The organism is Streptosporangiales bacterium (assembly GCA_009379825.1).
GTDB lineage: Bacteria > Actinomycetota > Actinomycetes > Streptosporangiales > WHST01 > WHST01.
On sequence record WHTA01000049.1, the window covers coordinates 1 to 44,766 of the forward strand.

Sequence of the window (44,766 nt, forward strand, 5' to 3'; positions counted from 1 at the left end):
GACACCAACAGGAAGGACCCCACTCGATTGGAAGGACTACTAAGAATGATGAACGCGGAAGGGTTGTGGACACCCGATGATTTGTCCAGCTACCTCGATATCCCGAAGGAAACGCTCTACAGGTGGCGCTATCTCGGCATCGGCCCTGTTGCCGTGCGCATCGGCAAGCATCTGCGGTACGACCCTGCCGACGTGCGCGCATGGCTGGACGAGCAGAAGAGGGCCGTCGCATGAGCATCAACCGACGTGGTGACAGGTGGCGCGCCCGCTATTACGGGCCCGACGGCCGCGAACGTAACAAGACGTTCGATCGTAAGATCGACGCGCAACGCTGGCTCGCTGACCAGAAAGCACGCATGAGCCGAGGCGAATGGATCGACCCTGCCGCACTACGAGTCGAGTTTGGGGTCATTGCAGAAGAGTGGTCCGGTACCACGCTGCACCTCAAACCACGTACCCGCGACGGTTATCGTCGGCTCCTCGACCGGCGCGTCCTCCCTCGCTGGCGACATATCCCCATGGGCAAGCTCGTCGGCTACGTGTCCGACTGGATCACCGAGCTAGGCTCGGCTGGCCTGTCTGCCACCGACATCCGGCAGACCGTCTACGTCTTCTCCGCCGTCTGCCAGTACGCCATCCGCACCGGACGACTCCACGTCAACCCACTTGCCGGAATCAAGCTCCCCCGTCCGAAGGCAACAAGGGAGCGGATCTTCCTCAACCACGTCGAGGTCGCCAAGCTCGCAGCCGAGGTCGGGGACTACGCCATCTTCATCCGCACCCTTGCCTATACCGGCATGCGCTGGGGTGAAGCCATTGCACTCCGCGTTCGTGACATCGATCTCAACCGTCGCCGCATCGACGTCCATCGCGCCTACACCGATCTCGCGGGCAAGCTCATCGAGGGCACACCCAAGAGCCACCAGGCACGCACTGTGCCACTGCCGCCCTCGCTCTGCGCCGATCTACAGGCGCTCATCGACGGTCGAGAGCTCAACGCCCATGTCTTCACAGCACCACGTGGCGGACCGCTCCGCCTCACCAACTTCCGACGTACTGTCTGGATCCCAGCCGTCAAGGCCGCCGGGGTCGACGGCCTCACGATCCACGGTCTACGGCACACCGCCGCGTCGCTGTACATCTCTGCTGGGACGCCACCCAAGGTCGTGCAACGCGTTCTCGGACATGCCTCGATCACCATCACGATGGATCTCTACGGGCACCTCTACGCGGACGAGATGGATACCTGGGCTGAACGCCTCGACGAGGCCGCCCAGCAATCCGACGTACGGCCAGAATGCGGCCAAACCGACGATGACGAGGACAACGAAGGCCCTGCTGCGGTAGGTGCAAGCTGATGACCTGGGAAAACGTGGGCGCGCTCGGAGGGATTCGAACCCCCAACCTTCTGATCCGTAGTCAGATGCTCTATCCGTTGAGCCACGAGCGCCTGTGTTGTATTGTCTGACCTGCAGTTTTGCGGTTACGAGATCACTGTATCACGCGCGCACGCTGACGATAGAGCTTATGATCTCACTATGGCAAGCATCTCCGGACTGCCGGAAGATAGTGTACGGCACGCTCAGGTGTGGCCGGCGCTGAGGAGTCTCATTCCCTCTTGGGAGCTGGCGTTGGAGGCTGCCGACAAGTCCAGGCAGACCATCCGTTCGTACACCGATTCCGGGAGGGCGCTCGTCTCGTGGCTTGCTGCCAACCAGCTGCCGGTCGACGTGTGTGGGGTGAAGGCCGAGCACGTCCGCGGGTTCCTCGCGGCGGAGAGCGAGCGTACGTCGCCGGCGTCGGCGGACGTTCACTTCCGGAACCTGCGGGTGTTCTGGAACTGGCTGGTCGCCGAGGGCGAGCATCCCGGGCCGTCGCCGATGAAGTACGTGGAACGGCCGATCGTGCCGAAGACTCAGCGGATGCCACTGGAGGACGCCGAGCTCACGGCCTTGCTGCGGACTTGCCAGGGCAACACCTTCGAGGACCGGCGCGACCTGGCGATGATGCGCATCCTCATCGACAACGGCATGCGGATCTCTTCGCTCGCTGGGCTCCGCTACGACTCCGAGGACGACGAGGAGACCGACGTCTTCTTGAAGCGACGCATGCTGCGCATCAGAAAGAAGAGCGGCGACCACTACTTCGTCCCGATCGGGAAGAAGTCCGCCGCTGCGATCGACCGGTACCTGCGTGCTCGGAGCGCGCACCCGCGGGCGGATTCGCCGTATCTGTGGCTGGGTAGCCGCGGGCACCGCACCAGCCAGATGACCACCAGCGGCATCCGTCAGATGATCGAACGCCGCGCCGAACAGGCTGGCGTCCAGGGGGTGCACCCGCACCGGTTCCGCCGCACCTTCGCCGACGAGTTCCTGGGGTCGGGCGGCAACCTCGACGATCTCATGGTCATTGGCGGGTGGTCCGACTACAACTCCGTCAAGCCTTACCTCGACGGACGCAAGGCCGAGCGAGCCCGCATCGCCCACGAGCGCCTCAGTCCCGGCGACCGCCTCTGACGCCGGTGGTTGGCGGAGTGGCTTCCGCAGACGCGACCGCCTCCCGTAGTGCTGCCATCGCCGATGGCCGTTCCGGGTGTGGGTCGGGAGAGCCGAGGTGTGCGACGCGCAGCTCGTCCATCAGGCGGTGCCAGAGCTCGGTGCCGCCTTCCTCGAGTACGCGTGCGCGTGCTGCGAGGCGCGGGGTCGTGTCCCGGTGTCGGAGTCCCCAGGAGCCGAGTGCCGCTAGCACGGGCACGAGCTGGATCGCCGGCTCCGTGAGGGTGTAGCGCGCGCGCTGGCCTCGTCGCGCCTCCGCGCGCGTCAGCAAGCCGGAGTCGACGAGCCGGGCGAGACGGTCCGCGAGCAAGTTCGACGCGATGCCTTCCTCGGAACCGGTGAGGAGCTCCCGGAAGTACCGCTTGCCACCGAAGATCATGTCGCGGAGTACGACCGGCGTCCACTGATCACCGAACGCTTCGACCGCGGCGTTGATCGCGCACCCGGAACGGGGTGAGGTGCTCACGTCACCTCCACGAAGTGGTTGCATCTCGCAATCACTATACCTATGATGCCAAGTGATTGCGAGTTGCAACTACTGGAGTCACGATGGAGATCCTCGAACTCGACGGCGTCGAGCTGGCGATGGACCGCCGCGGACCCGACGGCGCACCCGCGCTCCTGCTCGTCGCAGGCGGTGGCCAGTCGATGGACTGGTGGACCCCCGAGTTCTGCGACCGGCTCGGCGACGGTGCGCGGCAGGTGATTCGTTACGACCACCGCGATACCGGCCAATCGAGCACGTCCCCGCCCGGACAGCCCGACTACACCGGCGACGACCTCGCCGCCGATGCACTGCGCATTCTTGACGCCCTCGGCATCGACCGTGCGCACCTGATGGGCATGTCGATGGGCGGCGGTATCGCGCAGAACATAGCGGTGCGCTCACCCGGTCGGGTGCGGTCGCTGACGCTCGTCGAAACCAGCCCCGCAGGTGGCGACCACGGTGCCCTGCCGCCGCCGATGCCCGAGGTCGCCGCGACCTGGGAGGAGCCCGAGCCGGAGATCGACTGGGTCGACCAGGCCGCGGTCATCGACTACCGCGTCGACGTCGAGCGGCCGTACACCGGTTCGCTCGGGTTCGATGACGCAGGCGTGCGTGCCCTGGCCACGCTCGAGGTGCGCCGCAGCCGCAACATGGCATCGTCGATGGCGAACCACTTCATCGCCGGCCCTGGGGCCTCGGCGGACCCGGCCGAGATTCGTGTGCCGACGCTCGTACTCCACAGCGCCGACGACCCGATGTTCCCTCTCCCGCACGGGGAGGCGCTCGCGCGAATGATCCCAGGAGCCCGGCTCGTGCGTCTGGACGGAATGGGGCACGAGATCCCGCCGCCCGCCGTGTGGGACGTGGTCGTGCCGGAGGTGCACAGGCACCTACTCCCGTCGTGACGGAACAGTGTCGGTGGCAGGTCAGCTGGCGACGTACACGGTGCTGGCCGAGGTGCCGCCGGTGAGCGGGTTGGGAAACGTGACCACGTGCGCCTCCTCGCTCTCGAAGACGTCCGCGAGCACGGCGCGGAAGCCGGCGTCAGGCGGGTCGTCCGACCACAGGGCGAAGACGCCGCCGGGGTGGAGGTGACGGGTGAGGTCCCTTAGGCCGTCCCGGGTGTAGAACGCGGCGTGGCTCGGGTGCAGGACATGTCGTGGTGTGTGGTCGATGTCGACGAGAATGGCGTGGAACCGCCGTCCGGGCGTGGCGGGATCGAACCCCACGTCGGTGCACACCGTGGCGAAGAAGTCGCCGCCCACCAAGCGAGTCCGCGGGTCGGACGCCAAGCCGGCGGTGTCGGGCAGCAGTTCACGCGCATGCCAGTCGATGACCTCGTCGAGCGCCTCCACCACGTGCAGCGAGCGAACCCGCGGGTCCTCCAGTACGGCGCGCGCGGTGTAACCGAGCCCCAGCCCTCCGACGAGCACGTCGATGTCGGCATCCGACACCTCCTCCAGTCCGAGGTGCGCGAGCTCGATCTCTGCCACCGTGAACAGGCTCGACATGAGGAACTCGTCGTCGAGCTTCACCTCGTACACGTCGACCTTGAGAGACGGTTCGAGCCGCCGCCGCAGGATGATGGTTCCCATGGGGGTCTCGCGCCAGGCGAGTTCCTCGAAACGCGCGCTCAAGACCGGGACCTCCAACGACGAAAAGTGGCCGGCGCACTGATACGCCTGGGTCCGTCACCGTACTCCGATGGTCAGGACGCGGTCACAGAGGCGGGTGACCACTGCGGCGTCGTGGCTGATGACGAGGAGGGCGAGGCCGGTTGCGCGACGCAGGTCGTCGAGGAGGTCGAGAACCTGGGCCTGGGTCTCGGTGTCGAGGCCGGTCGTGATCTCGTCGCAGAGCAGAACGGACGGTGCGACGGTCAGCGCCCGCGCCAGGGCGGCTCGTTGGAGTTCGCCGCCGGACAACCCGTGGGGGCGTCGCCGGGTCGTCTCGGGGTCGAGTCCGACCTGTTCGACCGCCGCGGTTGCGCGCCGACGAGCCGTCCGCTCGTCCAGTCGGAGCAGTCGCCGTGCTGGTCGTTCTATCTGTTCGTTCACTGGCCAGTACTCGACGAACGATGACCGTGCGTCCTGGAAGACGTACTGGATCCGGGCGAGCTGCTCGTGGGTTCGGTGGGTGGCGTGTCGGGGTAGCGGTTGGCCGTCGACGGAAATCGCCCCCTTGGTCGGCGCGGCCAGCCCGGCGATGCAGCGGGCCAGGGTGGTCTTTCCACTGCCCGACCGGCCGACGACGGCGAGGCTCTCGCCGCGTGCCAGCTCCAGGTTGACCCGTCCAGTACGGCCCTGGCTCCACGCCTGCGGTGCCGGTACTCCAGGTCACGTACGCGAAGTTCCGGCTCGGTCGCGGAGGATACGGCCGTGCCGGTGGCTTCGGTGGCCGACCGGGACGCAACGAGCCGCCGGGTGATCTGGTGACTCGGTTCTCGTAGCACGACGTCGGTCGGCCCGTCCTCGACGATGGCGCCCGAGCACATCACTGCGACCCGGTCGGCGACGTCGCTCACGACCGTGAGGTCATGACTGCACACCAGCAGGGCGATGCCGGAGTCGGCCAGCGAACGTAACTCGGCGACGAGCTGCTGCCTAGCTGATGCGTCCTGCGCCGTCGTGGGCTCATCCACCACGATCACCGATGGATCACAGGCCAGCATCTGGGCCAGGACGACGCGTTGTTGCTGGCCGCCGGAGAGCTGATGTGGATAGCGGTCGAGTAGCTCGTCCACCTCGGTGATCTGTGCACGCAGCATCGCCTCACGTACGTGCTGGCTCGTCGAGCTACGGGTCCCTCGGCAGTGTCTTGCGACGACCTCGTGCAGCACCGCGCCCACCTTGCGAGTCGGGGTGAGCGCCGCACCCGGGTGCTGTGGGACGTAGCCGACCAGACCGGCAGCCGGTTGCCGGTCCGGCGACACGCGCTCACCCACGACCCGCACGGAACCATCGAGATGAATGCCGCGGCCGACCTCACCGAGCAGAGCCCGCGCGGTCGTGCTCTTTCCGCTCCCGGACGGACCGACCAGCGCGAGCGCCTCGCCCTTGGCGATGCGCAAGCTGACGTCGTCGACGATGGTGCGCTCACCCACGGTGGCCCGTAGGTTCTCGACGACCACTGCGCACTCCGCGATGTTGCTCATGCCCTCCTCCATGGCCGTCGCTGGAGCGTCTCGGTGCGGTCGAGCGCGGAGTCGAACACCAGATTGGTGCCTACGGTCAGCGCCACGATGAGCAACGCGGGGAGGACGACCGACCACGGCGCCAGGAACAGACCGGCGCGGTTCCGGTCAACCATGACCGCCCAGTTCGACGCGTCCGGTGCGAACCCCACGCCGAGGAAACTGGCCGAGGCGACCAGGTAGAGCGCGCCGGTCAGCCGCAGCCCGGCGTCCGCGGCGAGCACTCGCAGTAGCGCGCGGGTCGTGTACCTGACGCCGCGCCGCCACCAGGTCTCGCCGTAGAGCCGCATGGCCTCCATCGCGGGACGGCTCGCTACCTCCAATGCCGCGGCGCGCGCGACGCGCGCCACGTCGGGCGCGGTTATCACCGCGACCACGAGGGTGAGGGTCACGGCGCCGCCGGGGACGGCCGAGGCAACCAGGAGTACCAGCAACAACGACGGAATCGCGAGTACTACGTCGAGTGGGCGCATCAGCAACTCGTCGATCCTTCGCCGTGCGCTCGTCGCTGCGAGGATGGCGATCGGTACGCCGATGAGGTACGCAATCACGGTGGCAGCGATCGCGACGACGATCACGGAGCGCCCGCCGAGCAGAACCTGCTCCAGCACGTCCCTGCCGACGAAGTCCGTACCTAGCGGCGTACCAGGCGTAACGGTGAAGGCGGCCGAACGCTCGGTCGGGCCGTCCACCGCGAACGGTCCCAGTAGTGCGACCAGCAACGGGACGGCGATCAGGCAAGCGCCGAGGGCGTGCCGCAAGGTCCTGGTCATCGCACCACTTCCGTCCGCGGGGTGAGACGGAACGCCACCACGTCCGCGACAGCGTTGACGACGATGGTGGTGCAAGCGAACAGCACCGCCAGGGCCTGGATGACCGGCAGGTCGCGTGCGGAGACCGCGTCGACGAGAGCCGTGCCGAGTCCTGGGATCACGAAGACGGCCTCCACCACGATGACACCACCGAGCAGCCAGTCGACGGTTCTCGCGAGTTGTTGCACCGCCGGCGTGACAGCGCTCGGCAGGGCATGCAGCAACAGCACCCGCGGACGGGACAAGCCGAGCCGCCGCACGTGCTGTACGTACTCGGCCGCGAGAGCGTCGATCACGCCGGCGCGCACCAAGCGCCCCAACGAGCAGACCGGTCGAGCAACGACGACCAGCACAGGGAGGACGAGAACTGCCGGCTGTCCGATCAGCTCGTCGCTGACACCGAGTGCGGTGGCTGGCAACCAGCCGAGCTTGATTGCGAAGACCGCGACCAGCACCAGACCGACCGCGAACTCGGGAACGGAGTACAGCGCGAGCGTGATCGAGGTAAGAAGTCGGTCGAGCAGTCGACCATGTCTGACCGCGGCCGCGACACCGATCGCCAGCGCCAGCGGTACGAGCAGCGCCAGGCTGAACCCCGCGAGGACGAGCGATGGGCCGACGCTGTCGGCGAGCACGTCACTGACTTCGCGCGGAGCGACGAGCGAACGTCCGAGGTCACCGTGCATCAGTCCCCACAGCCAGTCGAGGTAACGGACGGCGGCGGGGCGGTCCAAGCCCATCTGGTCCCGGAGCTGCTCGATGGTCTCCCGCGACGGGTTGTCACCGGCGGCAGCGACCGCCGCGTCGCCGGGCAACGCCTCGGTGAGGCCGAAGACCAGCAAAGTGACGGCAAGTACCTGGAAGAGGCCGAACCCGAGCCTGCCGAGTGCATAACGGCCTAGGTTCACGCCAGCCACACGTTGTCGAAGCGCGCCCAATCGAGGGTGTTCGCCGGAGCTCTCTTCACCCCGCCGACGTTGTCCGCTACTGCAACCAGCCAGTCGGCAATACCCCACACCAGGAACCCGCCCTCGGCGTGGAGCTGCCGCTGCATCCGCTCGTAGAGCTCGGTGCGCTTGCTTCGGTCGGTGGTGGCCTGTGCCTTCGCATAGAGGGCATCGAACTCCGGCCGCTGCCACTTGGTGGCATTGACCGGCGAGTCACGCAGCAGCCGCTGCGAGATGTGGGTGCCCTATCGGCATCGCACCGGACCGGTAGCTGGCGAGCGCTCCGCGGTCGAGGATGTCCGACCAGTAGGTGTCCTTGTTGCCCGTCACCACATTCAGCGTCACCCCGGCAGCACGCGCCTGGTCCTTCAACAGCGATGCCGACTCGATGAAGCCGGAAGCCACCGAAGAGGTGAGTAGTGTGACCTCCAACTTGGTCGCCCCGGCCCTGCGCAGGTGCCACTTCGCCTTATCCACGTCGTGCTGGCGTTGCGGGACGTCGTCGGCGTAGTACTCGTAGCCCTTGCCGAACAGGTCGTTGCCCACCTCACCCTGACCGGACAAGACCGTGGACACCAGCTGCTCACGGTCGACAAAGTGCATCATCGCGCGCCGGACGTCGACATCGTCGAACGGTGCGCGATCGACCTTCATCGCCAGTGCATGCATACCGCTGCGCGGCAGGCTGACGACTGTTACGCCCTCGGTCTTCTTGTGCGCACGAGCCGTCGTCGCGGTCAGATCGTGCGCGTACTCCACCTGACCACCGACCAAGGCGTTCATCCGACCCGACTCATCGTTGCTCACCACGATCTCCAGCTCGTCGAGATACGCGGGCCGCTCCCAGTAGTCGTCGAATCGCTTGAACAGCGCGGACCGACCCGGTTCGAACGAGACGTACTCGAACGGCCCCGAGCCGACCGGCTCGGCGAAGTCGTCCGCACCCTCGGGGACGATGTAGGCGCCGAACGCTGCCAGCACCTGTGGAAAGTCCGCAAGTGGAGACTTGAGCACGAACTCGATCTCGCGCGCCGACACCGCACGGCTCTTGACCAGGTCGATCGGCTCCAGGTCAGCTTTGGCGCGGAACGCACGCTTCGGGTCGGTGATCCTGCGATAGCTGTAGAGGACGTCAGCAGCACGCACCGACTTGCCGTCGTGGAAGCTCGCCTCCCGCAACGTCACCCGCCAGGTGCGCAGGTCCTTGCTCGACTCCCACGCCTTGGCCAGCCGCGGCTGCGCCGAAACATCCGAACCGCAGTCGGCAAGCTTGTCGAACAGCGCCTTCGCGCGCGCAGCGTCCGCGAACAAGTTGGCGCGATGCGGGTCAAGCGTCTCCTGTGCACCAGCGCCGGCAAAGGCGGCACGCAGTCGCCCACCGCGACGCGGGCGACCTATCCCACCCGTACCGTCCTGCCCGCCGCAACCGAGCAACACGGCCCCAGAACCGGCAAGAAGCGTCGTGCCAAAAGTGCGGCGAGTGATTTCCGAAGACATATGCGGGATGATAACTATTTTCATTAGTACGAGTCTCGCGCAAGAGGGGAGCGACCATGGGGTGCGCACGCAGAGTCAGCAAGCCCTGGTTGGTGGTCGCCATGCGCGTCATGGCACTCCTGTCGTGAGGTTCTTGTTGCATATTATTTGCAATAGATCGGAGCTCGTCCAGCCTCGGTGCGGGCTGGCAGGGTGGTGGCATGGCGCAGGCGGCGGACTGGCGGGGTTACCTCTACGGGTTTCATGCTGCGCACGCCGGGGTTACCGAGCGGGTGCTGGCGCGGGCGACTGGGCGTGCCGGGGGTGATCCGTACCGGTGGTTGGTCGAGCCGCTTCGGGACGCCGACGCTCCCCTCCTCGATCTCGCGTGCGGGTCCGCGCCTACGCGTGCGTTGCTGCCGGGTGTGCCGTGGGTGGGTGTCGACCTGTCGGCGGCTGAGCTGGCGCTGGCCGTCGCCGGGGGACGGACGCCGGTCGTACGGGGCCGCGCCGACGTGCTGCCGGTCGCCGACGGAGCCATCGGCGCGGTCTGCGCGGCGATGTGCTTCCAGGTGCTCGAACCGCTCGACGGCGTGCTCGACGAGCTGCGCCGCGTCCTGCGTGGGGACGGCCGGCTGGTCGCGCTGGTGCCGGCCCGGGCGAGCTGGACGGGTGTACTGCCGTGGCTGCACGTGCTGCGGGCACTCGGCGTACGCACACTGCGCTGGCCGAACCCGCAGGCGCTCGACGGCCTGGGCAAGGTCCTGCGGGCCGCCGGTTTCGCGGTCGACGCCGACGAGCGGCGGGTCTTCCGGCTCGCGGTAGAGACGGCCGCGGACGCGGAGCTGGTGGTCGACAGCCTCTACCTGCCCGACGTCGACGAGGAGCGGATCGCCGCGGCGAAGCAGGCGCTGGCCGGGTGGGCGCGGCCCGGGCGCAGGCTCCCGCTCCCGCTGCGCCGCGTCGTCGCACACCTGCCCGGCTAGCAACCGTGGGCCCGCTCACATACGCATCCGCAGGATCGCGGGAGGGTGGCGGTGTGCAAGCCGGCGACCTGGTGACCCCACGCACGCTACAGACGGCGTGGGGCGAACCGGTGCGCGTACCGGACGCCGACCGGCTGGTCCACCTCCAGTTCCGCAGGTACGCCGGCTGCCCGGTGTGCAACCTGCACCTGCGGTCGGTCATGTCCAGGCGCGGCGAGATCGCCGCCGCCGGCGTGCACGAGGTCGTCGTGTTCCACTCCACCGTCGAGTCGATCGCGCAGTACCAGGACGACCTGCCGCTCACGGTCGTCGCCGACCCGGAACGGAAGCTGTACGTGGAGTTCGGCGTGGCGGCGGCGCCGCGGTCGGTACTCGACCCGCGCACCTGGCCGGCCGTCGTCCGTGGTGTGTGGGCGATGCGGTCGGTACGTGGCGCGATCGGCGCCGGGGAGGCGCACCTCGGCCTGCCCGCCGACGTCCTCATCGACACCGACGGTCGCGTGCTGGCGAGCAAGTACGGGGTGCACGCGAACGACCAGTGGTCCGTGGACGATCTTCTCGCCCACGCGCAGCGGTGACACAGTGGACGCCAACAGCCGCAGGAAGGGAGACGCGATGGCGCACAAACCCTCGGCGATCGCGTTCGACGTGATCGAGACGCTGTTCCCGCTCGAGCCGCTACGCCGGCGGATCACCGACGTCGGGCTGCCCGGTCACGTGCTCGAGCTGTGGTTCACCCGGCTGCTGCGCGACGGGTTCGTGCTCGCCGCCACCGGTGGGTACCGCCCGTTCCCCCAGATCGCGCTGGCCGCGCTCGGCACGGTGACCGGGTACCGGCTCACCGACGAGCAGAGCCGGCAGGTCCTCGCCGGGTTCGGTGAGCTCGACCCGCACCCGGACGTCGAGCCGGCGCTACGGCGCGCGCACGAGGCCGGGGTGCAGGTCGTCACGCTGACCAACGGGTCCGCAGAGACCACCGCCGGGCTGCTGCGGCGTGCCGGGCTGGACGGGTACGTCGAGCGCACGCTGTCCGTCGACGACGTCCAGCGGTGGAAGCCGTCGGCAGCGGTCTACCTGCACGCGGCGAGCGTCTGCGACCTGCCGCCGGACCGGGTGGCGCTCGTCGCCGCGCATGCGTGGGACACCCACGGCGCACGACAGGCGGGCCTGGTCACCGGCTGGGTCAGCCGGCTGGAACAACGGGTCGCCGACGTGTTCGCGCCTCCCGACGTCACCGGCGACGACCTGCCGACCGTCGTCGACGGGCTGCTGGCGTTGCCGGACTGACGTCCTCAGTCGCCGGCCTGGTTCTCCACGCCCGGCAGGTCGAGGATGGTGATGCGGCCGCGGCCCAGCTTGACCAGCCCGGTGTCGGCGAGCTCGCCGAGCACCTTCGTGGCGGTCTCCCTGGACGTGCCCACGAGCGCCGCCAGCTGCTCGTGCGTCACGGTGACGACCGGGCCACGGCGGCGCAGCGGCGTCGGGGCGTCGGCGGCGGCGAGGGTGACCAGCGTGCTGGCGATGCGTTGCGGCACGCTCTTGAACACGGTGTCGGTGAGCCGGCGTTCCATCTCGGCCAGCCGGCGGCCGAGGGTCTCGGTGAGTCGTGCGGCGACGCGGGCGTCGGCGAGCAGGAAGCGTTGGACGTCCTGCTTGCCCATCACACAGACGACGGTCTCGTCGATCGCCTCCGCGTAGTTCTGGTACATCCGCTGGCCGACGATGGGCATCTCGCCGAAGATCGTGCCGGGCACGACGATGGCCGTGGTGAGCGCGCGCCCGTCCGCGGAGACCCGGAAGATCCGCACTCGGCCGCGCTTGAGGATGAACAGCACTTCCACCGAGGTGTGCGGGGAGTACACCACCTCCCCGGTCGCGAACGTCTTCAGCGGAAGTGCTGCCCCGATCTCGTCCATCTCCGCCGGTGTGAGGTCGCAGAAGATGTCCACCTCGGATATGCACCACGTCGCGTCCTGCGCCGCCGCGGCACGCTCCACGTCGGTCGCCTCCTCGCGTCGCGCGGGTGCCCAGGGCGGTGGCCGGTCGCCCCAGGGTTGCCGGTCGAGGGCGGAAACGCCCTCGACCACACAGTACGACACCTCGGCGGAGGAAGCGCGCGGCCGCGGCTCAGTCACGCTTCAGCCTGGGCTGCACCAGCGCGTAGCCGAGGCCGAGCAGCAGCCCGAAGACCAGGTGGCCCATCAGGCTCATCCAGGCGGTGGTGCCGAACTGGAACACCGGCATGCCCAACCGTGCCGGCATGATCAGCAGTCCGCCGATGATCCACCACACCACGCCGTACCCCATACCGAGGAACAGCGCGGCGACGACGCGGTTCGCGATCGGCGCGAAGAACAACGCGAACGTCGCCCCGATGAAGGCGGAGATCGCCAGGTGCACCAGCCACCCGACGGCCACCGCCTCGGTGCCGACGAGCATCGCGACCATCGGGATCATGCCCATCATCTGCATCAGCACGCCGAAGACCACACCGCCGGCGAGCCCGCCGACGATCCCGGCCAACAGCCGGCCGATCAACGAGGTGGTCGCACCGTGGGATGCACTCGCGGTAGCCATTTTCACCCCTCCTGTCGAGAAACGTGCCGTGACCGTACGCAGGCCGGCTCACGCGCGTCGGTGAGCGCGCACACATTTCTCAGTCGGCGCGCGCCTGTCGCGCGCGGCGGCCGCCGATCGGCAGGAAGAACTGCGCGGCAGCCAGCTGCACGCCGTACGACCAGGTGGGGTACGCGTGGGTGGCGGCGGCGAGCCGTCCGGTGAACATGCCGGTGGCCATGGCGAGCGCCGGCTCGTGGATCAGCTCCCCCGCACGGGACGCGACGATCGTCGCGCCGAGCAGCCGCCCGCCGCCGGCGTCGCCGAGCACCGGCCGCGGGCCGGCGACCAACTTGACGAACCCGTCCGTCGCGCCGGCGGTGATCGCGCGGTCCATCTCGGCCATCGGCAGGTACGCCACCCGCGCCCGGCCACGGCGGGCGGCGGCCGCCTCGGTGTGCCCGACGTGCGCGACCTCAGGGTCGGTGAACGTCACCCACGGCGTCGCGTGCGGGCGGTAGCGGCGCCGGCGCCGGCCGAGCGCGTTGGCTGCGGCGATCCGGCCCATCTCGAACGCGGCGTGCGTGAACGGCAGCCGGCCGGTGACGTCGCCCGCCGCATACACGCCGCGGGCGGTGGTGGCGAGCCACTGGTCGGTCACCACGGCGCCGCGCCCGTCCGCCTGCACGCCGGCCGCAGCCAGGCCGAGCCGTTCCGTCACCGGCTGCCTGCCGGTGGCGACGAGCAGCCGCTCGGCCGTCACCGACGTGCCGTCGCCGAGCAGCAACCGCACCCCGTCGCCGGTTGCCTCGACCTTGTCGACCGACGCGCCTGCGGCGACGGTGCTGCCCTCGCGCGTCAGCACCTCGGTGAGTACTGCGGACGCCTCGGGGTCCTCGCGCGGCAGCAGCCGGCTCGCCGCCTCGACCACGGTGACCTCGCTGCCGAACCTGGCGAACGCCTGCGCCAGCTCACACCCGATCGACCCGCCACCGAGTACGGCCAGCGACGCAGGCAGCTCGGCGAGGTCGAAGACGGTCTCGTTGGTCAGGTACGGCACGCTGTCGAGGCCGGGGATCGACGGCACGAGCGGGGCCGAGCCGGTCGCGACGACGAACCCACGCGCGGTGAGCGTGCGCCCGTCCACCGTGATGCGGCCGGGGCCGGTGAAGCTGGCCCGGCCGAGTTCGACCTCGATCCCCTCGCGCCGTAGTGCCGCGGCGTCCTCGGTCGCCGCGATCTCTGCGACGACGTCACGTACCCGGCGGGTCGCCGCCGCGAACGGCACGCCGCGCGCGGCCGACTCGATCAGCGTCTTCGACGGTACGCAGCCGTGGAACGTGCAGTCGCCGCCGGGTTCGCCGTCGGAGACCAGTAATGTCCGCGCGCCCCGGCCGACGCCGGCGCGGGCCGCGCCCAGGCCGGCCGCCCCGCCACCGACGACGATCAGGTCGTAGTCCACGGCATTACCCCGGACGTTCCGCGACGAGTAGCGAGTAGCCGAGCACGCCGTCGGCGACGGCGGCGCGGGCGGCGGCGAGTACAGGTGCCGCGCGGTCGAGGTCGATACCCATGGCCGCCACCTTGTCCCGTGCCGTCATCCGCACCACGGCCAGCCGGGCCTCGATCTGGTCGATCAGTCGCGACAGCGCCTCGTCGTGCGGCTCGGTGTGGGTCACGCGCAGCCCGGCCGCGGCGAGGATGTCGACGTAGCCGCGCACCGGCCTGGCGTCGGCGATGCACGCGATCCAGGCGGTCAGCGAGGTCAGCTCCGCGGGCAGCCGGTCCAGGTCGGCGGTGACGTCCGTGATGCCGAGCCGACCACCGGGCCGCAGCACCCGGGCCAGCTCGGCGGCGGCGGTGGTCTTGTCGGGGAACGTGCAGAACGCGCACTCGCATATCACCGCGTCGAACGCGGCGGCGGGGAACGGCAGGCGTTCGGCGTCGGCCGCGCCGAAGTGCACCCGGTCGCCGAAGCCCGCACCGTCGGCGGCCCCGGTGGCCAGCGCGACGTTTGCCGGGGACAGGTCGACACCCTCGACATGCACCCCGTGTTCCTCGGCCAGCAGCATCGCGGACGTGCCACGCCCTGCCGCTACGTCGAGGACCCGTACGCCCGGCGTCAACGACAACCGCGCGGCGAGCCTACGGGTGAGGGTGAGCCCGCCCGGGTGGTACGAGTCGCCGAGCAGCAGAGCCACCAGGTCCGACCCGTACGCGGCCGCGCAACAGGCCTTCACCTCGTCCTGATGAGTCATGGCGTCCTCCGTGCGACCTTCGAACCGTATGGGGAGTCGGCCAGGATCGGTTGCAGCGGCGTGGCGTTCGGCACCACGCCGGCAACCGGCACCCCGGACATCTGCTCGCGCACCTGCTCGCGGTAGCCGACGGAGTTGTACGCGCAGAACGGGATCAGCCTGCCGTCCGGCGTGATCTCCTCCACGCAGCACTTCATCAGCTGCTTGACGTTGAGCGTGTACGGGTCCTGGAAGTCCTGCACCACGATCATGAACGCGCGGTCGGTCAGGTCGGTGACTGCGGGCGGCAGGTCGATGCCGCAGGCGTCGGCGCAGTCGAGCGCCTCCGCCGTCGCGGCGAGCTGCTCCGTCGTCGTGTCGGTGCCCATGAACGCCGATGCCGACCACAGCTTCTCCAGCGCCTCCCGTACGGCGAAGTCGGGCACCACGCGGTTGGTCACGTAGTCGAGGTAGTCCTCCACGTTCAGCAGCCGCGGGATCGGCACGACGCCGAACTCGGGGTCGCCTGGTGCGCCCTCGGTCAGCAGGTAGGTGATCGACCGGCAGGTCGGGAAGCAGCACGGCACGGGGAAGAAGTCGTCCTTGCGTAGCCAGTCCGGACGCTGTTCGGCGAGCAGCTCGATGACGTCGGAGTTCGTCAACCGGGTCAGCGGGTCGAACTCGACGTGCCGGCCGGAGTGCGTGACCGGCTGGAACGAGACCCCGCGCACGGCCGGGTGCGCGAGCCCGTACTCGACGATCGCGCCGACCTCGTGCTCGTTCAGACCACGTTCGACGGCGGCAACGAGGGTGACCACGAGCCCGGCCGCGGCGCAGTTGTCCAGCGCCCGCTGCTTCACCTCGCGCAGATCCCTGCCGCGGATCTCCAGGTGCGTCCGCTCGTCGAACCCGTCGAACTGCAGGTAAATGCTCACCCGCCGGCCCGGCCGGTTGCGTTCGCCGAGCGCCGCGACGAACCGCTTGTCGGACGCCAACCTGATCCCGTTGGTGTTCAGGGTCACCGAGCGGATCGGGCGCTTCTGCGCGAGGTCGACGAAGTCGAGGATGTTCTTGTGGATGGTCGGCTCCCCGCCGGAGAGCATCACCACCTCCGCCTCGCCCTCGGACGCGACGAACGCGTCCAGCATCCGCTCGCACTGCTCGGCAGTGATCGAGTACCCGTCCGGCTGGTGGCCGGAGTCGGCGAAGCAGATCGGGCAGTCCAGGTTGCAGCCGGTGTTGACCTCGATGATGCCGAGGCAGGCGTGCTGCTTGTGCTCGGGGCACAGCCCACAGTCGCTCGGGCAGCCGTCGCGCACCTCGGTCTGGAAGGTGAGCGGGATGGTGCCGGGCTTGTTGAACCGCGCCGAGTCCAGGTACATCTGCGCGTCGCCGTACACCAGCGCCTCGAACCAGCCGTGTTCTGGGCAGCGCTTGCGCAGGTAGACCTTGTCGTCGCGGACGTTCACCTGCGCGTCCACCACCGTCTTGCACACGGGGCACACCGACCTGGTGAACTCGATGAACACCTCCGTCCGGTCCTGCTTCATGCCTGCCCTCTCGCCGCCGCCACGCCATCAGCTTGACCCTGCCGGCGCCGCGGGTCCAGGTCGGTAAGCCTGCTCACATACCCGGGCGTTATGTTCGAAGGATGCCGGAGACCGAACACACGCCTGGTGGCAAGGCGGGTGTGCAGTCGATCGACCGGGCGGTCGCGGTCTTGCGGTGCTTCGGGCCGCAGCGCCCGGAGCTGGGCATCAGCGAGCTCGCCCGGACGACGGGGCTGTCGACGAGCACTGTCCACCGGCTGCTCGTCGCCATGCAGCGCAACGGCCTGGTGCGACAGGTCCCCGGCCGGCGGTACACGCTGGGCCCGTTGCTGGTGCAGCTCGCACGCAGCGGCCTGTTCCCCGCCACCGTCCGCGACGCGGCGATCGAGGTCATGCACGAGCTGCGCGACCGCTTCGACGAGACGGTGGCGGTGCACGAGCTGCTGCCGACGTACGAGCGGGCCGTCGTCGACCAGGTGGAGAGCCGGCAGGAGCTGCGCCGTACGTACATCGAGCTGGGCGCGCCGATCGCACTGCCGCTCGGTGCGCCCGGCAAGGTCATGTTGGCGTACGTGCCCGCGCAGGTGCGCGACGCGATCCTGGGCGAACCGATCGCGAAGGTCACCGCGACGACGGTGACCGACGTGGCCGAGCTGCGCGCGCAGCTCGACGAGATCAGGGAGACCGGCTACGCGTACTCGTACGCCGAGCGCACCCCGGGCATCCGGACGGTGGCCGCCGCCCTGTTCGACCACACCGGCGAGGTGGTCGGCGCGTTGAGCATCAGTGGGCCGGAGATGCGGATGCCGCACGAGCACATGGTCGAGCTTGCGCCGCCCATGGCGGAGGCCGCCTGGCAGGTCTCCGTGCGTCTCGGCGCCACCGTGGAGGGCCTGGCCGAGTGCAAGGAGCGCGCCGCCGGCTGACCCCGTGGCGTACCGCGGTACGGCAGGATGAGCGGCGATGACGACCTGGCTGCTGCGGCTGGACGTAGACGGAGAAGGACCGCGGGTCGCGGTCAAGGACTGCATCGACGTCGCGGGTACCCCGACGACCGTGGGCTGTGCGGCGATCGCGGCGGACGCGGAACCGGCGAGGTTCGACGCGCCCGTGGTGGCGAACGCCCGCGCGGCGGGCGCGCGGATCGTCGGCAAGACGAACCTCACCGAGCTGTGCCGGCACGCCGACGGCGTCAACCCGTGGACCGGCACGCCGCGCAACCCGCTCGACCCGGAACGGATCCCCGGTGGCTCGTCCAGCGGGTCGGCGGTGGCCGTCGTGCGCGGGGAGGCCGACGTCGGTTACGGCACCGACACCGGCGGGTCGGTGCGGGTGCCGGCCGCGTGCTGTGGGATCGCCGGGCTGAAGACCACGGCGTCGCGGGTGCCCACGCACGGGGTCTTCGAGTTCTCCCGCACGCTCGACACGGTGGGGCCGCTGGCCAGGGACGTCGCCGGGCTCGCCGTCGGGATGGGGTTGCTCGAGCCGGGGTTCGCCGCCGCCGCGACGTACGACGGTCCGCGTACGGTCGCCCGCCTGCGGCTGCCCGGCGTGGCGGCCGACCTGGACCGGGCCGTGGACGCCGCGCTCACCGCGGCCGGCATCGCGGCCACCGACGTCACGCTTCCCCAGTGGGACGACTGGGTCGCAGCCGCCAACACCATCATGACCGCGGAGGGCTTCCACGCGCACCGGCACCTCCTCGACCGTGCCGACCAGCTGGAGGAGCGGCACGCCGAGGGGATCAGGGAGGGCGCGGCGATCCCGGCGGAACGGGTGGTGGCAAGCCGTCGGCTCGACCGGGCCGCCCGCGTGGAGGTGGCCGAGCTGCTCGACCGCTACGGCGCGCTCGCGCTGCCCACCATGCAGTCGCTGCCGCCGAAGCTCGGCGAGCCGGCCGCGACGACGTACCTGACCGCGCCGGTCAACCTGCTGGGTCTGCCGGCGGTGGCGTTGCCGGTGCCGCGCGACGCCGGCGGGTTCCCTGCGTCGCTGCAGCTCGTCGGCCCCTGGTTCGCGGAGGAGCAGCTGCTGGCCCTGGCCGGGCTCGTGGAGACCGCGCTCGGCTAGCCGGCCACCGAAATGCCACGGGCCGACCTCGGGCGGTGTGGTCACCGCGAGGTCGGCCCGGTGCGGACCACCAATGGGAATCCCCAGCGGAGGCTCCGGGATTCGAACCCGGGAGAGAGCTATAAACCCTCAACCCGCTTAGCAGGCGGGCGCCATAGGCCAACTAGGCGAAGCCTCCAGATCTAGCGAACAAAGGCTACCGTTCCCGTCTCGACGGCTGCAAAGCGGCCGCGGTCAGGTCTGCGAGAGGTGGTCGGGGAACTGGATGTAGACGAGCTGGTCGCCGCGGCGCAGCTCGCCGGCGTGGTTCGCCGGGATGGCCTCCTCCCGGGAGCCCCTGACCACCGCGACCACGACCTCCGTCACATCGCGGACGCTCTTGCCGATCTCGGCCTCGGTGATCGGGCGCTGCTTCAGGTCCAGGCCGATACCGTACGAGATGAGGTCCTCGGCGACGGCGGCGACCGACGGCTTGCGTGCGGCGAGGCCGACCAGCCGGCCGGCGGCCTCCTGCGCGGTGATCACCGACCTGGCTCCGCTCTGCTTGAGCAGGTCGACGTTCTCCTCCTCCCGTACGGAGGCTGCGATGTAGACGGTCTTGTTCAGTTTCCGTACGGTCAGGGCGATCATCACCGCGCTGTTGTCGTCGTGCACGGTGATGAGCACGGCGCGGGCCCGGTCCACGCGTGCCTCTTTGAGGGTCTCCGACTGTTCCGCGTTCGCCTGGATCGCCACGAGGCCCATGGCCTGCGCAGCCGCCACCCGTTCCCCGCCGGGGTCGATGACGACGATGCGGTTCGGTTCGAAGCCGTCCGTGATGAGCGTGCGTGCGGCGGCCCTGCCTTTGGTGCCGAAGCCGCAGATGATGATGTGGTTACGCACTCGTGCCTTCCAACGGGAGATCCGGTACTCCTTGCGGCTGCGCTCCGACAGTGCGGTGATCGTCGTGCCGATCAGCACGATGAGGAAGAGGATCCGCAACGGCGTGAGGATGACGATGGTGAAGAACCTCGCCTGCGGGGTCACCGGCACGATGTCGCCGTAACCCGTGGTGGACAGACTCACCGTGGCGTAGTAGATGGCATCGAGCCAGCCCACCGTCGACCCGTCGGAGTCCTCGTACGCCTCGTGGTCGGCCATCACCATGACGGCCGACACCAGCACGATCGCGATGGCGAACGCGATTCGCCTGCCGATCTCCACCAGCGGTGGCCGCTCCCGCCGCTGCGGCAGCCGTAGCTCCATACGTGCCATGGAGGTCAGGCTAGTCCCGGCCCGGTGTCCGGCCGCGCTCAGCCGTGCGCGACCTGGCGTATCTCCAGCTCATCGTCGGCGTACCGCTGCCGCAGGACCTTCTTGTCGAACTTGCCGACGCTGGTCTTCGGGATCTCGTCGACGAACGTGAACTGGTCCGGCAGCTGCCAGCCCGCAAACTCCGCGCGCAGCGACTCGCGCAGCTCCTGCGGGTCCGGGGTGGCGTCCGCGGCGGCGACCACGCACGCGAGCGGGCGTTCGCTCCACGTCTCGTCCGGGATCGCGATGACGGCCGCCTCGAACACGCCTGCGTGCGCCATCAGCGCGTTCTCCATGTCGACCGACGAGATCCACTCCCCGCCGGACTTTATGACGTCCTTCGCGCGGTCGGTGATGGTGAAGAAGCCGCGTTCATCGACGGTGCCGACGTCGCCGGTACGCAGCCAGCCGTCCTGGAACTTCTCCGGGCTGTCCTCGCGGTAGTAGCTCTCGGTCACCCACGGGCCGCGCACCTCGAGCTCGCCGAGCGACTCGCCGTCGTTGGGCACGACGGAGCCGTCGCCGCCGACCAGCCGGTACTGCACCTCCGGAAGGATCCTGCCCTGGCTGAGCCGGCAGCGCAGCGCCTCCTCGCCGGTGAGCTCCTGCGGCGGGAACGCGGTGCTCGCCAGCGGCGAGGTCTCGGTCATGCCCCAGGCGTGGCGCACGGTGACGCCGAACTCCTGCTCGTACGCGAGCATCAGCGAGCGCGGCACGGCGGAGCCGCCGCAGATGACCTTGCGCAGCGACGACAGGTCGGTGCCCGCGCCGCGGGCGTGCTGCAGCAGGCCGGTCCAGATGGTCGGCACCGCGCCGGCGACGGTGGGCCGTTCCGCCTCGATCATCGCCGCGAGCGGCTCACCCTGCAGGAACCGGTCCGGCATCAGCAGGTCGGCGCCGACGAGCACAGAGGCGTACGGCAGTCCCCACGCGTTCGCGTGGAACATCGGCACCACCGGCAGCACCCGGTCGTCCTGCGACAGCGCGGCCACGTCGCCGCGAGCGAGCGCGGACGAGTGCAGGTACGTGGACCGGTGGCTGTAGACGACGCCCTTCGGGTTCCCCGTCGTGCCGCTCGTGTAGCACATGCCGGCGGCCTGCCGCTCGTCGATCTCCGGCCAGGGGAACGTCGGCTCCGCCGCGGCCAGCGCGTCCGCGTACCTGTGCACCTCCACGCCGTCGGCCGCCACCGTGGCGAGGTCGGCGTCCCCCGTCACGAGCACGTGGCGCACGCAGGGCAGCTTCGGCAGCAGCCGGCCGAACGGCTCGGCCAGCGTGCCGTCGACGATGACCACCTCGTCCTCGGCGTGGTTGACGACGTAGACGAGCTGTTCCGGGAACAGCCGGATGTTGATCGGGTGCAGCACCGCGCCCATCGCGGGAACGGCGAGGTACGCCTCCAAGTGCTCCTGGTTGTTCCAGCAGAATGTGCCGACCCGCTGGTCACCGTCCACGCCGAGCGCGCGCAGTGCGCCGGCCAGCCGGGCGATCCGGCCACCGAGCTCGCCGTAGCTGCACGACCGGGACCCGGTGCCCGTCCAGGTGAGTACGCGGCCGTCGCCGTGCGCAGTGGTGCTGTAGAGGGCGAGGTTCGTCAGGGAGAGAGGGACGTCCATCATCGTGCTCTTCATCGAGCCTCCTTGGTCACGGACGCAAGGTTGCTCACGATGATGGACCCACAACGCCGCCGGGCGCGAGGGGTACGCGGAATTTCCTGGTCAGGTGCCTACTCGGCGACCCGCACCGATCCCTTGTGCAAGGTGGCGTCGTACTTGCTCGCGGCGACGGCGTCGGCGAGGTCCTGACCCTCCGGCTTGGAGAAGCCGGGCAGCTGGATGACGCCGTTGGTGACCGGGCGTTCGACGGGTTCCGCGCTCAGCACGATCCCGCCGTAGACGACAGCGAGCCGCCGCCCGTCCTCCGACGAGCCAGTCATCCGCTTGGTCGTGGTCGCGAGCTTCTCCTTCGGCTCGCCTTCCAGGTTCATCTCCACCGCGTACGCGCCGGTGCCCGCCTTGTCCTCGACGACGTTCGAGCTGTCGATGTCCGAGCCTTCGAGGAACGGCTTGGCGAGGTGGTACCAGTAGGACCTGGCACGGTCGCAGGCGTGGTTCTCAGGCGGGTCGTGGCAACCCTCGTTCTTCACCACGGCGCCCTGCCCGACCTTGCCCGAGTTGATCACGCTGCTGAACTGCAGCTTCGGCCCGCTGTCCGGCAACGACTCCAGCTCTGGCTGCTCCACCTCGGGTACGGCCACGGTCACCAGGTTGTCGTCCACCCACCAGCGCGCGTCGGCTGCGCGGCCCATGTGCAGACGGAAGACCAGCGACTTGGCGACCGCTTCGCCTTGTTCGTCGGTCAGGTCACCGTCGATGGTGTACTCGACGTACGCCCAGCCACTGGGCACGTGTGCGCCTTGCATCTTGTCGAACAACTGGACGGCACCGAAGATCCCGGCGATGACCAGGCTGAACACGACGACAGTGCTGCCGAGGGCGAACAGCGAGTTCCCCCGGGTGCCCACCACATGCTCCCCTCGCCGGTCGACCTGCCGGCGGCCAGACTTGCACACTCGCCTCTGCGTCGCCAACGGCGAGGCTGTGTGTGACCGGGAGGGGACGGTATGCCTAGCGTTCGTCGAAGACGCGTTTGAGCTTACCGGTCGAACGAGCCAAGCTGCCCGGCTCGACGACCTCGACCGTGCAGGCGATCCCCAGCCGTTCCTTCAGCGACGTGGCGAGTGCGGCGGACGCGCCCGTGCCGTCGTCGACCGGCCGCGCCGGATCCCGCTCGACCTGCACGGTGAGCTCGTCCAGCCGGTGTGGGCGGGTGAGCACGAGCCGGAAGTGCGGGCTCAGTGCTGCGGTCGCGAGCACCAGCTCCTCCACCTGGGTGGGGAACAGGTTCACGCCGCGCACGATGATCATGTCGTCGCTACGCCCGGTGACCTTCGCCATCCTGCGGAACGTCCGCGCCGTGCCGGGCAACAGCTGCGAGAGGTCCCTGGTGCGGTACCTGACGACCGGCGACGCCTTTCGGGTGAGCGTGGTGAACACCAGTTCGCCCGGTTCGCCGTCCGGCAGCACCTCGCCGGTGTCCGGGTCGACGACCTCCGGGTAGAAGTGGTCCTCCCAGACGTGCAGGCCGTCCTTGGTCTCCACGCACTCGTTCGCCACGCCAGGGCCCATCACCTCGGACAGCCCGTAGATGTCCACCGCGTGCATGTCGAAGGCGTCCTCGAGTGCGGCCCTGGTGCCCGGGGTCCACGGTTCTGCGCCGAAGATGCCCACCTTGAGCGAAGAGGCGCGCGGGTCGAGCCCTTGCGCGTGGAACTCGTCGAGCAGCGCCAGCATGTACGACGGCGTCACCATGATGATGTCGGGCTCGAAGTCGCGGATCAGCTGCACCTGTCGCGGCGTCATGCCACCGGACACGGGTACGACGGTGCAGCCCAGGCGCTCCGCGCCGTAGTGCGCGCCCAGGCCGCCGGTGAACAGGCCGTACCCGTACGCGACGTGCACCAGGTCGCCTGGCCGGCCACCGGACGCCCGGATCGAGCGCGCCACCAGGTCGGCCCAGTTGTCCAGGTCGGCGCGGGTGTACCCGACCACGGTCGCGTCGCCGGTGGTGCCGCTGGACGCGTGCAGCCGCAGCACGTCGGCGCGCGGGACGCCGAGCATGCCGAACGGGTAGCTGTCCCTGAGGTCCTGTTTCGTGGTGAACGGGAACCTCCGCAGGTCGGCGAGCTCACGGCAGTCGTCGGGATGCACACCGGCCGCGTCGAACCGTTCCCGGTACAGCGGCACGTTCTCGTACGCGTGCCGCAGCGACCACCGCAGCCGCTCCAGCTGCAGTGCGGCGAGCTCGTCGCTGGACGCGGTCTCTATCGGTTCCAGCTCGCCGGTACCAGGGCGCAGGTCGAGCATCGTTGCTCCATTCCTCGTCACCAGGTGTAGAAGCCCTGTCCGCTCTTCTTGCCGAGCTCGCCTGCGGCGACCTTGTCGCGAAGCAGCTGCGGTGGCTCGAATCGCGCCCCGAGTCGCTCCTGCAGGTACTCGGCGATGGCCAGCCGCACGTCCAGCCCCACCAGGTCGGTGAGGTGCAGTGGTCCGATCGGCCAGCGGTAGCCGAGGCGCATGGCCTGGTCGATGTCCTCGGCGGACGCGACGCCGTCCGCGAGCATCCGGATCGCCTCCAGGCCGACCGCGACGCCCAACCGGCTGGACGCGAACCCCGGCGCGTCGTGCACGGTGACCGGCGTAAGGCCGAGCCGGCGCACCCGGTCGAGTGCGCGCGTCACGGTGTCGTCGGCAGCGCCCTCGTGCGTGACCACCTCGACCAGCGCCGAGGCGGGCACCGGGTTGAAGAAGTGCATGCCGCAGAACCGTTCCGGGCGCTGGAGAGCGGCCGCGAGGTCGGTGACCGACAGCGAGCTGGTGTTGCTGGCCAGGTCGGCGTCCGGCACGGCGCCCTCGGCCGCGGCCAGCATCCGCTGTTTCAGCGCGAGATCCTCCGGCACCGCTTCGACGACCAGCTTGGCGCGGTTGCCGATGTCGGTCACCGAGTCGGTGGTGCGCAGGTCGGCGAGCAGCACGTTCGCCGTGACGCGCGGCGGCAGCTTGCCGCGTTCCTCCGCCTTGCGCGCAGACGCGGCGACGCGTTCGCGCGCGGCCGCGGCGGCGTCCGCGTCGGACTCGACGATTACCACCGGTGACGCCGCGGCGAGGAAGACGTGTGCGATCCCCGCGCCCATCACGCCGCCGCCGATCACCGCGACGTGCTCCTCGTGCTTCCGCACCTGCGACCGTCCCTTCCTGCTAGGCGTCGTACTCCAGGCGGACGGTGGGACTCACCGGGTGCGACTGGCAGGTGAGCACGTAGCCGTTCGCCACCTCGGTGTCCTCCAGCGCGTAGTTCTGGTCCATCCGCACCTCGCCCTCGAGCAGCCGGGCCCGGCAGGTGCCGCACACCCCGCCCCGACAGGCATACGGCGCGTCGCCGCGTTCGCGCAACATCGCTTCGAGCACCGGCACGTCGTACGGCCCGAGCCGGAACGTGGTGGCGCGGCCGCCGAGCACGGCGGTCACCGTGCTCGCACCAGGTTGCGCCTTGGTGGGGGCAGGCGGCTGCGGCGGCGCGGGCGGGTCGGCGTGGAACAGCTCCACGTGCACGCGGGCGGCGCCGCGGTCGCGCAGGTACGCGCGCAGCTCCTGCACCATGGCGAACGGGCCGCAGAGGAACCACTCGTCCACCTGGTCCAGCGGGCACAGCGCCCGCAGCAGCCGGTCGAACCTGTCGGGGTCGAGGCGGCCGGAGAACAGCTCCACCTGCTGTGGTTCCCGCGACAGTACGTGCACGAGCGAGAACCGGTCCGGGTACGTGTTCTTCAGGTCGTACAACTCCTCGACGAACATCACCGAGCTGCTGGTGCGGTTGCCGTAGAAGAGCGTGACCCGGCTGCCCGGCTCGGTGGCGAGGACGGTCGACGCGATGGACAGCACCGGGGTGATGCCGCTGCCGGCGGCCACCAACCCGTAGTGGTTGCTCGCGGCCGGGTCGAGCGCCGGGGTGAACCGCCCGGTCGGTGTCATCACCTCGAGCACGTCGCCGGGCCGCAGCCGTCGCGCGACGTGCGCGGAGAACGCGCCGCCCGGCAGGTGCTTCACGCCGATCCGCAGTATGCCCGACCCGGCCGGGGTGCAGATCGAGTAGCTGCGGCGCTCCTCGTCACCGACGGCCGTGCAGCGGATGTTCACGTGCTGGCCCGCGGCGTGCCGGTACTCGCCCGCGAGCGTGTCCGGGACGTCAAGCGTGACGGCGTACGCGTCGTCGGTGAGCGCATCGACGGCGGCGACGCGCAGCTCGTGGAACACCGCCTGGTGCCTGCCGGTCGCCTCCTGCGTGGACGTGTTCCTCCCGCGACCGCCTCCTCCCGAGGCTCCGGCAGGTGCCGCGGCAGTGTCCGTCGGCCTTCTCCCAGTGGCGCGGCCCCTACCTCCGCCTCGCTCGTCGAGCTCCTTCGCGGCCGTCATCAGACGGCCTTCATTGCGTCGAACGGCTCCGCGCAGGCGCGGCAGACGTAGAGCGCCTTGCAGGCCGTCGACCCGAACCTGCTGGTCAACCGGGTACGCAGCGACCCGCACTGCGGGCACCGCACACCGAGCGCGACCGGCACCGGCCCGTGCGCAGGACCAGGCGGTGCGATGCCGAACTCCGCGAGCTTCCGCCTCGCGCCCTCGCTGAGCCAGTCGGTGCTCCACGCCGGACGCAGCGCGGTGTGCACCCGCACCTGCGCGTAGCCGGCGGCCTGCAGGGCCCGCTCGATGTCGGCCCTGATGGTCTCCATCGCCGGGCAGCCGGAGTAGGTGGGCGTGACGGTGACGTCGACCGCGCCGTCCCCGGCGACCGCAACGTCGCGCAGTACGCCGAGGTCGTCGATGGTGAGCACCGGCAGCTCGGGGTCCACCACCGCGGCGACCACGTCGTGAGGAGTCACGGTGCGGCTGCCGCGACCGCCTCCTCCCGAGGTTCCGGCAGGTGCCGCGGTGGTGTTCGTCGGGGTTCTCCCAGGACCGCGGCCCCTACCTCCGCCTCGCTCGTCGAGCTCCTTCGCGGTCACCATTGCGCCCCCGGATGTGCCCGGTGCAAAGCCTGCATCTCCGCCAGCAGGTGGCCGAGGTGCTCGGTGTGCAGGCCGCGCCTGCCCGCGGCCGCCGCCTCGGGTACGTCAGGACGCGTCAGCGTCGCGTCGGCCAGCACCTCGTCGACCGCGGCGTCCCACGCCGGGCGCAGCGTCGCCGGGTCGACCCCCGTGCCGTCGGCGGCCAGCTGGTGGGTCAGCTCGTCCGCCTCGAACAGCTCAGCCGCGTACGGCCACACGCCGGCCAGGCCGGCCTGCATCCGCGTGTGGCTCTCCGCCGTGCCGTCGCCGAGCCGCAGCGTCCACTGCACGGCGTGGTCGCGGTGGTACGCGACCTCCTTCACGGCCTTCGCGGCGATGCCGGCGAGCCGTTCGTCGCCGCTGTGTGCGAGCTCGGCGTACAGCAGGTGCTGGTACGTGGAGAACAGCAGCTGCCTGGCGATGGTGCGGCCGAAGTCGCCGGTTGGCAGCTCGACCAGCTGGACGTTCGTGAAATCCAGGTCGCCGCGCAGGTACGCGAGCGCGTCCTCGTCGCGGCCGCGTCCCTCCAGCTCGCCGGCGTAGCCGAGCAGCCTGCGTGCCTGCCCGAGCAGGTCAAGCGAGAGGTTCGCCAGCGCGAGGTCCTCCTCCAGCTCGGGCGCGCGGGCGACCCACTCGGCGAGCCGGTGCGACAGGATCAGCGCGTCGTCGCCGAGCCGCAGTGCGTACGCCGCCACGGCCGGCAGCGTGGTCTCACCAGTGGTGGCGAAGTACGGCGACCTGGTCACAGGTGCTCCACTCCCTCCGGCACGGAGTAGAACGTCGGGTGCCGGTACACCTTGTCTGCGGCCGGCTCGAAGAACGGGTCCTTCTCGTCAGGTGCGGACGCGTGGATGGCGCTGGCCGGCACCACCCAGATGCTCACGCCCTCGTTGCGGCGGGTGTAGACGTCCCTGGCGTTGCGCAGCGCCATCGCCGCGTCCGGCGCGTGCAGGCTGCCGACGTGCTGATGCGAGAGCCCGCGCCTGCTGCGCACGAACACCTCCCACAGCGGCCAGCTCCGCGACTCGGTCATGCCACCTCCTCCGTGGCCGCGTGCTTCGCGGCGTACGCCTCAGCCGCCTCGCGTACCCACCGGCCTTCCTCCTGGGCGGCGCGGCGGTGTGCGATGCGGTCGGCGTTGCAGGGCCCATTGCCCTTGATGACCTCGAACAGCTCGGTGTAGTCGAGCTCGGTGAAGTCGAAGTGCTCACGGTCGGCGTTCCAGCGGATGCCGTCGTCGGGCAGCGTCAGGCCGAGCGCCTCGGCCTGCGGCACGGTCATGTCGACGAACCGCTGCCGCAGCTCGTCGTTGCCGAACCGCTTGATCCGCCAGGTCATCGACTGCTGGGTGTGCGCCGACTCGGCGTCCGGCGGGCCGAACATCATCAGCGAAGGCCACCACCAGCGGTCCACTGCGTCCTGCGCCATCTCGTGCTGGGCCCGCGTGCCGTGGCTCAGTGTGTGCAGGATCTCGAAGCCCTGCCGCTGGTGGAACGACTCCTCCTTGCAGATCCGCACCATCGCGCGGGCGTACGGGCCGTACGAGCAGCGGCACAGCGGCACCTGGTTGGTGATCGCCGCGCCGTCCACCAGCCAGCCGATGGCGCCGATGTCCGCCCAGGTCAGGGTCGGGTAGTTGAAGATGCTCGAGTACTTCTGCCGGCCGGAGAGCAGCAGGTCGTACAGCTCTGCGCGGTCCACGCCGAGGGTCTCCGCGGCGCCGTAGAGGTACAGGCCGTGCCCGGCCTCGTCCTGCACCTTGGCGATCAGGATGGCCTTCCGGCGCAACGAGGGCGCACGGGTGATCCAGTTGCCCTCCGGCTGCATGCCGATGATCTCCGAGTGGGCGTGCTGCGCGATCTGCCTGATCAGCGTCTTGCGGTAGCCGTCCGGCAGCCAGTCGCGCGGCTCCACCCGCTCGTCCGCGGCGACCCTGGCGTCGAACTCGTCCTGCAGCGTGTCGGGCATGGCGCTCCTCCGTGCTTGCCACCATAGTCCCGACCGAACATTCGGTCTATAGTCGAGGGATGGCGACTCCAGCGCGTACCCGCTACACGCCCAACTCGCTGCTGCGGGTCGCCGTCGAGGTGTTCAACGAGCGCGGCTACGACGGCACCAGCATGGAGCACCTCGCGCGCGCCGCCGGCATCACCAAGTCGTCCATCTACCACCACGTACGGGGCAAGGAGGAGCTGCTCGGGCTCGCCCTCGATCGCGCCACCGGTGCCCTGTTCGGGGTGCTGGACGAGCCCGCGGCCACCACCGGGCCGGCCGTCGACCGGCTGCGGCACGTGCTCCACCGGGCCCCCGACGTCCTCGTCGCCGAGCTGCCGTACGTCAACCTGCTGCTGCGCGCCCGCGGCAACACCGACACCGAGCGCTGGGCGCTGCACCGCCGCCGGGAGTTCGACCAGCGCATCGCGGCCCTCGTGACGGCGGCCGCGGCCGAGGGCGACCTGCGCGCGGACATCGACCCGCACCTGGTGACCAAGTTGCTGTTCGGCATGGTGAACTCGATCACCGAGTGGTACCGCGCCGACCACGACACCGACTGGTCCGAGCAGCTGGGCGCCACCGTCGCCACCATCGCGTTCGACGGGCTGCGCCGCGGATGAGGCCGATCCCCGACGGCTACGAGTGCCGGCTGGACATCACGGTCACCGCGGCGATGACCGTGGACTTCGGCCACCTCGGCGCTGCCCACCAGGTCTACGCGACGTACTGGATGGCCAGGCACTTCGAGGAGGTCGGCCGGATGGTGCTCGTGCCGCACCTGGAGACCGGCGAGCAGGGCGCGGGCACCAAGGTGCACGTCGAGCACGACGCCGCCGCACCGCTCGGCAGCAGCCTGGTGGTCACCGGCAGGCATCGGGCGACGTCCGGCAACCGGCTGCTGGTGGACTGCGCGGCCACGCTGCCCGACGGAACGGTGGTCGGGCACGGCTGGACCGAGCAGGCGGTGCTGCCGGAGCACGTACTCGCCAGCCGCCTCGACGGCCCCGAAGCCCCAGGCCAGCCGTCGACAAGGTAACCTCGTAGACTGTGCCCGCGTCAGCCGATTCGGCATCGGCTTCTCGACGCGGGCATCTCGTGGAAGTTCCCTTGAGTCTCGCAGGAGTAGTGTCATGGCTGAACCGAGGTCGAAGACTGCCCGGCAGGCCGTACAAGCCGGTCGTGGATCCGGTGGCGGCCTGACCTTCCTGGGCGATCACCGGTACCTGGTGCCGCTCAACAACGGCAAGCACGCGTACGTGCGCAACCTCACCACGGGCAAGACGAAGCGGCTGAAGACCACCTCCGACGCGTTCGCCGAGGAGATCAAGCAGCTCGTCGAGGCCGGTCACGGTGCCAAGGTGCGCGGTGAGTTCGACCAGCTCGCCAAGGACTTCCCGACGCATGGCTGGGACGACACCGCCAAGCGTCTCGTCGAGGCCGAGGTCTTCGACTCGTAGTCACCGGCCGCAACGGTCGCCTGCGACGGTGACCAGCTCCGCGCCGAAGCTACGAACCCACGCGTCCATCGCGGCCAGCTCGTCCAGCCGCGCCGCGACGGCCGCGCGGCTGGACTGCCCCCTGCGGTACCTCCCGTAGCGCCAGACCAGCGCGCCCGCGGCGCGGAACCGCAGCAGGGTGGGCAGCGCCTCGACCTCGACGTCAGTCAGCCGCACGGCTCGGCCGTAGCCGCGGAGCAACGCCGTGGCACGTGCCAGCGGCCGCGCCGGCGCGGGCTCCGTGCACCCGCTCTGCACGAGTGCCGCCACGACGTCGGCGACCCGCAGGTCCAGCCCGGCCAGCTCGAAGTCGAGCAGCGCCGTCACGACGCCGTCGCTCATCAGCACGTTCGACAGCGCCATGTCCTGGTGCACCAGCTGGGTCGGCGCGTGGTCGAGCAGTCGCGCGTAGGCGACGTCGAGGTCGTGCAGGGCGGCCATGTCCACGCCGAGCTCGGTCAGGCGTACCCCGTCCGGGTGCGTGCCGGCGAGGTCGCGCCGCCAGTCGTGCGGCGCGAGGGCGGAGTCGAGGTCGGCGAACGCGGCGTCCAGCCGTCCCAGGGCCTCGCCGACCCGCTCGAGCGCATGCGATGACGGGTCGGGGCGCTCGCCTGGCAGCCACGCGAACACCGCCACCGGCCCCTCCTCGGTCGCCAGCCAGGTGCGCCCGTCCGGCAGCGGCACCGGTGACGGCACGGCGAACGGCAGGCCGGCGGCCCGCAGTGCCGCCAGCAGGGCGTGCTCGCCTGCGACCTGGTCACCGGTGAGGTTCTCGTATCCGCGCACGACCAGCCGCCGGCCCGCGCAGTCGAGCAGCCTGACCCAGTTGTTCGTGCCCCTGGCCGGGCTGCGCACGCGGCGTGGCGGCTCCAGCCGCCAGCTCGATACGACGGCGCGGAGACGGGGCCCGAGCTCTTCTCGTCGGGCGTGCATCCCGTCACCTTGCGCGGCGTGAGACGGTTATGTTCATGGCAGGTGACGAACGGCGACACGGGTACGGGTCGAGCGACCCGCAGCCGACCAGAGCGATGCCAGGTCAGCGGCGTGGTGCTCCACCGCCCCCGCCTCCGCCACCCCTGTCGGCGGACGACTCCTCGTACTACTCGCGAACCTACCGCTCGTCCAAGTTCCGGCGACCCGGCGACGGGCCACCCAGGCGGCCGAGCGAGCCGCGCGGCGGCGGCCGCCCGCCCGGAGGCGCGCCACGCGCCCGCCGCCGCGGCGGTCCGTTCCGCAAGGTCCTCGGCGTGCTGCTCACGCTTGTGTTGATCTACCTGATCACGTACATCGGCATCATGGCCGTCGCCTACACCAAGCTGAACCGGGTCGAGGCGCTGCAGGACTACGAGCAGCGCCCGGAGCAGACGCCGGGCCAGGACTGGCTGCTCGTCGGCTCCGACAGCCGCCAGGGCCTGACCAAGAAGGAACAGCGGGAGATGCACACCGGCCACGTCGGCGGCCAGCGCGCGGACACCATGATGCTGCTGCACATCCCCGCCGGTGGCGGCAAGGCGACCCTGGTCAGCTTCCCGCGCGACTCCTGGGTCCCGGTGCCCGGCCACGGCCGGATGAAGCTCAACTCCGCGTACTCGCTCGGTGGCCCGAAGCTGGCTGCCCGCACGCTCGAGGTCTCGACCGGCATCAAGCTCGACCACTACATGGAGGTCGGTTTCGGCGGCTTCGCCGGCGCGGTGGACGCGATGGGCGGCGTCGATATCTGCGTGAAGCACCGGATGAAGGACCCGAAGCAGAAGATCACCTTCAAGAAGGGCTGCCAGACGATGGACGGCAAGACCGGCCTGTCCTACGTGCGGTCCCGCTACGACGACCCGCGTGGTGACTTCGGCCGGGTCGAGCGCCAGCGGCAGTTCCTCGGTGCGCTCTTCGGCAAGGCGTCCTCACCGAGCACGCTACTCAACCCCTTCCGCGCCGGCGGGGTCGCGTTCGCCACCGCCGAGGGGGTGACCGTCGACAAGCGCGACGGGCCTTACGACCTCACCCAGATGTTCTGGGCAATGCGTGGGGCCGCCAGCGGCGACGTGAAGACCATGACCGTGCCGCACACCGGCGGCAGTTACGTCGGTGGCCAGGCCGTCGTGGAGTGGGACAGGCCGCGCGCGATCAAGCTGTTCAACCAGCTGGCCGAGGACCGGAAGGTCACCGTCAAGGGCGGTACGCCCTAGCTCGCTGTAGCACACCATGCGCGTGCCGTGGCCGCGCTCTCCTCCGATGTGACGTGGCTCATGCCACGGGCGGTCGGCCGGCCTGTGGACAGGTGGAACCGGGCCTGCTCGAGATCAGTCATAGTTGCCGCATTGCACGGGGGACCCGGTATGGAGGCAGTGAATGAGCGTCTTGAGTATGGAAGTGACGGGTGTCGCGCAGAACGGTCAGCAGCAGGGGATGAACACCACTGCGCTGATCCAGGGACTGCGGGCGTTCGCGGGGAACACGGAAGGCTCCCAGGGCAGCTGGCAGGGCGCAGGCGGTGCCGCGTACATGCGGGCCAGGGCCGAGTTCCTCCGCCAGGTCGACACGTTCGCGGGGAGCCAGGGCAGGATCTCCGAGGGCATCGGTCACACCGCCAGGCACACCGGAACCGCGGACGACGAGTCGTACAGCGACGTGTCCGGTGCCAGCGGCGAGATCAGCAGCATCAACACGACCACCCCGGTCGGGGTCTGACGAGAGGAGACGACAGATGTCGGACATGGTCACCTGGCGGCTTCCCGGTATGCAGGCCCTCGCTGACGAGGGCAGCAGCCAGTACCAACGGCAGCGGCAGCAGCTCACCGACTTCTTGACCAAGCACAACCAGCTGGCGAGCAGCCTGTGGCCGGAAGGTTCGGTCGGCTACCGCGGCGTGGGTAACAAGCACAACGGCAACGGCGAGGCGATGTTGACGGCCATGGCCCGCTACAACCAGGCCACGCAGGGCGGCACCGACAAGGCCCAGGCGGCGCTGGCCCGGATCGGCGGTATCTGGGGCGCCTGACTGGTAGCCTCACGCGTCGATGACTGCAGGAGGCGGTACTCCACCCGATCCCGCCGCACCAGGTGCGGCGGGATCGCGTGCTTCCCAGCCGCCGCCGGGTCCCGGGCCGGACGAGCCACAGGGACCACCGCGGACGACCGGGGAGACCAGGCCGACGCTGACGGCCGCGGACAAGGCGGCCGTCGAGGGGCAGGCGCTACGGCGCCGGCAGCTGCGTGCCGCGTTGTGCCACGGCTCGGACAGGTCCTGGCGCGACCGGCACCGGGTCTGGCCCGCCTGCATCGGTGGCGTCGTCGTGGCGGTGCTGATCTGCGCGGGCATCGGCGTGCACGGCGCGTTCGAGAAGCAGCAGCGGCTCGACCGCGAGGAGCAGCGGCAGCAGGAGTACCAGCGGACCAGGAAACCCGCGTCGGTCACCGTCACCGCGACGGCGTCCCCCACCGCGACGGCATCTCCCACGGACCCCGTCACCTCGCCGCCGACCGGCGCCAGCACTCCGATCCCCACCAGCGGCACTCCGTGACGACGACTCGCGCCTATGGGCGATCTATGCCGCGTGTCTCTAGCGTCCCGGGGCATGAGTACAACACCTCTGCAGACACGTGACCCAGGTCCCGCACCCGCGAGCATCCACGTCGTCTTCTGGCTGATGATCGCGCAGTCCGCGTTCAGCGTGTTCGTCGGGCTGCCGCTGGCGTACATGAGCAAGGACGCTGTCCTCGCCTCGATGCCGGACACGCCAGGTGTGGACACGGAAGCCATCTGGCAAGGGAGCTTCGGCTTCACCGTCGTCCTGTCGGTGGGTATGGCCGCGCTATGGATACTGTTCGCCGTCAAGCTCAGGGCGGGACGCAACTGGGCGCGCATCACCATGCTCGTGCTCACCGCGCTGGGGCTCGTGGTCACGCCGATCAACCTGGCCAACACCGGTGTCACCATCCCCGCGACGGTCATGCCCGCCCTCATCGGCGTGGCGGTCGGCCTCGTCGTCCTGATCCTGCTGCTCGCGGAACCGGCGAAGAGCTGGACGCCCGCCAAGACCGCGTTCCTGAAGGCGAGCCCGCCGTTCTAGGGGCGGCGGCTACGCGTCCGGCTCGTCGCGGTCCTCGATCTTCGCGACCTGCACCTGGACGGGCCCGCGCGTACGGCGCGCCCACACCGCACGGCCGACCGGGAGCCGCTGTGGCCGTACACCAGCGATCAACGGCCCCTCGTTCTTGTCACCGCTGAACATCAGGCCGGGCGTGCTCAGGTCGGTCAACCGCTGTAGCAGCGGGTCGTAGATCGCCCGCCCCGCGCCGCCGGACCGCCTGGCGACGACCATGTGGAACCCGAGGTCCCTCGCCTGTGGCAGGTAGTCGGCGATGCCGAGCAGCGGGTTGGCGCTCGACGTGGCGACCAGGTCGTAGTCGTCGACGATCATGAACACCTCGATGCCCTGCCACCAGCTGCGGTCGCGCAGTTGGGCCGCGGTGAGATCCGGCGGCGGTAGCCGCTTGGCCAGCTGGCCGCCGAGATCCCGGCACATCTTCTCCGTCGCCGGGGCGGTGGTGCAGTACGCCACCTGGTACTCCTTCGGCACCACGTCGAGCAGCGAGCGGCGGAAGTCGACGAGGACGAAGCCGATCTTGTCGCGCGGGTACGCCCCCATCAGCTGGCGGCACAGCACGTCGAGCGTGTTCGTCTTGCCGGTCTCCGAGTCGCCGAACACGAGCAGGTGCGGGTCGGCGCTGAACAGGTTGACCATCGCCGGCTCGAGCTTGGTGTCCTCCATCCCGATGGCGACCGCGGGCGGCGCGGCGTTGCCGGGCGGCAGGCTCTTGAACGCCAAGTCGGCGGGCAGGATGCGGATCGGCGGTGTGGCCCTGCCCGGGTAGCGCTTGGCGACCATACGTACGGCGTTGCGCTGCGCCTCGGCGAGGTTGGTCTCGTCGGCCACACCGTCGACCCTGGGCAGGGCGCCCTGGAAGTAGAGCTTGTCCTGCATGATGCCTTTGCCCGGGGTGTCCGTGCTCAGGTTCTTCATCAGTTCGCGGTCGATGGTGGCGTCGAACTGCTCGTTCATCCGCAGCTCGACCCGGCCGGAGAACGAGCTCTGGATCTTCGGCCGCATCTCGTGTGCGCTCGCGGAGGTCGCGACCACGTGCACCCCGTACGACAGGCCGCGCGCGGCGATCTCACCGACTTGGTTGTCCATCTCGGTGAAGTCGAAGTCGTCCTTGAACTCGTCCTTGAACGCTCCCCAGCCGTCGACGACGAAGACGACGTCGCCGAGTGGGTCGTCGGGGAACCTGTTGCCCTGCGCGCGCCACTGCCGCCACGCGGTCGCCGAGTCGAGGCCCACCTGCCGGAACAGCTCTTCCCTGCGGTCGATCAGCGCGATCATCTCGTTGACCATCCTGCGCACCTTCGGCAGGTCGACCCGCGAGCTCACGGTGCCGACGTGCGGCAGGTCCTGCAGTGCGCCGAAGCCACCGCCGCCGAAGTCGGCGATGTAGAAGGAGATCTCGTCGGGTGACTGCAGGAACGCGGCGCTGAGGATCATCGTTCGTAGCAGCATCGACTTGCCCGACTGCGGCGCGCCGACGATCAGCAGGTTGCCGTACGAGCCGGTGAGGTCGACCAGGAACGGGCGCTGTCGCTGCGCGCGCGGCTCGTCGATCAGGCCGAGCACTGCTCCGACGGGGAACGGCCTGCGCGCGCGGGGCTGCAGCAGCGGCCGGAGCAGGTGGTCGAGCGGGAGCATGGCCGGCATCGGGTCCAGCCACACCTTGTGCACGGACATCCGGCTGCTGGCCAGCTGTCGCACGAGCGCGTCGAGCACGGTGGGCTCGCCGACGTCGGTGTCGGCACGGTTCGGCTTGCGGTTGCTCAACGCCTCCAGCCGTTGCTGGGCGAGCAGGCCGATCCCGTTCACCGCGGTGTACGGCACCACAGGCGGTGCCGTGGCCGTGGCCTCGGCGAGCTGCGAGACCGGCTCGTACGTACCGGACACGTACGCGGCCTTGAACCGTTCGTAGACCGTGGTGTCGACCTGCAGGTAGCCGGAGCCCGGTTCCGGTGGCAGGTGGTACGCGTCCGACGTGCCAATGGCCTCGCGGCTCTCCGACTCGGAGAACGTCCGCAGCCCGACCCGGTAGGAGAGGTGGCTCTCCAGGCCGCGGATCTTGCCGACCTCCAGCCGCTGGGTGGCGAGCAGCAGGTTCATCCCGATGCTGCGGCCGATCCGGCCGATGGCCACGAACAGCTCGGCGAAGTCGGGTTTGGCGGTGAGCAGCTCGCTGAACTCGTCGATGATGACCAACAGGTACGGCAGCGGCGGCAGGTCGGGACGCTGCTCGCGCACCCGGTGGTACGTCGCGACGTTCGGCAGGTTCCCCGCCCGCTTCAGCACCTCCTGCCGGCGCAGCATCTCCCCGTACAGCGCGTCGCGCATCCGGTCGACGAGCGCCAGGTCGTCCTGCAGGTTGGTGATCATGCCGGCGAGGTGCGGCAGCTCGGCCGTGCCGGCGAACGTCGCGCCGCCCTTGTAGTCGACGAGCACCATGGCGAGCAGCTCCGGGTGGTGCTTGACCGCCAGCGAGCTGACCAGGGTGCGGAGGAACTCGCTCTTGCCGGACCCGGTCGCGCCGACGACGAGCCCGTGCGGGCCCATGCCGCCCGCGGCCGACTCCTTCAGGTCGAGCACGAGCGGCCGGCCGCTGCCGGTGACGCCGATCGAGACCCGCAACACGTCACGCGGCTGCAGGTGCGTCCACTGGGCGAGCGGGTCGATGGTGCCGACGTCGCTGACGCCGAGCACCTCGGGCAGGCTGACGTCGCTGGCCAACACCGACTCCGGTGCGTCGTCGGCGGCCAGGCGCAGCGGCGACAGCCGCCTGGCCAGCGCGCTGGCCGCGCCGACCTCGGGCAGGTCGGCAGCGAACTCGGTGGTGGGGCCGTCCCCGAGCTGGCGGTGCGCGGTGCCGTCCGGCCCGATGGTGACGCGGACATCGACGTGCCCTGGCTCGTTCCTGCGGTCGGCGACCAGCTGCACGACGTGGATGCCCAGCTGGCCGAGGGTGATGGCCTGGTCCGGCGACTCGATCCCGGCGTGCACGGGCAGGTGTTCGCCGTCGATGACGACCAGCAGGTGCGTACGCACCGGCCGGTGGCCGCGGCTGAGGCGGTACTCCTCGACGCGCTGCTCGATGTCGGCTTCGATGATCTCCGCGAGGTCCTGCAGGGTGCCGGCGACCAGGCGACCGGGCAGCAGCCCGTCGTCCACCTGGCTGCTGTGTACGTGCGGCAGCCATTTCACGAAGTTCCAGGCGGCCTCGGTCTGCTGCGAGCGGACGACCGCGATGCGCAGGTTCTCCGGCGGGTGGAAGGTCGCGGCCTGGCAGACGAGGCTGCGCAGCAGTGCACGTCCGGCGGCGAAGTCACCGACCACGCTGGTCATGCCGACCTTGGCCAGGTCGAGCGTGACCGGTTGGTGGTCGAGCGTGGTGCGCCGCTCCACCAGCTGCTTGGCGGCCGCCAGCGAGACCGGCTCGTGCTCCTCGAGCGGGTTCTGCTGCGGCGCGAAGCTGACCCGCAGCTCCAGCGGGACGTTGCCGGTGCCGACGCGCAGCGAGAGGAAGTCGGCGTCGGCGATCCGGCGTTCCCAGCGACGGGTCTCGTCACCAGCGACGTCGACCAGCCGCTCCGGTTCCGGGTGCAGCCAGCGGCCGCGATCGCGCTGCGCGGCCACGGAGAAGCGCAGCCGCTGCCGCACGCCGTCGACGTAGTCGAGGTAGCGCTCCCGCCGGTGGCGCAGCTGCTTCTTCGGGCCGGAGCGCATGGCGATGACTATGACCACGGCCATCAGGATGAAAACGATCGCCACGACCAGGCTGATCGCCACCATCAACGGCCGCTGCGGGTTGCTGAACGCGACGCCGAGCGACGCGAGACCGCCGACGCCCATGCTGCCGCCGAGGATGCCGTGGTGACCGGAACCCTGGTTGTCCAGCTTCGGCGGCTCGGCGAGCTGGATCTCCTCCGACTCCACCGCAGGCGGTGGGGTGCGCGCGGGTCGGTGGATGACGTTCGTCCCCATCCGTCAGCGGCTCCCTCGTCTCGGCTCGGCCGCATGCCCCGTGCACGGAGGTTACCGTCCAACCGGCAGGACGTGGGTGCTCGGCTGTGGAAGCCACCCATAACCGCCCAGGTGAAGCGGCACAATAGCCTAGTCGCGGGTGGGCCGCGGTCGATGCGGAGGAGTACCCGGATGTCGGTTGGGTTCAGCACGGTGACCGTCGTCACCGACGAGCGACGGGTCGACCTCGCGCTGCCCAGCGACGTTCCCGTGGGCGAGTGGTTCCCCGAGCTGTTGCGGCTCTGCTCCGGCGGCAACGCAGGCGGCTCGGCCGGGTGGGTGCTGGGCCAGGTCGGCGGGCCGCAGATCGGGCTGGACAGCACGCTGGCGGCCGCCGGCGTCAGCGACGGCCAGGTGCTCCAGCTGCGGGCGGCCGACAGCGACGGTTTCGTGGCGTACGTCGACGACTTCGTCGACTCGGTCTCCGACCGGGTGGACAACACCGGTGACCGCTGGACGAACGCCACGTCCACCAGCTTCACCGCGGTCGTCGCAGCGGGTGGCCTGCTGGCGTTGCTCTACCCGGCGTTCACGCGCGGCAGCGGCGGCTGGCTGTTCTGTCTCGTCGTCGCCGCGGCGGTCTCGCTGGCGGGTGCGATGTGGGCGCGCAGGGAGCGCACGGTCGCCGCCACGGTGCTTGCCGTCACGGCGCTGGTCTGGTGGGCCAACACCGGGCTGCTGCTCGGCCAGCTGCTCGCCGGCGGTCTGGTGGCGTACGGGATGGCCGCGGTGTGGCTGGCGATCGGTGGCGGGGTGTTACGGGTCGCCGCCGCCGGCCTCGCGGGCCCTGCAGCGTTCAGCTGGATGGTCGCTGCGCTCGTCGTGGTGTCCGGTGTGCCGTTGGCCTTCGGCGTGCCGGCGGTGCCGGTGATGTGCGCACTGCTGCTGCTCTGCGTGCTCATCTTCGGTGTGCTGCCGCTGACCGCGCTGGGTGCGGGCGGCCTCGCCGCGATGGACTACCGCATCCGGGCCGGGCAGCGGCTGTCCAACAGTGCGATCGACGCGGCGGTGTCCCGCGCTTCTGGAACGTTGACCTGGACGCTCCTCGCGGTCGGCGGCGTGGGCGCGGTCGTCGCCACGGCCATCGCGATGACCACAGGCACCTGGCCGCGGCTGCTGGCCGCGCTCACCGGTGCCGCGTTCCTGCTGCGCTCGCGGGCGTACACCCGGCGTGCGCACGCGATGCCGTTGCGGCTGGCGGGTGCCGCCGTGCTGGCCGCCACCGCCGGCAGGTTCGTGCTGGATGGCGAGCCGGGCGTGGTGCTCGTCGTGGTGTTCGCTGCCGGTCTGATCGCGCTGGCGCTGCTCAGCGCGGTGCCGGTGAACACCGTGCTCAACGCCCGGCTGCGGCTGCTCGGCAACTACGCCGAGGTGCTCACCGTCGTAGTCTTGGTCCCGGTCCTGGCACACGTGTTCGGCGTGTTCGCCTGGGTACGGGACCTCATCGGTACGTAACGCGGAAGCGGGGGCCAGACATCGTGGCAGCGGATCCGGACGGCTCCGGAGCCGGGTCGCGTCCTGCGCAGATGTCGGCAGCGGCCGTCGAGGAGTTGCGGCGGATGGGGCTCGACCCGGTGGCGATGGGGGTGCCAGGCGCCGCCGCCCGGCCACCGGCCTCGCCGCACGCCCGGCGACCTGCCGTCCCTTGGCCGGGCGAGTCGCCCGGCCAAGGGACGGCGCAGCCGGCGCAGGGCGTCAACCCGCAGAAGTTCCCCGAGCAGCACGACCCGAACGCGGCGCCACAGCAGAGCACCTGGGCGACGGCGCCGTCCGCGCCCGGTAGTGGCGGCCCGGCCTCGGCGGCCGGCGCGCTGCCGCAGGCGGTGCGGCGCGGCGGCCGCACCGGGTTGCGCGGTCTGTTCAACGTGAACAGCGCAGGGCAGGCGATGGCCCAGTCGGCGCTGCTCGAACGGGCCGGTGCGTCGTTACGGGGGCCGCGCCGGGTGGCGTTCCTGAGCTTCAAGGGTGGTGTCGGCAAGACGAGTGTCACCGCCTTGACCGGGCTCGTCCTCGGTGGCATCAGGCCCGGCGGGGTGGCCGCCCTCGACGCCGACCCGGACAGGGGCACGCTGGTGCGCCGGCTCGACACCGTGCAGCCACCGTCGATCAGGGACTTCCTGTGGCGCGTCTACCAGTCGCCGCAGACCGATCCGCGGTTGCTGACGCACGCGACCCAGGGTGGGCTGCACGTACTCGACTCGGCCAGGTCGCCGATCCTCGTCGACGCGCCGACGCCGAAGGAGGTGTGGTGGGCGGTGCGCACGCTGGAGCGCACCTGTCCGGTGATCCTGCTGGACTGCGGCACCGCGCTCACCCACCCGCTGACCGAGGTGATCCTGAAGACCGTGGACGCGGTCATGGTGATCACCACGCCGTCGGACGACGCGGTCGCCGCGTGCTTCTCCACCCTCGGCTGGTTGGAACGCAACGGGCACGAGAAGCTCGCCGCCGACGCCGCGGTGGCGATCACCGACGTACGGAAGTCGCGCTTCGACCGCAAGCTGCACAACGAGCTACGCAAGGAGATCGGGCAGCGGGTGGGTTCGGTCTTCAGCTTCGGCTTCGACCCCGGCCTGGTCCGCGGCGGCGTCATCACCCTGGACGACCTGTCGGTGGCCAGCAGGGAGACGGCGCTTGCCGCCGCCGCCTGGACGGTCAGCGGCCACCGGGACCGCTGACGCCGGTCTCAGCCGTTCGCCGCCCACCAGTCAGGGGCGAGCTGGGCCATCTGGACGGTGTCGTGCCACTGGCCGGCGTGGAACATCGCCTCCCTGCGGCGGCCCTCCTCGGCGAAACCCACCCTGCGGTACGCGGCGATGCCCCTCGTGTTGAACGCGAACGTCTCGAGCTGGATGCGGTGCAGGCCCATCTCCACGTAGCCGTAACGCACGAGCACGCGCAGCGCGTCGGTGCCGTACCCCGCGCTCCAGTACGGCGGTCCGAGCACGATGGCCAGCGTCGCGCACCTGTTCTTGTCCACGCCGTGCAGGGTGGCCTGGCCGATCAGTGCGCCGCCGTCGAGTAGCTCGACGGCGAACCCGGCGTCGTTGCCTGCGTTGGCGTTCCAGCCGCGCATCAGGTCGATGGTGCCTGCGGTGGGCGTTGGCCGCACCCACAGCGTCTGCAGCACCTTGACCGCGGGGTCGTTCCACCAGTCGGCGAGCTGCGCCAGGTCCGGTTCGCGTACCTCGCGCAGGCGTACGTTCTCGCCGCGCAGCAGGGAGTTCGCGTAGTCGATCGCGTCGGACATGCCTTGCCAGCTGTTGCTCATGCCCCGATGATGCCGGTCAGCTCACGGCGTAGCGACGCAGGGCGGCGTGGTCGACGGTCACGCCGAGGCCGGGCGACCGCGGCACGGTCAGCCAGCCGTCGCCGTCGACGGTCAGTGGCTCGGTGAGGAAGAAGTCCCTGCGGTGTTCCGTCCATCCGGGTGGGTCGTAAGGGAACTCGAGGTACGGCACGTTGCCCACGCCCGCGGCGACCTGCAGGTTGGCGGCGAGGCCGAGCCCGTTGGTCCAGGTGTGCGGGGTGAACCACCGGTGCTTCAGGTGGGCGAGCTCGGCGAGGAACCGGCAGCGGGACATCCCGGCGGACAGCACGACGTCGGGCTGGTAGATGTCGAACGCGTCCGCCTGCACCAGGTCGACGAGCTCGGCGAGCGTACGGACCATCTCCCCGCCGGCCACCCGAATGCCGGTCTGCTCACGCACCGTGCGGACCGCCGGCAGGTCGTGCTGCGGCAGCGGCTCCTCCAGCCAGTACACGTCCAGCTCCGCCAGCTCGGCGGCGAGGCGACGTACGGAGACGGCATCGAGCGCGGGTGTGGTGTCGCCGCTCATCCGCCACATCTGGTTGAGGTCGACCATCACGGCGATGTCCGGCCCGACCGCCTCGCGCACCGCGCGTACGGCCGCGACGCCGGCGCCGACCTGGTCGGCGGCGATCCGCAGCTTCATCGCGCGGAAGCCGCGCTCGACCGCGGCCACGGCGCGCTCGGCCCGCTCGTCCGGCGGGCACAGCGCACCGAACGAGGCGTAGGCGCGCAGCCGGTCGGTGGCGCCGCCGAGCAGGGTGGCGGCCGGTTGGCCGCAGGCCTTGCCTGCGATGTCCCACAGCGCCGCCTCCATCGGCCAGTACCGCGCGGCGTGGAAGTCGATGGTCTCGATGACCCGCACGTGCTCCGCGATGGCGAGCGGGTCCTTGCCGACGAACAGGTCGAGGTAGCTCTCGAAGCCGGTCATGGTGTCGCCCGACCCGTAGCCGACGATGCCGTCGTCGGTGCGTACCTCCACGACCGTGGCGTCCAGGTGGGTGCGCGGCTGCAGGTCCCACGCGGCGTGGAACGACGGGTCGAGCGGCAGCCGTGCCCGGTGGAGCAGGACCTCGGTGATCAGCACGTCGCGTGGACTCCTCGGCGGACAAACAAGCCACCCCGCCAGGTCACGGGGGACGGCCTGGCGGGGTGTGCACAACGACTATAAGCCGACAACGGGCGAGACGGCTGCAGAAATCGTCGGAGGACGACGATACGGACTCTCCGTTACCGGCCTTCCGGCAATGGTCTTGTCGGAACGTCGCGTCCTGTCCAGGGTCGGAGAGCACGCGACGACGATGTCGGCGGCTGAGGAGGGCTGCGCCAACGATGAGCACCCCGCAGGAGATGGTTCCCGGCGATCACCGGGACCCGGTCCGCGCGTACGAGACCGGCCGCACGACCGTGTTCGCCGCCGCGTGTGACCAGCGCTTCTCGTACTGCATGTACCTACCGGAAGCGCGCGCAGCCGGCCACCGGCCACGGCTGCTCGTACTGATCCACGGCACCGAGCGCGGCAACGCGCACTACAGGAACCGGTTCGCGGAGTTCGCCGAGGAACACGGGTGCGCCGTGCTCGCGCCGCTGTTCCCCGCCGGCATCGACGAGCCCGGGGAGCTGCACAACTACAAGTTCATCGAGTACCACGGCATCAGGTACGACCAGGTGCTGCTCGACATCGTCGAGGAGGTCGGCGAGCGCTATGACCTGGACACCGAGCGGTTCCTCATCCACGGCTTCTCCGGCGGCGGGCAGTTCGTGCACCGCTTCCTCTACCTCCACCCGGACCGGCTCGCCGCGGCGTCCATCGGCGCCCCAGGCAGGATCACCCAGCTCGACGACGAGCTGCCCTGGTGGCTGGGTACGGGCGGCTTCGCGGAGCTGTTCGGCGCGCCGGTGGACGTCGACGCGCTACGCCGGGTCGCGGTGCAGATGGTGGTCGGCGACCAGGACGTGGAGACGTGGGAGATCAACAACCCGGGCCACACGAACTGGATGGCGGGTGTGGAGGAGACGGGGAACACCAGGATCGAGCGGTTGCAGACGCTGCAGGACAACTACCTGAGTCACCGGCTGGACGTGCGGTTCGACCTGATGCCCGGCGTCGCACACCACGGCGACGGGGTGTTGCCGGCGGTCAAGGACTTCTTCAGCGACGTCCTCGCCGCCGCGGGAGGTGAACGGCATGGCTGACAGCGTGTTCGGACGCCGGCTTTCGCGGCGCACGATGCTTCGCGGCGGGGTCGCGACGGCACTCTCGCTCGGTGGGCTCGCCGCCGTCGGTGCCTGTTCACCGCCGAAGGGCGCCGTCGGTGAGCCCGCGCGCAAGGAGCCGCGGCCGGACTACTACCCGAGCGACTACGGCAAGCTCGTCGAGGCCTCCAAGAAGGAGGGCGGCAGCCTCACGATCTACTCGAACATGGACTCCTACAACTGGGAGCCCATCCTCGCCGGGTTCATGGCGCACTACCCGTGGATCGAGGAGATCAACACCACGAACTTCGACAGTTCCGAGGTGTTCCAGCGCCACATGGCGGAGGCGTCCAAGGCGCGGGCGCGGGCCAGCCTGTTGGTCAGCGGTGACCCGATCAGCTGGCGGCAGATGTCCGAGGAGGACGAGCTCGAGCTGTACGAGTCGCCCGAGGAGTCGAAGCTGCCCGAGTTCGGGAAGGCGCTGCCCGGTGTCTACGTCTTCTCCTCCGACGTCATCCTGATCGCGTACAACAAGCTGGAACTGAGCGCCGACGAGTATCCGGACAGCCTGGAGTCGATCGCCCGGATGACGGAGCAGGACGAGCACCGCTTCAAGAACAAGGTGACCACGTACAGCACCGACTCGGGCTTCGGGCTCGCCATCCACCTGTCGTACTACCGGGGTCTCGAGCGGGCGGGCAAGGATCCGTGGGCGATGTACGACCGGCTGCTGCCGATCACCAGGGCGGAGGAGTCGTCCGGGCCGATGGTGGACAAGATCGCCACCGGCGAGTACCTCGCCGGCTACTTCATGTCGAGCACCATCGTGATC

General features: G+C 70.1%; 46 protein-coding genes, 2 tRNA genes and 1 pseudogene. 21 read left to right on the forward strand and 28 right to left on the reverse strand.

What is annotated here, in order from left to right:
• Positions 1 to 45 precede the first annotated feature (45 nt).
• Positions 46 to 234, forward strand: coding sequence for a helix-turn-helix domain-containing protein (locus GEV07_20595; GenBank protein ID MQA05015.1), 189 nt, complete (start codon positions 46 to 48; stop codon positions 232 to 234).
• Positions 201 to 1,358 carry a tyrosine-type recombinase/integrase gene (locus GEV07_20600; GenBank protein ID MQA05016.1) on the forward strand — a complete coding sequence of 386 codons (1,158 nt, stop codon included), beginning with the start codon at positions 201 to 203 and terminating at the stop codon, positions 1,356 to 1,358. Before GEV07_20595 ends, GEV07_20600 begins: the two co-directional genes overlap by 34 nt.
• A 19-nt stretch (positions 1,359 to 1,377) precedes the next feature.
• On the opposite strand, the gene GEV07_20605 is transcribed toward GEV07_20600, so the two are convergent.
• Positions 1,378 to 1,450: transfer RNA gene (locus tag GEV07_20605), tRNA-Arg, on the reverse strand.
• A 10-nt stretch (positions 1,451 to 1,460) separates the two neighbouring features.
• On the opposite strand from GEV07_20605, the gene GEV07_20610 reads away from it, so the two are divergent.
• A complete protein-coding gene (locus tag GEV07_20610) occupies positions 1,461 to 2,516 on the forward strand; it encodes a tyrosine-type recombinase/integrase (protein ID MQA05017.1) in 1,056 nt (351 codons plus the stop codon).
• Here the strand turns inward: GEV07_20610 and GEV07_20615 are convergent.
• On the reverse strand, positions 2,494 to 3,045 hold the full coding sequence (locus tag GEV07_20615; GenBank protein ID MQA05018.1) for a transcriptional regulator: 552 nt from the start codon (positions 3,043 to 3,045) through the stop codon (positions 2,494 to 2,496). The two genes, GEV07_20610 and GEV07_20615, sit on opposite strands and share 23 nt — an antisense overlap.
• A gap of 59 nt (positions 3,046 to 3,104) precedes the next feature.
• On the opposite strand from GEV07_20615, the gene GEV07_20620 reads away from it, so the two are divergent.
• On the forward strand, positions 3,105 to 3,947 hold the full coding sequence (locus GEV07_20620; protein MQA05019.1) for an alpha/beta fold hydrolase: 843 nt from the start codon (positions 3,105 to 3,107) through the stop codon (positions 3,945 to 3,947).
• A gap of 21 nt (positions 3,948 to 3,968) precedes the next feature.
• Here the strand turns inward: GEV07_20620 and GEV07_20625 are convergent, their stop codons facing one another.
• From GEV07_20625 to GEV07_20650, 6 genes and pseudogenes are all read right to left on the reverse strand, one after another.
• Entirely contained in the window at positions 3,969 to 4,679 is a 711-nt protein-coding gene (locus GEV07_20625; protein ID MQA05020.1) for a spermidine synthase, read from the reverse strand.
• Between the two features lie 54 nt (positions 4,680 to 4,733).
• A complete protein-coding gene (locus GEV07_20630; protein ID MQA05021.1) occupies positions 4,734 to 5,324 on the reverse strand; it encodes an ATP-binding cassette domain-containing protein in 591 nt (196 codons plus the stop codon).
• Positions 5,096 to 6,208: an ATP-binding cassette domain-containing protein gene (locus GEV07_20635; protein ID MQA05022.1), complete on the reverse strand. Its 1,113-nt coding sequence runs from the start codon at positions 6,206 to 6,208 to the stop codon at positions 5,096 to 5,098. Before GEV07_20635 ends, GEV07_20630 begins: the two co-directional genes overlap by 229 nt.
• Positions 6,193 to 7,008 (reverse strand): ABC transporter permease subunit, encoded by an 816-nt coding sequence (locus GEV07_20640; GenBank protein ID MQA05023.1) that lies wholly within the window; start codon positions 7,006 to 7,008, stop codon positions 6,193 to 6,195. The genes GEV07_20635 and GEV07_20640 overlap by 16 nt, the downstream gene beginning before the upstream one ends.
• Entirely contained in the window at positions 7,005 to 7,955 is a 951-nt protein-coding gene (locus GEV07_20645; GenBank protein ID MQA05024.1) for an ABC transporter permease subunit, read from the reverse strand. The genes GEV07_20640 and GEV07_20645 overlap by 4 nt, the downstream gene beginning before the upstream one ends.
• Positions 7,952 to 9,515: pseudogene (locus GEV07_20650) on the reverse strand (peptide ABC transporter substrate-binding protein). Before GEV07_20650 ends, GEV07_20645 begins: the two are co-directional and overlap by 4 nt.
• Positions 9,516 to 9,691: 176 nt before the next feature.
• On the opposite strand from GEV07_20650, the gene GEV07_20655 reads away from it, so the two are divergent.
• The 3 genes from GEV07_20655 to GEV07_20665 are packed head-to-tail and all read left to right on the forward strand — an operon-like array spanning position 9,692 to position 11,743.
• Entirely contained in the window at positions 9,692 to 10,456 is a 765-nt protein-coding gene (locus GEV07_20655; protein MQA05025.1) for a methyltransferase domain-containing protein, read from the forward strand.
• 53 nt (positions 10,457 to 10,509) lie between these two features.
• Positions 10,510 to 11,034, forward strand: coding sequence for a redoxin domain-containing protein (locus GEV07_20660; protein ID MQA05026.1), 525 nt, complete (start codon positions 10,510 to 10,512; stop codon positions 11,032 to 11,034).
• 37 nt (positions 11,035 to 11,071) lie between these two features.
• On the forward strand, positions 11,072 to 11,743 hold the full coding sequence (locus GEV07_20665) for a haloacid dehalogenase type II (GenBank protein ID MQA05027.1): 672 nt from the start codon (positions 11,072 to 11,074) through the stop codon (positions 11,741 to 11,743).
• 5 nt (positions 11,744 to 11,748) lie between these two features.
• Here the strand turns inward: GEV07_20665 and GEV07_20670 are convergent, their stop codons facing one another.
• The 5 genes from GEV07_20670 to GEV07_20690 form a co-directional block, all read right to left on the reverse strand.
• A complete protein-coding gene (locus tag GEV07_20670; GenBank protein ID MQA05028.1) occupies positions 11,749 to 12,555 on the reverse strand; it encodes a cyclic nucleotide-binding domain-containing protein in 807 nt (268 codons plus the stop codon).
• A gap of 28 nt (positions 12,556 to 12,583) precedes the next feature.
• Positions 12,584 to 13,033, reverse strand: coding sequence for a hypothetical protein (locus tag GEV07_20675; GenBank protein ID MQA05029.1), 450 nt, complete (start codon positions 13,031 to 13,033; stop codon positions 12,584 to 12,586).
• 79 nt (positions 13,034 to 13,112) lie between these two features.
• Positions 13,113 to 14,474, reverse strand: coding sequence for an NAD(P)/FAD-dependent oxidoreductase (locus GEV07_20680; GenBank protein ID MQA05030.1), 1,362 nt, complete (start codon positions 14,472 to 14,474; stop codon positions 13,113 to 13,115).
• 4 nt (positions 14,475 to 14,478) lie between these two features.
• A complete protein-coding gene (locus GEV07_20685) occupies positions 14,479 to 15,270 on the reverse strand; it encodes a methyltransferase domain-containing protein (GenBank protein ID MQA05031.1) in 792 nt (263 codons plus the stop codon).
• Positions 15,267 to 16,799, reverse strand: coding sequence for a radical SAM protein (locus GEV07_20690; GenBank protein MQA05032.1), 1,533 nt, complete (start codon positions 16,797 to 16,799; stop codon positions 15,267 to 15,269). Before GEV07_20690 ends, GEV07_20685 begins: the two co-directional genes overlap by 4 nt.
• Positions 16,800 to 16,900: 101 nt before the next feature.
• Here GEV07_20690 and GEV07_20695 point away from each other — a divergent pair, with 101 nt between their 5' ends.
• Positions 16,901 to 17,725 (forward strand): helix-turn-helix domain-containing protein, encoded by an 825-nt coding sequence (locus GEV07_20695; protein ID MQA05033.1) that lies wholly within the window; start codon positions 16,901 to 16,903, stop codon positions 17,723 to 17,725.
• A gap of 37 nt (positions 17,726 to 17,762) precedes the next feature.
• Complete coding sequence (locus tag GEV07_20700) at positions 17,763 to 18,869, forward strand: amidase (protein ID MQA05034.1); 1,107 nt, start codon at positions 17,763 to 17,765, stop codon at positions 18,867 to 18,869.
• A gap of 87 nt (positions 18,870 to 18,956) precedes the next feature.
• Here the strand turns inward: GEV07_20700 and GEV07_20705 are convergent.
• The 11 genes from GEV07_20705 to paaA all read right to left on the reverse strand — a co-directional run bounded on the left by GEV07_20705 (position 18,957) and on the right by paaA (position 28,791).
• Positions 18,957 to 19,047, reverse strand: a tRNA-Ser gene (locus tag GEV07_20705).
• Between the two features lie 56 nt (positions 19,048 to 19,103).
• Positions 19,104 to 20,123 (reverse strand): Ion channel protein, encoded by a 1,020-nt coding sequence (locus tag GEV07_20710; GenBank protein MQA05035.1) that lies wholly within the window; start codon positions 20,121 to 20,123, stop codon positions 19,104 to 19,106.
• A 38-nt stretch (positions 20,124 to 20,161) separates the two neighbouring features.
• On the reverse strand, positions 20,162 to 21,793 hold the full coding sequence (locus tag GEV07_20715; protein MQA05036.1) for a long-chain-fatty-acid--CoA ligase: 1,632 nt from the start codon (positions 21,791 to 21,793) through the stop codon (positions 20,162 to 20,164).
• A gap of 95 nt (positions 21,794 to 21,888) precedes the next feature.
• On the reverse strand, positions 21,889 to 22,686 hold the full coding sequence (locus GEV07_20720) for a hypothetical protein (protein ID MQA05037.1): 798 nt from the start codon (positions 22,684 to 22,686) through the stop codon (positions 21,889 to 21,891).
• Positions 22,687 to 22,789: 103 nt separating this feature from the next.
• Complete coding sequence (paaF, locus tag GEV07_20725; GenBank protein ID MQA05038.1) at positions 22,790 to 24,088, reverse strand: phenylacetate--CoA ligase; 1,299 nt, start codon at positions 24,086 to 24,088, stop codon at positions 22,790 to 22,792.
• 17 nt (positions 24,089 to 24,105) lie between these two features.
• Positions 24,106 to 24,960 carry a 3-hydroxybutyryl-CoA dehydrogenase gene (locus tag GEV07_20730; GenBank protein ID MQA05039.1) on the reverse strand — a complete coding sequence of 285 codons (855 nt, stop codon included), beginning with the start codon at positions 24,958 to 24,960 and terminating at the stop codon, positions 24,106 to 24,108.
• A 19-nt stretch (positions 24,961 to 24,979) separates the two neighbouring features.
• Positions 24,980 to 26,194, reverse strand: coding sequence for a phenylacetate-CoA oxygenase/reductase subunit PaaK (paaK, locus tag GEV07_20735; GenBank protein ID MQA05040.1), 1,215 nt, complete (start codon positions 26,192 to 26,194; stop codon positions 24,980 to 24,982).
• Positions 26,194 to 26,784: a phenylacetate-CoA oxygenase subunit PaaJ gene (gene paaJ / locus GEV07_20740; GenBank protein MQA05041.1), complete on the reverse strand. Its 591-nt coding sequence runs from the start codon at positions 26,782 to 26,784 to the stop codon at positions 26,194 to 26,196. The genes paaK and paaJ overlap by 1 nt, the downstream gene beginning before the upstream one ends.
• Positions 26,778 to 27,527: a phenylacetate-CoA oxygenase subunit PaaC gene (paaC, locus tag GEV07_20745; GenBank protein ID MQA05042.1), complete on the reverse strand. Its 750-nt coding sequence runs from the start codon at positions 27,525 to 27,527 to the stop codon at positions 26,778 to 26,780. Before paaC ends, paaJ begins: the two co-directional genes overlap by 7 nt.
• Positions 27,528 to 27,565: 38 nt before the next feature.
• On the reverse strand, positions 27,566 to 27,856 hold the full coding sequence (locus GEV07_20750; GenBank protein ID MQA05043.1) for a 1,2-phenylacetyl-CoA epoxidase subunit B: 291 nt from the start codon (positions 27,854 to 27,856) through the stop codon (positions 27,566 to 27,568).
• A complete protein-coding gene (paaA, locus tag GEV07_20755) occupies positions 27,853 to 28,791 on the reverse strand; it encodes a 1,2-phenylacetyl-CoA epoxidase subunit A (protein ID MQA05044.1) in 939 nt (312 codons plus the stop codon). Before paaA ends, GEV07_20750 begins: the two co-directional genes overlap by 4 nt.
• 59 nt (positions 28,792 to 28,850) lie before the next feature.
• On the opposite strand from paaA, the gene GEV07_20760 reads away from it, so the two are divergent.
• From GEV07_20760 to GEV07_20770, 3 genes are all read left to right on the forward strand, one after another.
• On the forward strand, positions 28,851 to 29,438 hold the full coding sequence (locus tag GEV07_20760; GenBank protein MQA05045.1) for a TetR family transcriptional regulator: 588 nt from the start codon (positions 28,851 to 28,853) through the stop codon (positions 29,436 to 29,438).
• Entirely contained in the window at positions 29,435 to 29,854 is a 420-nt protein-coding gene (locus GEV07_20765) for a thioesterase (GenBank protein MQA05046.1), read from the forward strand. The genes GEV07_20760 and GEV07_20765 overlap by 4 nt, the downstream gene beginning before the upstream one ends.
• Positions 29,855 to 29,948: 94 nt before the next feature.
• Positions 29,949 to 30,275, forward strand: coding sequence for a hypothetical protein (locus tag GEV07_20770; protein MQA05047.1), 327 nt, complete (start codon positions 29,949 to 29,951; stop codon positions 30,273 to 30,275).
• Here GEV07_20770 and GEV07_20775 read toward each other — a convergent pair whose 3' ends face one another.
• Positions 30,276 to 31,247, reverse strand: coding sequence for a phosphotransferase (locus GEV07_20775; protein ID MQA05048.1), 972 nt, complete (start codon positions 31,245 to 31,247; stop codon positions 30,276 to 30,278).
• 95 nt (positions 31,248 to 31,342) lie between these two features.
• On the opposite strand from GEV07_20775, the gene GEV07_20780 reads away from it, so the two are divergent.
• From GEV07_20780 to GEV07_20800, 5 genes are all read left to right on the forward strand, one after another.
• A complete protein-coding gene (locus GEV07_20780) occupies positions 31,343 to 32,497 on the forward strand; it encodes a LytR family transcriptional regulator (GenBank protein ID MQA05049.1) in 1,155 nt (384 codons plus the stop codon).
• Between the two features lie 163 nt (positions 32,498 to 32,660).
• Positions 32,661 to 32,999 carry a hypothetical protein gene (locus tag GEV07_20785; protein MQA05050.1) on the forward strand — a complete coding sequence of 113 codons (339 nt, stop codon included), beginning with the start codon at positions 32,661 to 32,663 and terminating at the stop codon, positions 32,997 to 32,999.
• Positions 33,000 to 33,015: 16 nt separating this feature from the next.
• Positions 33,016 to 33,309: a hypothetical protein gene (locus GEV07_20790; protein ID MQA05051.1), complete on the forward strand. Its 294-nt coding sequence runs from the start codon at positions 33,016 to 33,018 to the stop codon at positions 33,307 to 33,309.
• A gap of 19 nt (positions 33,310 to 33,328) precedes the next feature.
• Entirely contained in the window at positions 33,329 to 33,832 is a 504-nt protein-coding gene (locus tag GEV07_20795; protein ID MQA05052.1) for an ABC transporter permease, read from the forward strand.
• Between the two features lie 54 nt (positions 33,833 to 33,886).
• Positions 33,887 to 34,381: a hypothetical protein gene (locus tag GEV07_20800; protein ID MQA05053.1), complete on the forward strand. Its 495-nt coding sequence runs from the start codon at positions 33,887 to 33,889 to the stop codon at positions 34,379 to 34,381.
• 9 nt (positions 34,382 to 34,390) lie between these two features.
• On the opposite strand, the gene eccCa is transcribed toward GEV07_20800, so the two are convergent.
• On the reverse strand, positions 34,391 to 38,389 hold the full coding sequence (gene eccCa, locus GEV07_20805; GenBank protein ID MQA05054.1) for a type VII secretion protein EccCa: 3,999 nt from the start codon (positions 38,387 to 38,389) through the stop codon (positions 34,391 to 34,393).
• A 33-nt stretch (positions 38,390 to 38,422) separates the two neighbouring features.
• Here eccCa and eccD point away from each other — a divergent pair, with 33 nt between their 5' ends.
• The gene (eccD, locus tag GEV07_20810) at positions 38,423 to 39,883 is read left to right on the forward strand and encodes a type VII secretion integral membrane protein EccD (GenBank protein MQA05055.1); all 1,461 of its coding nucleotides are present in this window, start codon (positions 38,423 to 38,425) and stop codon (positions 39,881 to 39,883) included.
• A 71-nt stretch (positions 39,884 to 39,954) separates the two neighbouring features.
• On the forward strand, positions 39,955 to 41,106 hold the full coding sequence (locus GEV07_20815) for a hypothetical protein (GenBank protein ID MQA05056.1): 1,152 nt from the start codon (positions 39,955 to 39,957) through the stop codon (positions 41,104 to 41,106).
• 8 nt (positions 41,107 to 41,114) lie between these two features.
• Here GEV07_20815 and GEV07_20820 read toward each other — a convergent pair whose 3' ends face one another.
• Both GEV07_20820 and GEV07_20825 read right to left on the reverse strand, forming a co-directional pair.
• Positions 41,115 to 41,678: a GNAT family N-acetyltransferase gene (locus GEV07_20820; GenBank protein MQA05057.1), complete on the reverse strand. Its 564-nt coding sequence runs from the start codon at positions 41,676 to 41,678 to the stop codon at positions 41,115 to 41,117.
• A gap of 37 nt (positions 41,679 to 41,715) precedes the next feature.
• Complete coding sequence (locus tag GEV07_20825; GenBank protein ID MQA05058.1) at positions 41,716 to 42,825, reverse strand: mandelate racemase/muconate lactonizing enzyme family protein; 1,110 nt, start codon at positions 42,823 to 42,825, stop codon at positions 41,716 to 41,718.
• A 263-nt stretch (positions 42,826 to 43,088) separates the two neighbouring features.
• On the opposite strand from GEV07_20825, the gene GEV07_20830 reads away from it, so the two are divergent.
• Positions 43,089 to 43,934: an alpha/beta hydrolase gene (locus GEV07_20830; protein MQA05059.1), complete on the forward strand. Its 846-nt coding sequence runs from the start codon at positions 43,089 to 43,091 to the stop codon at positions 43,932 to 43,934.
• Positions 43,927 to 44,766 (forward strand): hypothetical protein (locus tag GEV07_20835; protein ID MQA05060.1); only part of this gene is annotated, 840 nt, incomplete at its 3' end. The genes GEV07_20830 and GEV07_20835, both read left to right, overlap by 8 nt.

Bases quoted from the DNA above. Each gene is read 5' to 3' on its own strand.
- GEV07_20700 (MQA05034.1), top strand. From the start codon at position 17,763: ATGACGACCTGGCTGCTGCGGCTGGACGTAGACGGAGAAGGACCGCGG.
- paaA (MQA05044.1), bottom strand. From the start codon at position 28,791: ATGCCCGACACGCTGCAGGACGAGTTCGACGCCAGGGTCGCCGCGGAC.
- GEV07_20690 (MQA05032.1), bottom strand. From the start codon at position 16,799: ATGAAGCAGGACCGGACGGAGGTGTTCATCGAGTTCACCAGGTCGGTG.
- GEV07_20780 (MQA05049.1), top strand. From the start codon at position 31,343: ATGCCAGGTCAGCGGCGTGGTGCTCCACCGCCCCCGCCTCCGCCACCC.
- paaK (MQA05040.1), bottom strand. From the start codon at position 26,194: ATGACGGCCGCGAAGGAGCTCGACGAGCGAGGCGGAGGTAGGGGCCGC.
- GEV07_20785 (MQA05050.1), top strand. From the start codon at position 32,661: ATGAGCGTCTTGAGTATGGAAGTGACGGGTGTCGCGCAGAACGGTCAG.
- GEV07_20600 (MQA05016.1), top strand. From the start codon at position 201: ATGGCTGGACGAGCAGAAGAGGGCCGTCGCATGAGCATCAACCGACGT.
- GEV07_20715 (MQA05036.1), bottom strand. From the start codon at position 21,793: ATGAAGAGCACGATGATGGACGTCCCTCTCTCCCTGACGAACCTCGCC.
- paaJ (MQA05041.1), bottom strand. From the start codon at position 26,784: ATGGTGACCGCGAAGGAGCTCGACGAGCGAGGCGGAGGTAGGGGCCGC.
- GEV07_20795 (MQA05052.1), top strand. From the start codon at position 33,329: ATGACTGCAGGAGGCGGTACTCCACCCGATCCCGCCGCACCAGGTGCG.
- GEV07_20820 (MQA05057.1), bottom strand. From the start codon at position 41,678: ATGTCCGACGCGATCGACTACGCGAACTCCCTGCTGCGCGGCGAGAAC.
- GEV07_20760 (MQA05045.1), top strand. From the start codon at position 28,851: ATGGCGACTCCAGCGCGTACCCGCTACACGCCCAACTCGCTGCTGCGG.
- GEV07_20750 (MQA05043.1), bottom strand. From the start codon at position 27,856: ATGACCGAGTCGCGGAGCTGGCCGCTGTGGGAGGTGTTCGTGCGCAGC.
- GEV07_20790 (MQA05051.1), top strand. From the start codon at position 33,016: ATGTCGGACATGGTCACCTGGCGGCTTCCCGGTATGCAGGCCCTCGCT.
- GEV07_20615 (MQA05018.1), bottom strand. From the start codon at position 3,045: ATGCAACCACTTCGTGGAGGTGACGTGAGCACCTCACCCCGTTCCGGG.
- GEV07_20775 (MQA05048.1), bottom strand. From the start codon at position 31,247: ATGCACGCCCGACGAGAAGAGCTCGGGCCCCGTCTCCGCGCCGTCGTA.
- eccD (MQA05055.1), top strand. From the start codon at position 38,423: ATGCCCCGTGCACGGAGGTTACCGTCCAACCGGCAGGACGTGGGTGCT.
- GEV07_20830 (MQA05059.1), top strand. From the start codon at position 43,089: ATGGTTCCCGGCGATCACCGGGACCCGGTCCGCGCGTACGAGACCGGC.
- GEV07_20655 (MQA05025.1), top strand. From the start codon at position 9,692: ATGGCGCAGGCGGCGGACTGGCGGGGTTACCTCTACGGGTTTCATGCT.
- GEV07_20635 (MQA05022.1), bottom strand. From the start codon at position 6,208: ATGGAGGAGGGCATGAGCAACATCGCGGAGTGCGCAGTGGTCGTCGAG.
- GEV07_20675 (MQA05029.1), bottom strand. From the start codon at position 13,033: ATGGCTACCGCGAGTGCATCCCACGGTGCGACCACCTCGTTGATCGGC.
- GEV07_20765 (MQA05046.1), top strand. From the start codon at position 29,435: ATGAGGCCGATCCCCGACGGCTACGAGTGCCGGCTGGACATCACGGTC.
- GEV07_20640 (MQA05023.1), bottom strand. From the start codon at position 7,008: ATGACCAGGACCTTGCGGCACGCCCTCGGCGCTTGCCTGATCGCCGTC.
- GEV07_20770 (MQA05047.1), top strand. From the start codon at position 29,949: ATGGCTGAACCGAGGTCGAAGACTGCCCGGCAGGCCGTACAAGCCGGT.
- GEV07_20685 (MQA05031.1), bottom strand. From the start codon at position 15,270: ATGACTCATCAGGACGAGGTGAAGGCCTGTTGCGCGGCCGCGTACGGG.
- paaF (MQA05038.1), bottom strand. From the start codon at position 24,088: ATGCTCGACCTGCGCCCTGGTACCGGCGAGCTGGAACCGATAGAGACC.
- GEV07_20620 (MQA05019.1), top strand. From the start codon at position 3,105: ATGGAGATCCTCGAACTCGACGGCGTCGAGCTGGCGATGGACCGCCGC.
- GEV07_20815 (MQA05056.1), top strand. From the start codon at position 39,955: ATGTCGGCAGCGGCCGTCGAGGAGTTGCGGCGGATGGGGCTCGACCCG.
- eccCa (MQA05054.1), bottom strand. From the start codon at position 38,389: ATGGGGACGAACGTCATCCACCGACCCGCGCGCACCCCACCGCCTGCG.
- GEV07_20665 (MQA05027.1), top strand. From the start codon at position 11,072: ATGGCGCACAAACCCTCGGCGATCGCGTTCGACGTGATCGAGACGCTG.
- GEV07_20595 (MQA05015.1), top strand. From the start codon at position 46: ATGATGAACGCGGAAGGGTTGTGGACACCCGATGATTTGTCCAGCTAC.
- GEV07_20710 (MQA05035.1), bottom strand. From the start codon at position 20,123: ATGGCACGTATGGAGCTACGGCTGCCGCAGCGGCGGGAGCGGCCACCG.
- GEV07_20695 (MQA05033.1), top strand. From the start codon at position 16,901: ATGCCGGAGACCGAACACACGCCTGGTGGCAAGGCGGGTGTGCAGTCG.
- GEV07_20800 (MQA05053.1), top strand. From the start codon at position 33,887: ATGAGTACAACACCTCTGCAGACACGTGACCCAGGTCCCGCACCCGCG.